A 56,380-nucleotide genomic window follows, 5' to 3' on the forward strand; every position below is an offset into this window, starting at 1 on the left:
CGCGACGCGCATCAGCGCCGGAAACCGCTCGCCATGCGACATGTGCCGCTGGTCACCTTGGCGAGGCCGGTCGACACAGATGCTTGGACCGTCCACCGATATCGCCCGTAGCCTTGGCCAATCTCCCGACGGCCAAACATCATGCGCACTTCGTTCTTGCTGGCTGCTCTGCTGGTCGCTGCGACCGCTCATGCCACCGATCCCTGGCAACAGGCCGACGATGCCTCGCCCGCATTCGCGCCGGATGGGCGATCGGTGGTGTTCTCCCGCGGGCAGGGCGCGGAGCGGCACCTCTATGTCGCCGATCGCGCAACAACAGGTTGGACGCAGGCGTCACTCGCGCCGTTTTCTGCATCGTGGATGGATCTGGAGCCCGCGATGGCGCCGGATGGCTCGTACATGGTGTTTGCATCCAACCGGCCGGCGCACAGCGACGGTGCGGCGTTGGACGGCTACTTCATGGGCAAGCCCAGACCGGGACGCGGCGGCAACCTGTGGCGGGTGGATCGAACGGCGCAAGGTTGGGGCGTGCCACGGCGATTGCCGGACACCATCAACGACGGCAATGCGATCTTCTCGCCGGCCGTGGCGGCCGACGGCACTCTGTATTTCATGAAGCCCGATCCCAGCAGCGGCAAGTTCCGGCTGTATCTCAGCCGCTGGCAGCACGGTCAGTATCAGTCGCCGAGTCCCGTGAGTTTCAGCGACGGGACTGCGGGCGACTATGACCCGGCGCTCGCGCCTGATCAGTCCTTCATTGTGTTCAGCTCATCGCGGTCACCGGCGACAGCAAGCGGCAGCGCGCTATTTATCAGCGCCGCCACGCCGCAGGGCTGGAGTACGCCGCAGCCGCTGGGTCCGTCGGGCATCGAGGCAAGGCTTACGCCTGATCTTTCCACGCTCTATTACAGCGGCAAGGACCAGCATATCCACGCCTTCCCGTTGGCGCAGTGGCGGGCGACACATCGAGACGTTGCAGCGTCCATGACGAGTGCCCTGCCTGGAAAGTGACTCATGTCCACGCCGTGCATGAAAGAGGGGCAGTGGGTCCTAGAAAAAACTTCAGGACACTGCCCCGTTGCGCTTACCGAAGCGTCTGCCAAGACATGCGGCGCCTGGAGGGCTTATGGTTGAAGCGCAGGCCGATACTACGCGGCCCTGTGTTAGCCGGGATGCAATCTGCGTGGGTTCGCTGTTAACACGCGGGCTGCGTCAACCGCGCTGCGCCGAGGAGCCGGATACATAAGGGCTGCCGCGCACGCTCCAGCGCCATGGATGTTCCTTGCCCACGCTGATACCAATGCGCAGACTCACCAGCGGATCCTTGGGCGGCGCCATGCCGTCGTCGACGATGGCGAAGCCTTCGAGCGCTTCGACCAGATCGATACCGTTTTGGGAGCCGGCGATACCCATCGCCTGCGTGAGGCGGGCGGGCCCACGGCATAAGTCGCGATCGAGCATGGTGTTGGGGCGCGCTGCACGCATTTGCGCGAGGCCGTGTATGGGTTCCAGCGCGCGGATAAGCACGCCGCATCCGCTCCCCGCCGGACCGCTGACGCAATTGCTGCACCAATGCATGCCATAGGTGAAGTAGACATACATATGCCCTGGCGGCCCGAACATTACGGCGTTGCGCGGTGTTTTTCCACGGTAGGTATGCGCCGCCGGATCGATGGCGCCGAGATAGGCTTCCACTTCCACGATGCGTCCCGCCCGGCCATCGGTGGACGCCAACACTTTATTGAGCAGCCGCGGCGCCAGCGTCGTGGCGGGGCGTTGGAAGAAAGCGCGCGATAAGCGCTTGCCTGGCCAGATGATCGACGCGGATTTCTTTTGACCCACGCTAGCTCTCCGTTGGGCTGCTGTGCGCCGTGGTCGCCACCATCTCCAGGTAGAGCTCGCGGTAGGCATCGACCAGGGCGTCGAGGCTGAAGGCGCGGTTGCGGCCGCTGGGATTGGGCAGTATCCACACCACCGCGCCTTCGAGGGTGTCAGCTTGTTTTCCCCAGGCAAGCTCGCGCTGGCCGGAAAGCCCCGCATACGCCGCCTTGCCAAGAAAGGCCACAAAACGCGGCGCGTAGCGAGCGATCCTGCGCTTGAACGCCGCGGCGGCCGCGGTGAATTCGCCGGGCGACAACTCATCGGCGGCTGCCGTCGCCCGCGTCACCACGGTCGTCAGGCCATAGCCATGGCACAGGATGCAGCGATCCTGTGCGGGCGCAATCTGCTCGGGCGTAAAACCGGCAAGATGAAGCACGCGCCAGAAGCGGTTGCTGCCGCTCACGAAATGGTGGCCGGCCGTGGCCGCCGTCACGCCCGGGTTGATGCCGCAGAACACCACCTTGAGCCGGTCGGCCAGGAGGTCGGGTAGTTCCTTGCTCACGAGCAGCCCGTCACTCGCACATCACGCTGACGGCCTTCTGCGCCAGCTTGCGCAGCTCCGTTTTGGAGCTGCCGGAGCGTGCGCGCACGGCCAGCGAGTGCATGGTGGCCGAAGCGAGCAGGGCGAGCGCCTTGGGATCGGCATCGGGCTTCAACTCGCCCGTGCTGCGCGCGAGTTTGAAGCGTGCTTCGAAATCCGCATCGAGCTTGCGAAAGCCATCCGCCGCCAGCTTCTGGATCTGCGGATCGCCTGGCGCCTCGGAAATCGCCGTGCCCACCACGAAGCATCCCAGCACCTGGTCATCGCCGGAGAAATAGATCGACAGCGCGGCGTCGTACACCTTCATCAAGGTCTCGGCCAGGCTGCCGCCGCTGGCGAAGGCCTTGTGCATCAGCTCGAACTTGCGTTCCCAGTAGTCGTTCAGCGCCTTGACGTAGATGTCGTGCTTGTCGCCAAACGCGGCACGAAGGCTGGGGCGGTTCATGCCCGTCGCGGCGGAGATGTCGTCCAGCGACGTGCCCGAGTAGCCCGTCTTCCAGAACGCTTCGGCGGCCTGCCGCAGCGCCGTTTCGGGCTCGTAAGCGCGGGGCCGCCCGCGGGGTCTTTTCTCGGTCTTCTCTATTTTTGTTCCTGATCGCATACAAAACTTGACCTCTCGTCTGTAGCGGGATTATTATCCTGATCAGTACAAAATTCAACAGGCACTGCGCGAAGGTCAGCCGCCGTGTCCAGTCAACAGGAATCTGTCATGCGTAAGCAATTTGATGAAACCAGCGATGGCCTGGGCTCAGGCACTGCCGAGACGGCCCGCCGAAGCCTGAAAGAGCGGCTGCGCTGGCCTTTGATGGCAGCGTTGCCGCTGCTCCTGTTGGTCGGCGGCGGCGCCAGATACCTGTATGGAGCGCGCGATATCGCGACCGACGATGCCTTCGTGCGCGCCGCCAAGGTCTCCATCAATGCCCGCATTCCCGGCCAGGTGGTGAAGGTGGCGGTGATCGACAACCAGCCGGTCAAAGCCGGTCAGTTGTTGTTCGAGATCGATCCCGAGCCTTATCGCATTGCGGTGGAGCAGGCCGAGGCTCGACTCAACAGCGCGCGTTTGCAGGTGGAAGCGCTCAAGGCGACGTATCGCCGGCAGTTGGCCGATCTCGAATCGGCCAAGGCGTCGGCGGATTTCGACGGCCGCGAATACGCGCGCAAGAAGGAGTTGCTCGCCTCGGATTTCGCCTCGCGCGCTTCCTACGAACGTGCTGAAACCGATATGCAAGTATCGCGTCAGCACATTGCATCGGCGCAGCAGGATGTCGCCAACACCGTCGCTGGCTTGAACGGCGATCCCAATATCGACGTCGATCGCCATCCGACCGTACGCGAAGCGCGGGCTCAGCTTGATCGCGCGCGACTCGACCTTTCCTATACCCGCGTGATGGCGCCGGACGATGGCGTGGTCACCAAGGTGGATGATCTGCAGGTAGGCGATTTCGTCAGCAGCGGCGCCACCGTGTTCTCGATGATGTCGAGCCGGCACGTGTGGATCGAAGCGAATTTTCGCGAAACCGGCCTGACCCATATGCGGCCGGGCCAGGCAGCCACCATCGATGTCGATACCTATCCCGGGCATGGCTTCAAGGCGCATGTGGTGAGCATGAGTCCCGGCACCGGCTCGGAATTCGCGCTGCTGCCGCCGGAAAACGCCACTGGCAACTGGGTGAAAGTGGTGCAGCGCCTGCCGGTGCGCCTGGAGTTGGACGCGATCGATCCGAACTGGCCGCTGTACTCGGGCATGAGCGTCACCGCGCAGGTCGACACGCGCGAGGCGACCCATCACGCGGGCGGAGCAGGGCAGTGAACACGGCGCAAGACCACAACAGCGAAGTGCGGGCGCATTGGAGCCTGGTCGCCGCTGCGTTGCTGGCGACATACATGCAGGCGGTGAACATCTCGATCCCGAATGCGGCGGTACTGCATGTGCAGGGCGGCCTGTCGATGACGGACGACGAGATCGGCTGGGTGTTCTCTTCGTATATCGCTGCAAGCGCCATCGTGATGCCGTTGACGCATTGGCTGGCTGGCCGCTACGGCAGGAAGAGGGTGTTCCTGGTCTCGCTGGCCCTGTTCAGCCTCGCGCTGATCCTCGACACGCTGGCGACGACGCCGTTGCAGTTCGTCTCCGCGCGTATTCTGCAGGGCGCGGCGAGTGGCACATTGGCGCCGCTGTCGATGGCGATCCTGCTGCATGAACTGCCGCCTTTGCGCCATGGCCGCATCGGCATGGCCTGGAGCGTGATTGCCTTGCTGGGCATATTAAGTGGACCGGCGATCGGCGGCTGGCTGGGCGAATATGTCGGTTGGCACGCGATCTTCTACTTCAGCCTGCCGATGGTCGCGTTTATCGCGCTGGCGATGAGTGTGTACCTGAAGGAAAAGAAGCTGCACAAGCTTGAGCACTTCGACTTCTTCGGGCTGGTGACGTTTTCCTTGGGCATCGCCGGTCTGCAGATGATGCTCGATCGCGGCGAACGACTGGAATGGTTTGCGTCGCCGGAGATCTGGGTGGAGGCCATGGCTTCGGCGCTTGGCTTCTATCTCTACATCGTGCATGTGTTGACTAAAGACCATCACTTCCTGCAGAAGGCCTTGTTCAAGGACCGCAACTTCCGCGTGGCGACGGTGATGTTCTTTGCATTCGGCTTTGTGTTGCTGCCGACGCTGGCGCTGACCTCGCCGATGCTGGAGGAATTGCTGGGCTATCCGGCCGATACAGCGGGTTACCTCAGCATTCCCCGCGGCGTCGCCCTGGTGACGGCCTTGCTGCTGACCTGGCGCGCACCGTCGCGTTTTGACAATCGTTGGCTGATCCTCGGCGGCTTGGCGCTGGTGGTGTACGGCAACTGGCGGATGCTGGGCTATTCGCCGTTGATGGACTGGTGGCCGGTGGCGGCGGCGGGCGCCATTCAAGGCGCAGGCCTGGGCATGCTGATGCCGGCGCTCACCCGGGCCGCCTTCAGCACGCTCGATCCGCAATTTCGCGCCGAAGGCACCGTGCTTTTCAACCTGTCGCGCCTGTACGGCAGCACGATCGGCATCGCCATCGTGCAGATCTACTTTTACTGCAACACACAGAGCATGCACCTGGCGCTCGCCAACAACTTGAGGCCGTACCGCACCGGTCCGCTGACGGGCCAGGCGCTCGCGATGATGAATGAACTGGTGACCGGTCAGGCGGCCGTAGTCGCGGTGATCGGCCAGTTCAAGCTCTTGATGATAGCCATGCTGATCGTCAGTCCGCTGGCCCTGTTCCTGCGTAAGCCGCGTTCCGGCAACTGACATTCTGGAGTCGCACCATGAAACCGATGAGTACAACCGCGTTGGGAAGCTTTGTCCGAACGCTCCTGCTTGCCGCCGCCGCGCCCGCGCTTTTGTCCGCGTGCATGGTGGGGCCCAACTTTGAAAGACCGGCGGCACCGACCACCGAGCACTACGACGCACAGGCCGAACAGGCGCTCGACGGCAGCCATTCGGCGGCAGGCGCGGCGCACGTCGAGCTTGGCAATAAAACGCAGGGCGATTGGTGGTCGACACTCGGCTCGGCCAAGCTCGATGAGGTGATGCGCAAAGCCATCGCCGGCAATTTCGACCTGCAGGCCGCCGACGCCACCATCGCGCAAGCGAATGAAGCGGTGACTGCCACTGCTGGCGCCTTGAGTCCGCAAGTGGGATTTGGCGCCACGGGCGGCCGCCAGAAGGGCAGCAACGGTGCGGGTGTCGGCACGTCCAATTTCTACGCCGTCGGACCGCAAGTGAGTTTCGATTTCGACCTTTTCGGCGGCACCAAACGCAAGGTCGAAGAGCGCACCGCCCTCGCCGAGTTGGAGAAGCATCGCTTCGATGCGGCCTACCTCACCGTGACGGGCGATGTGGCCAGCGAAGCGATTGCGCTCGCTTCCGCCCGTGCACAGATCAAGGCGGTGCAGGTGTTGATTGCCGATGACCAGAAGAACCTGGATCTGGTGCGCAAGGCGCACGAATACGGCACGGCCACGCAAGTGGATATCGCGCTGGCGACCACGCAGCTGGCGCAGGATGAAACCCTGCTGCCGCCGCTGGCGCAGCAGCGGGATGTCGCGCGGCATGCCTTGGCGATCCTGGTCGGCAAGAGCCCGGGCGAATGGACCGCACCGGATTTTGACCTCGGCGATTTCGCGCTGCCGGAAAACCTGCCCGTGACGCTGCCTTCGGAGCTCGCACGCGAGCGCCCGGACATCCTCGAGGCCGAGGCGCAATTGCATGCGGCCAGCGCCGAGATCGGCGTGGCCACGGCGGATATGTATCCGCATCTGACCCTGTCCGCGTCGCTGACCCAGGCGGGCCCTGGCATCGGAACCCTGTTTGGCATTGCAGGCGCGCTGGCCGGGCCGATCTTCGACGGCGGCACCTTGAAGGCAAACCGTCGCGGTGCCGTGGACGGCTATAAGGCATCGCTCGCGGGCTACCAGCAAACCGTCATCACCTCGCTGGGCCAGGTGGCGGATGTGCTGCAGGCGATCAACCACGACACCGAGGAATACGCAGCACAGGAGCGCGCCTTGAGCGCTGCCGAGGCCAGTTTGAAATTGAATCAGCAGGGTTATCGGGTGGGCGAGATCGGCGTGCTGCAAGTGCTGGACGCCGAGCGTGCTTACCAGCGTGCCTTGATCGGCCATATCCAGGCACAGACCGCACGTCACCTCGACACGGTGCAGCTTTCGATCGCCCTGGGTGGCAATGCCAATGGCGTCTCCGAGCAGCGCGTGGCATCGCGCGACCAACCCTGAGCAGCGGCGCCGAAAGAAAACTTCAAATCACGCCGCAGCTGCCCTGTGCAAGCGGCGCATCCCACCAGAGAGCACGACATGCGTTCGTCCGACCATCTTCGTTACACCACCATTCCCCTGTCCCACGGCACCGGCGACATGCCCGCGGTGGGATTCGGCACCCTGATCGCCAACCGCGATGCGGCCAAGCAGGCCATCAAGACGGCATTGGGAACAGGCTTCCGCCATCTCGATGCTGCAGAACGCTATCTCAACGAGGATGTGGTCGGCGTGGCGATGCAGGAGGCGTTTGCGGCCGGCACCGTGAAGCGCGAGGAGCTCTTCGTCACCACCAAGCTGTGGAACACCAATCACCGGCCGGAACGCGTCAGGCCTGCGTTTGAAGCGAGCCTTCGCCGGCTGCAGCTCCACTATATCGATCTGTATCTGATCCACACGCCGTTTGCGTTCAGACCGGGCGACGAGATGGATCCCCGCGACGAGCACGACCAACCTGTCTACGACACTGGCGTGACCCTGTTGGAGACCTGGCGCGCGATGGAGCGTCTGGTGGATGAAGGAAAGTGCCGCGCCATCGGCCTATCGGACATCACCCTGCCCAAGCTCAAGGAAATTGTTGAGGTGGCGCGCATCAAGCCCGCCGCGGTGCAGGTGGAATGTCATCCGTATCTGCCCGAATGGGAGCTGTTCGAGTACTGCCAGCAACACGGCATAGTGTTGTTGGCGTTTGCGCCGCTGGGCCATGGCATGGAGCCGCGTATCACCGACGACGCGGTGATCACTGGCATCGCCCAGGGCGTTGGCAAGACGCCAGCGCAAGTGGCGCTGGCCTGGGCTGCGCAGCGTGGCACGGCGTTTCTCACCACGTCGACCAATCCCGCGCATATCGAGGAAAACTTCGCTATCGACTCGCTGCCCGACGAAGCGATGCGCCAGATGAAAGAAGGCATCACCACGTCGGTTCGATTGAATGCCGTGGTCGAGACTGGCGTGCCGGGCTTTGTTCCGAGGCGCAAATAAACCGGTGATGGGTGGGTTGCCTTAGAGATCAAGCTCGATGTCGGTACTGGGGCGTGCACAGCAAATGAGCACGCTGCCATCGGCGGGCGCGCCCACCGGTTCAGTGTCGTAGCGAATCCGGCCAGCGATGAGCGCGGTCTCGCAGGTATGACAGACACCGGCGCGGCATGACCAGCGCACCGGCACATCGCAGGCTTCGGCAAATTCGAGCAGGCTTTGATATCGATCGGACCAGGGCAGGGCGAGGCCGCTACGACTGAAGGATACGGTGGGCCCTTGCCCTGCTGGACCTTCCGGCCGATGCGGAGGCTTTGCGGGGCCTGCGGCGATGCCCGGTGTGATCGAGGCTACGCTGCCGAAGGTTTCCGTGTGCAGACGCGTGGCCGCGTAGCCTACCGCTTCCAAGCCGTCCATCAGGTCCGACATGAAGCGCGCTGGTCCGCACAGGTAGAACTGGGCCGTATCGGGTACGCCCAGCCGCTGCATGGTCGCGGCGCTGATGTGTTCAGCGGCATCGAAGTCGCGGCCCAGCTTGTCTTCAGCGCGAGGTTGGCTATATGCGACGAGCACGTGCACATGCGGCAGCTCGCCGAGCAAATGGCGGACTTCCAACGCAAACGGATGTTCGGCGCCATTGCGCGCGCCGTAGATCCAGTAGATCTCGCGCTTGGCCGCCATGCCTTCAGCCGCCAACTGATGCAGCATGCCGAGCACCGGCGTGACGCCGATGCCGGCGCTCACCAAGACCACGGGATCGTCGCCCGCTTGCAGGGTGAAGGTTCCGCGCGGCGCACTGACCTCAAGCAGGTCGCCCGCATGGATATGGCTGTGAATATATTGGCTGCCCTCGCCGGAGCCGCGCTTGATGCTCACGCGATAGCAGCCTTCTTCACCGATATTGGAGATCGAATAGCTGCGCGTGACTGCGCTGCCGCCATCGGTGACGGGCAGGCGCAACACCACGAACGATCCTGCGGCCGGAGGCGCGAGAAAAGGCGGCTCGGTCGCGGTCAGCAGCAAGGATTTCACCTCGCTGTTTTCTTCGACCACGCTCACTACCCGCAAGGCACGAAAGCCCGGCCACGCAGCCGGCGGTAAGACCGGCGCGAGTCCGGCGTTTCCTTGCAGGCCCTCGGTGTTCGCCAGCAGGGCATCGAACGACTGCTTCCAGCCAGGACTGAGCGAAGGCTCACTGGCCGCACGCTGTACGCGGTCTTTCGGATGATCCGGCAGATAAAGCAAGCCATCCACTTCAGCCACCGTCATGCCTTCACGCCCGCGTTCGACACGCACGATCTCATCGCCCGCACCGATCTCGCCTTCCTCGATCACCCGAAAGTAAAAACCGGGACGGCGATGCGAGACGAGCAGGGCGGGCATGCGCGGCTCGTCCATCCGTATGCCCACGCGGTAGCAGGTCACGCGCGGCTGCGATACCTCGAACACGGCGCCGCCAATGCGATAGCGGTCGCCGACGCATACGTCGTCATCGGGCAGTCCATCCACGGTGAGGTTTTCACCGAACATCCCGTATTCGCTCAGCGTTCGCTGCAGCACCTGCTCCCAGTATCGGTACGAGGCGACCTGATAGACCATCACCGCGCGATGGACGCCGCCGTGGCCCTGCAGGTCGCCCTGGCCGTCGCCATCGAGGTTGAGCCGGCGCGCCATCACGCGTCCGCCCGCGGGGCGTTTCCATACCGCCGTCCGCACAACTTTGCCGCGCCACTGCACATCTGCGGGAAGGCCGACATTGACGGATACGACGTGGCTCATGGCTGACAACTCCGCGCGCATCAGGGCTAGGCTCAGCGCCCATGGAATCGACTCACTGCGGAGGCGAAAGTTTCCCCGGCACGAGCAGACGCAGGGTCGCCACCGCCATGATCAGGATGACCAGGTTGCCGCCAATGAACAGATACGGAGCCATCAGGGCAAACGGACCTTGTTCGCCATGTTGGATGAGGCGCAGTGGTGCCGCCGTGAGCGAGGTGACGCCGAAGGTGAAGCCCCAATAGCTCACTGAGAAAGGCTGGGCACGTATCCATGGCAGCAGGCGCAGCAATACCACTGCGATCATCAGGCCATAGGCCAGCATGGCGTGGATGAACAGGTCCGGCGGACCGCTGCTCAGGTTGATGTACGCGATCGCGCCCACCGTCGGCGGCGCCAGCTGGATGCCCAGCGTAGGGCGCATCATCGGCGGCATCGCGTCGGCGGTATAGAGCCGATGCAGCAGCACCGCATCGATCGCCAGCCAGGTGAACGCACCGGCGCCAAAGGCCAACTGGCCCCAGTCGGCGTAGCCGAGGTTGGCCGCCACGGCTGCCGCCACGAAGGAGCCGCCTACTACCGGCAGATAGAGCGCCGCGGTAGTACACGCCTTGTCCCGTCCCCCCACCCACAGCGTACCCGTCAGCCACACGGCGAAACTCACCGTGTGAAGAAAGCCGAGCACGAACAGCACCAGCGCCGTGTTGCGTGAATAGGGCAACACAGCGCCGGCCATCACCATGGTGGTGAGGCCGGCCAGTCCCACGAAGCAACTTTGCACGGGATGGCTTAGTTCAGCGAGCGCGGCAGGTCGCGCATAGATCCATTTGGCCGAGGTCAGCACGATCAAACTGATCCATACCAAGGCCGCCAGGGCGAGCAGGGTCTCGCCGACCCACGAAGGCAGTTGCCAGACCTGATGCGCCGCCCGCCAGGCGTTACCCAGGCCGCCAATCCCAAGCACGATGCCGAAGAAGCTCGCAGGAACAACGGGCAACTTGCTCAGTGCCATGGTGAAGGCCTCGATGGAGCGCTGCGGTTTGACGGACGGCTTGCGCCGAAAGTTTCCCGAAGAACGCGCAATCCGAGACGCCACGCCTGAGCTTGCACCCGAAAGACGCTGTCAACCAAGTGCGCACCATAGGCAGGCCATCTGGCCGGCACCATTGCACCAAGGTGTCACCCATACTTTGGTATCGGCGCGGCGGGCGGGAGCGGCTTGTCGCACGGTCGGCACCCCATCGCACAAGCAGGTAACATCGGTCGCTGACGGCCTGATGTAGTTGCACGAGGAGTAACCCATGATTTTCGCCGTGTTCCTTGTTGCCCCCCATGACGTGAAAACCGAACACGTCGAAGAAGCCCCCGAACTGCTTGAGCGCGATGGCGTGCTGTTTTCATTGCGCGGCGGCCCCCGCCAGCCACAGACCACCGACCACGTGTGGGACCCGGTGGCCGTGTATGCACCGGATGAACTCAGCGAAGAAGAATTTCAGGAGCTGTTCGAGCTCAACCGGCCGGGCGTGCCGGAATTGAACTTGAGGTATTGAATACGCCCGAAAGCAGGGCGTGCAGGGCGGCGACGTTGAAAGCGTGCCCGTGAAGCCCGGCAGTCCTGTCGTGCTTACTTGCGATGTCGGTCCGGCATCGTTGCCCGCGATGGCGCTTCGGCGCGCCATCGCTTCAGACCAGTCATGTCGTTCGTCGTGTTACGCCGCGGTCAATCGCCGCGGCACGGGTTTCAGCGCACCGTTACCTGAGTCGAGGCAGCCGCCGATGCAGACTCCGCGACGTGACCGACATGCCTGAGGGTATCCACCGGCTGCGGAGCAAGCTGGGAGGGGTAGTCCACATCCCAATCGATGCGGCCGTTGATACGGCTGCTCGACACCTCGAGAGCCTCACTGTTGCGGGTTTGCGTGGCGACTTGCGGCACTGCATTGGCCTGGGTGTTGTCTGCCGCCAGCAGCGGGGTAGCGACCAAGGTCGCGCCCAGCATCAGGGCAGTCGCGAGCAGGCGTTTGGCTGAAAGAGTGCGGTGGAAAGATGAATATGTGACGTTCATGATTAGGGCTCCGATAGATAGTGGCGACGAGCGCCTTGAGCGGGCTCCCTGCGTCAAGTTCGCATCCCTTCTGGGCGCGCCTTATTTTGTACAAGTACGCATAATAATCAGTGGTGGCGGGAAGTCAAGTGTTTTTATGCGTACATGTATAAAAAGATGATTGCGCGCGAGATGGGGCTCCGCTGCTTGTCTGTGGGAGCGCACCCTGTGCGCGACGGCCACGCTGCGGTGCACGGCTGCGTAGGGTTGTCGCGCACAGGGTGCGCTCCCACAAATAGCTGGCCGGCGCCTTGATCCGCCACCCACTAGCCAGCGTTCTCCTTGTAGGAGCGCACCCTGTGCGCGACGGCCACGCTGCGGTGCACAGCTCCGTAGGGTTGTCGCGCACAGGGTGCGCGCCCACAGGTAGCCGCTACGCGCGACAGGCTCGTGCGGCTCTTAGCGTTGATTTAAGGCCATGGCCGCGTGCATCGACTGGCAATGCCGAACCAACTGGGGACTGGCCATCACGCACTGCTTCAGCGGCGTATCGATGTCGTAGAAATAGATGTTGGCGATAAACCCATAGATCGCAGCATCGAGCGAGTGCGGCCTGGCGCCGAACACATACTCACGCGATCCCAGTACCTGGCTCACCGCACGAAGATTGGCCACGCCCCGCTCGTAGACCTGCGCGGGTTCATAGCGTCCTATGCCCTGGTAGTGGTAGCGCAACCGGTTGTACTCGCGGGCGGCTTCAAGATCGCCTGCACTGAGCTCCGCATGCGTGCTCAGCAACGCATCGCGGAACAGCGGCCAGTAACGATCGTCCTTCCACCTTGAGTAGCTCATCGGCCAGTAGAGATCGTCGAGCGTTCGCCGCACCAGCAGGTCGAGATTCCATTCGTCCCGTGACAGCTGGTCATCGATGGTCAGGCGATAGTGTTGCTTGAGATAGGCAATGATGGTGTCGCTGTCGCCGATGCTCTGATCGCCGTCCACCAGATAGGGCAGCTGCCCGCGCGGTGCCTGCCTGGTGTCCAGCACATGCTGGTGATCGAAGGCCATGCCGCACAGTCGCATGAAGGCGTAGACCTTGAGGCCAAACGGGTTATTGTCGGCAACGCCAAAGAGATCGGGGTAGGAATACAGCGTTGGCATCGTTGTATTTCCGGGATCCGGGGTCGCGTGAGCATCAGTGGGTGGTGGAGGGGCGTTTCGCCACGGCCGCTTCCATCGCGCGATGCCAGGCCAGCGTCATCATGCCCACCGCAAAAGCACCGGCGAGGGCAAATTGAAGCACGCGCGTCAGCCACAGCGAAAGTGAGCCGGTATCAGAGGCAATCGCCGTACTGAGGATGATCAACATCGCATTGCAGGCCAGCACGGCAACGCCGGCTGACGGCCCGCCAGCGATGACGCGTTGCCCGAAGCCGAGCAGCACCACCAACAGCAATCCGGCGAGGAAGGGGAGGCTGGGCGTGGTCAGCAACATCGTATGCATCAGCAAACCCAGCAAGCCGCCGGCAAAATTGCCGACAATCATGCCCAGCGCGTGCATGCGACCGCGCTGCAGATCGAAATTGGCCACCAGCATCACGGTGGCAATCATCACCGGCAAGACATCGACCAGGCCAAACAGCAGATAGGCCAGCATCAGAGGCATCACGATGGCCACGCCGGCGAGCGCCATGGCCACGGGCGCGTTCATGCCCACTGGCGCATTGGCAGGCGGCTTGGGCGCGGCCGTAAGCGGCCATACGGCGTACACGACCCAGATCGTCAGCAGCGCCACTCCCATGCTGCGAATCAAGGCCAGCGGCAGGACGACCGCCTGGGCCGGTGCCACCATCACCACCACTGGTATCGTCGCCAGGCTGATCAACAACAGCAGCGGCGGCAACGGCGGCCGGCCTTTGGCTATGCCAAGAAAGGCCAGGAATACACCCAGGCCAATCAGTCCAAACAACACGACCGGCGTCTGGCGAAAGAGCGAGGCGATGGCATAGGCAAACAGCGACGTGACCGTCATCACCACCATCAGGCCCAACGCCATCTTCAGCGGCGGCCGCATCGGCAGATTGGTCAGCAGCACGGCGGCGAGTACCGGGCCCAGAAAGCTTGGCGCCCATCGCAGTATCTCGCTGACGACAAACGCCGCCGTGACACCCACTGCAAAGCGCAGGGTGGCATGCAAGTTCACCTCGCCTTGCGCGCGCGCCTCGGTGCGGGCCGCGCTCATCGCACGTAACTGAGCATGGCGACCATCCATATCCACAGGCGCGCCAGCGGATTCATCACCGAATGTTCGCGCGTGAGAACCACCACGTTGGCCTGCGCACCGCTGCGGCCGGGTGGCAGCTGTTCTGAAGAATCACGGGGTGGATCGAGCATGATCCGTACCGGAAAACGCTGCGGCTCGCGCAGCCATCCGCTGGGCGCATTGACCGTGGGCAGTTGCCCGTTTGGCGCCTCGTCACCCTGCGCGATACCCCAGCCCACACTGTCGACGTGCGCGGGATAGACCTTGCCCGGCCGATCGTCGAATACGATGTAAGCGCGGTTGCCCGGCGCGATATGACCGAGCTGGTTTTCACGCATGGCGGCACTGATCCAGCGTGGGCCGTCGGCCACGAAGCTCAGCACGGGCTGGCCGCGACTGCCGAACTGGCCGGGCGACAAGCGCAGATTGGTGACCACGCCGTCGCTCGGCGCGATCACGGTGGTGTGGCGCAGATCGAGTTCGGCCTGGTCCAGGGCGGCGATCGCCTGACGTACCTGCGCATTGCTGGCGCCGGTCTCGCCCATGCGTATGCGTGCGCGTTCGGTTTGCGCCTCGCCCTGGCCGATATCGGCAATGTTCTTGGCGATATCGGAGCGGGCGCGGATGGCCGATGTTTCCGAGAGCGCGCGTTTGGCCGACAGATCGAGCACGATCTTGCCCAGCTGCTGGGAGGCAGCCAGATCCACGCGCTGCCGGTTCAATTGCGCTTCGGCCACGCGAACGTCGGCCACCGAGGCGTCGGCGGCCTGCGTCGCCAGCACCAGGTTGGCTTGGGCTGCGCGCACGGCGATCTGAAACGGTCGCGGATCGATGCGGAACAACACATCCCCTTGCTTCACCCTGCGGTTGTCGGCCACCTCGACCGCCACCACCGGCCCGGTGACTTCTGGCGCGATCTGCACCAGAAAAGTATCGATCGCCGCCTGCGATGTGTACGGCGTAAAACGATCAGCCACCATGTGGTAGATGAAGATCGCCAGCAACACCAACAACGTGCCCAGCACGATCCGGCGAACCGGTTGCGCACCAGCCGCAGCGGCATCGGGCTTTGCACCAGCGGGCGGCGACTCGCTTACTGGTGCCTCGGCGTGCTCTTGGCGATCGTTGGACGGCTCAGTGGGCATGGGCGCTCTCGTCACGTGACTCACGGTAGGGCCGGCCGGGCACCAGGCTGGCGCGATGCATCGGTGGCGCGGTCTTGGCTGGTTGCTTGGCGCGCTACCGGTAGCGGCGCCACCTGGGGAATCCAGTCGCCACCCAGCGCACGGTACAAATCCACCAGCGAGCGATAGCCGTCCCCGCGCGCCGAACTCAACGACAGTTGCGCGGAGAACAGACTGCGCTCGGTGTCGAGCACTTCCAGATAATCGGTATAGCCGTTGTCGTAACGCTCTCGCGTGAGCTCGACCGCACGCGTGAGCGCCGCCACCTGCCGTTCAAGCGAGGCGATCAGCACGCGCTTGGCCTGGATGGCGGCGAGCGCATCGTCGACATCGCGAAAGGCGCTCTGGATCGTCTGCTGATAGGCCTCCAGCGCTTGATCCCGGCGTGCCTCCGCTTGGCGGTTGGCGGCATCGATGGCGCCGCCCGAAAAGATGGGACCCAGCAGCTGGCCAGCGTACGACCACGTGCGCGAACGGCCGGAGAACAAGCCATTGAGTTCTGGACTTGCACCACCTCCGGCAGCGGTCAGCGACAGGGTGGGGAAGTACAGCGCGCGCGCGGCGCCTATCAGCGCGTTGGCCGCCACCAGCTGTTGCTCTGCCTGCAGGATATCGGGGCGCCGGGTGATCAAATCCGATGGCAGCCCGGCCGGCACGCGCGGCACGCTCAATTGCTGCAGGCTGTGTCCGCGTTTGATCGGTCCCGGGTTGCGGCCGATCAGCACCGACAAGGCATGCTCCTGCTGCGCGATGGCCTGCTGCAGCACCGGTATGGCGGACGCCGCGGTTTCATACTCGGCGGTGACCTGCATCATTTCGAATTCGGACACCGCGCCGCCATCCAGGCGCAGCTGAAATACCTCGACCGTGCGCCTGCGGCCGTCCAGCGTGGCTTGCGAGATTTCCAGCTGACGATCCAGATCGAGCAGCGTGATATAGCCGGAGACGATGGTCGAGACCAGGGTCAGGGCGACGCCCATGCGCGCTTCTTCGGTCGCGAAGAGGTTGGCTCGCGCCGCTTCGTTTTCGCGACGAATGCGCCCCCAAAGGTCGAGCTCCCAGCTCGCCGACAGGAGCGCGGAATAGCTCGTAATCTCGGGATTGGCGCCCGCCGGCAGCGGGGTCGTACTCTGGCTCACGCGCTGGCGGCTGGCATTGGCGCCATAACCGACCTGGGGCAGGCCTTGCGCACGCGAGCTCACGACAAGCGCGGCAAATTCATCCACGCGCGCTGTCGCAATACGAAGATCGTGGTTGGCCGCCAGACCTTCAGCCACCAGGGCGTCGAGCTCGGTGTCGCCGAAGCTGCGCCACCAGGCGGGTACGTCGGCCAGGGTCGACGCGGGTACGGCGTAGCCTTTTGCCGCATCGGCAAAGCGATAGCCCTGCGGTACATCGACGGTCGGCCGCACATAATCCGGGCCGAGCGTGCAACCCGCATGGATGCATGCCACCGCGACCACGATCAGAGCGATGGGTGAGGGAAGCTGGTCGATTCGCCATCTGCGACTCACGCGGCCCCCTTCGTGTTCGCTCAGGGCCACCGGTGGTTGCGTCGCAGGCTCGCCCTGACCTTCAGCAGCGAATGTACGGCTTGGTCAACCACTAGAAGCGCACTTTGAGCAGCAGCTGAAATCCATTGAACTTGAAGCTCGTGTGTCCCTTGAAGCTGCTTTTGTCGATGTCGGCGTTGATCTTGTTGTAGGCGTACTGGGTCACGACGCCGAAGTTGGGCCATGGGTAAAACTCCACACCCAGGCGCGCGTTGTAAAGCTTGGCATCGATGTCGCCGATGTTGGCCTTGAAGGCCCCGGCGTCGGCGACGAAGCGGGCCCAGTCTTCGATCTGGTAGCGGTAAGACACACCGATGGATGGATCAGGGAGATCGGTGGACGCGCTTGCCGAGACCGTGCGCGTCGCAGAGGCGCTGCCGTTTGTACCGGCGGCGTTGATCGTGCCCTTCAGGCGCAGGTCGAAACTGTAATTCTGCAAGCCGCCGGCCAGAGCAAAGGCTCCCTTGTCGCTGATCCAGATCCAATACCGATACGTCAGACCGCCTGCGTCCAGCGTGAACTTGGAGCTCAAGGTGCTGCCGACGGCAATGGTCTGGTTGTTGAACACCAGCGACCGGTTGACCGTGCGCGAATGGTCGCTGTCGTCATGGAAGTAAGTCAATTCGAATTCATGGCGCTCCCAGGGGCGCCAGCTTGCCGAGATGAAGGGCAGGCTCTTGGTTCCCCCCTGGCCAAGATCGCGCGAAAAATCGAGCGACGTACCGGAGCGCTTGATGTCGCCGTCGACCCGCATGGTCGCCGACAAGTCATTGGAAAAAATGCCGGCATCGATGGCCACATAGTCGAGCATCGGATGCTCGTCGGCCAGCGCGGGACCTAGCGCATCGGCAAGCATGCAGGACAACAGCGCAAAGGCGATGAGTGGATACTTCATATATCCCCCTTCGTTGAATCACTACCCGTGGACCCTGCGCCGATGCGCATGGCCAGCCGTGGTCAGATGATTCACGCGACACCCCGATCGCATGGAAGATCCCTACCAAATCATGAAACGCGAGGCGTGGCATCCTTGTGAATTTGTCCGGTTTCACTCGCGCGCCAAGCTCGTTCCTGCGTGTTGAAGCCGAGCGATGTAACGTTGATGGCGCAGTGCTCAGTAGATCTACCTAAATCCACTAGGTAGAACTCTTTCGTCTCTTTCGATAACTCGTCGCGGCGCATGCGGATCCGCTGGCGATGGGCGAATTTGCAAACGCGCGCATCGCGAACTCTGCGCTATCTTGAGATGACGGCGCGGGAGTGTGATGTATCCGCAGATGGGCTGCCTGGCGCCTGGTTCTGACACCAATGGGGAATAAGCCATGACGAGCGAAGCGCTCCTGCCGGTCACAGGTGCAGCACTCTCCAACAGGCAGCGCCTGTTCGTTCGCTACTACACCGGAGTCTTGATGGACCTGGTGGTGCTCAACCTTTTTGCGGAGTACTGGAAGAACGTCTACGTCGATACATTCACCACCTCCTTGCTTTGCGCCATCGTGTTGCAGGTGCTGCTGAAACTGACCGTGGCCCTCGAGCATCGCGTCGGCACCTACTTCAAGGCGAAGCCGGGCGGCTGGATGAAATTCCTCAGGTTCTTCTGTGCGTGGTTGATCTTGTTCGGATCGAAGTTCGTGATACTGGAGGCGATCGTCCAGCTGTTTGGCGAGGACGTGCGGTTCTACGGTGCATTCCACGGCATCGTGGCGCTCATTGTCGTCGTTGTGGTGATGCTGGTCGCGGAGGAGTTGATCGTCCGCCTGTATCGCAAGCTGGCTGACTGAGCGCCAGCCGGCGGATATCGGCCACGCGGGCTGCAACAGAAGCATCCCAGGCCTTGGGCCGAAGCGGAGCGGCGGCTCGACCGTGTCTTGGGCTCACGCTAACGAGGGAGAATCCATGCGCACGACCCCTGACTCTCTCATGGCTGCGCTGTTCGATCGAGGCGGCTTGAGAGCCATCTTCGACCATGCCCGAAATGCCGTGGTTGCCACCCTTATTGTGGCTGCGGGACTCGGCACGGTTCGAACTCCGGACCTGTCCGACCTGATCGGCGTGCCCAACCCGACGATCGCCGGCTATATCGTCGCGGGCCTGGGTTGCGCACTGGTCGCATTGAATTTCATCGACGGACTCCGCAGGCTGGCCCGCTTGCGCTGGCACTTCGCGCTGCAGATCGCCCTGGGCCTTGGCTACTTGTTCGCCTCGATTCGCATCGTCCAATTCCTGATCTTCATGAGGACCCACGTTTGCTAAGCATGATCAGGCGGATGACCGCGACCGAACCGACATGGCGGCGTCAAGGCGAATAGCGCGTAAACACATAGTCGCGACTTTCCACGGGCACATGACACGCAAAACAGGCATGAGCATCCATGTGGGCAGGCTTGCCGCCGTTGAACTGTACAAAGCCCCAGCCACCCTGTGACGCGTAGGCCTTGGCATCCTTGATCATGAATTGAACATTCGTAGGCTGGCCCGCGATGAAAGACTGCTGGCGGCCGAAGGCCTTGTTGTTCTCTTCGGACGGAACGTATTGCCAGGCGATCCGCGCGATGATGGCGCCATCGGGGAAGGGCAGCTTGCCAGTTCGATAGGCCTCGATCGCGATATCGTTACCGAGGATGGCGCGTATGTCGTTGAGATTTCCCTCCTCATGGGCAACGGAAACCAGCTTCCAATCGCGGTAGCCCGTTGGCATGGCATCGGCGATGGCAGCCGGATTTGCGCTTGCATCGTCCGCAAGCACGGGCTCAATGGTCCCGGCGAGATTCAGTGAAAGAGCGAAAAGCACGGTAAGAATCTTGATCTTGTTCATGGAACCTCCACCGGGCACGCCGACCATTGCCACCATCATGGACGGCTAGTTTGCAACAAACAGGCCGTGCTCAGCAGCATAAATGCTTGCGGAAAAACTGCACGGTACGACGCATGGCAAGCGATGCGTCCCCTTCGTTGTAGTGACTTCCCCCGGGCCGGGCAAAGGCATGATGCCGGTGCGGATAGACATCGATTTCCACGGTCGGATGGACTGACAGGGCTCTTTGGACGGTGTCTTGCGCAGCCGGGGACAGGTATTCGTCGCTCCCGGCAAGGTGCATCAGAAGCGGATCTTCGATCCCTCGCAGCTCTTGCGCGTAGCGCTCGGTGCCGCCACCGTAATAGGACACAGCGGCGTCGACGCGATGGCGTGAGGCCATGAGGTTGGTCAGCAGCCCTCCCAGGCAAAATCCCATGACACCGACTTTGCGGGTGGATGAGTGGGGACGCGCGCACTCCACGGTCGCATTGACATCCCCGACCGCCTTGGCGATATCAAGTTGATCGCAGATTTCGAACGCCTGCCGGACCTCGGCCTCGATGTGGTCCGACAGTTCGATATCGGGCGCAACTCGCCAGTACAGGTCGGGGCAAATCGCAATGAAACCTTCCTTGGCCATCGCCCCGGCGATCAGGCGAATGCTGGCGTTCACGCCGTACACCTCCTGCAACACAACCACCACCGGCCCACCGCCTGTCTTTGGATGAGCCACATAGGCCGAGAACCGGCCATCAGGGACCGTGACCGCCAGCGTCTTTTCCATGAGCTTGTCCATAGCTGTTGAGCCGCCATCCGATCTTGCCTGCGCGTGGAGCTAGTGCTCTGCTTGCTTCGACTTAAGGTCATTGACGCTGGGCAGGCGTGCAAAGGTGTGAGCACGCAGCTCCTTGGTGCAGATCGCGACCGTCACGGGTTGGCCCTGGAGCATCTTCCTCACGATGGGAACGGCCTGCTCTCCGACCAGGATGCCGACGAGTCCAACCAGCGCCACCATCGGCGGCGCGGGTGACCGGACGTCAAGAACGCCGTAAATGAGCCCCACCAAGAGGCCCACGGCGAGCGAGATTAAGTAGATCTTCATCGGCCCACCTCGATCGAATCAGCGGCTGCCTCGGCTGGTCCACGCCTTGAAACGCGGGCCTTTGATGCAAAGCTTGGCTAAGGCGCGAGTCGCCGTATTGTTTGAATCGCCGACGATTGGACAAAGATGCAAAAGGATCGACGAGGGGCGAGCAAGAGACGTCGTGTTGGATTCGACTGTCCAGGTCCCTATGCCATCATCACGGATGCCGCTGGTTTAGCACCGAGTTATGCCGCAGCCTTTCGACCAGGGTGTCCAGGAACAGCTTCACCTTTGCCGACATGTGCCGTCCTTCGGGAACCAGCGCATGGATGGGGATAGCTGGTCCTTCGAACTCGGTGAGCACAGGTTGGAGCCGGCCCTCGACCAGCGGCGTTGCTATCTTGTAGACCATGATGTTCGTCAGCCCCCAACCTGCGATCGTGGCCGCAACTGCGGCCTCATCTGTGCTGCACAGCAGTCTTGGACTGACGGTGACTGTCGTGTCGGGATTGCAGAACTCCCAGTCCTGCGGCGCAAACACGTCGTCGACGGCGATGAGATTGTGCCCGTGGATATCCGATGGCGTGCGCGGTACCCCGTGCGCTGCAAAGTAAGTGGGTGAGCCGCAGACGATGCTGCGTACCGAACCCACCGGAATGGCGCGATAGTCGGAGTCGGGCAGATTGCCGATCCGAACTGCGACATCAATCTCTTCGGTCACCAGATCCATGACGCGATTGGTGAATAGCGCATGCCCGACCACCCTGCGGTGCTGCTGCAGGAAGTCGAGCAGGATAGGCAGCACATAAAGCTGGCCAAAGAGCTCCGGGGCGGTGACGGTGAGCCTGCCCGATGGCGTTGAATAGGCCGAGGCGGCAGCGGATTCGGACGCTTCGATGTCGGCAAGAATGCGCCGGCAGTCCTGCAGATAACGCGTGCCAGCTTCGGTGATCTTGAGTGCGCGCGTCGTACGTACAAACAAGCGCGTGCCGATTTGCTCTTCGAGATAGGTGATGGCCCGGGTCACGCCCGATGCGCTCATGAAAAGCACGCGCGCCGCCTCAGCCAGGCTTTCGCATTCGGCGACCTTCACGAAGATCTTCATGGCGCCATAGCGATCCATCGGCCTGCCTTAATTCGCGGATACGTGGAGGTCATCATGGTGCCATTGCTCGCCCGTCTGGCGGCCATGGTGCCTGTCGCCAGAAGCCGTCCTTGCGATCGTCCGGGCGGGACGCGAGAGACACCATGGGTATCAAGTCGCGATGAGAAAGCCGAGCCAAGGTGCGGCGGTTCCGTCCGGTGATCGATCCTTGCGCAGGATGAAGCGCAGCATTGCGTAGTCAACGCATTCTCTTGCCCATCGTCTCGGCGCAAGATCAATGCCTGGCGCCGAGGCGAGGATGCCGATTCAGCGGTCCCCGCTTGTTGACGTTCGGCTGCCTCAAGCAACCCAGAGTCGTAGCTCCAAGCTTTCGTTGGAGGGTGGATCGTGCGCGATGAAGAAGCTTCCATCTTGAGCCTGACCGGTCTGAACTCCGGCAACACATGCACGTTGGGTTGCAGCGCCTACCTGGCCTCAACGCGCTGCGCCATCGATTATGAGCCTTCGATTTCCCAGGACGGGTGTATCCACCATTCACGTTCGCATCGCTCCATGTTCACGGTATTGGTCTATCTCGCCAACTGCGTGGGGCACGATATGTGGTGTGACAACGAGCACATGGCGCTCACGTTCCAGTCCGCGGGGATGATAGGGATCTATGACCGGGAGCACTGCTGGAAGTGCCTGGTCCGTGAACCGCTCAATTGCATGCAATTTCATTTCCCCAAGTCACAGCTCGACCTGCACATGGCTGGCGTCGAGGGCCAGGCCGTCGAAATGTTCGGGGGAAAGCCTGCCAGGTTGTCGCTGTTTGATCCCATCCTCAAGTATCTCGCGCTCGCTTGCATACCCTTGCTCCAATCGTCCGAGGAGCCGCGGTCGGCTTATCTGCAACAGGTCATGGATGCCGTGGTGTCACATATAGGGCGGACCTATGGTCGCGCCAGGGCCCGTTCGACCTTCGACCGCGATCGACTGGCTCCGTGGCAGATCCGCGAGGTCGACTCGATCGTCTCGTCGAAGATCGACGACAAGCTGTCCGTCGAGCGGCTGGCCCGTGCGTGCTCACTTTCGATCAGCCACTTTTCCTATCTCTTCAAGAATTCCACCGGACATACCCCGCACCAGTGGTTGCTGGGGCGCCGGATTGATCTGGCGAAAACCCTGCTGGCCGAGACCAACGAGCCGCTCGCGAGTATCGCTTCCGCCGCGGGCTTCTCAGACCAGAGTCACTTCACGCGGGTTTTCTTTCGGCGGGTAAAGGCCAGCCCGTCTGCCTGGCGGCGGGAAAAGCTTGCGCGCGCTCTGGAGGCACCGCTGTGGGGTCCGCTGCGCCCGTTGGCAGCCCAGGCCTAGGCACACCCGCACGAGCACCGATCCACCAACTGACCGCTGTCCCCACAGCCCAGGAGCCATTCCATGAATCGCGAGAAATCCGACAAGGCACTGACCGTGCCGGTGACCCATCATCGATTCGAACAGATCGACGGCATCAACATTTTCTATCGGGAAGCAGGTTCAAAGGACAACCCATGCGTGCTCCTGCTCCATGGTTTTCCCACCTCATCGCACATGTTCCGCGATCTGATTCCCGCCCTGGCCGATCGCTACCACGTACTGGCGCCGGACTATCCGGGATACGGACAGAGTGACATGCCCGACCGCGCATCCTTCACCTATTCGTTCGATCGCTACGCGGAACTGGTCGACCAACTGCTGCACAAGCTGGGCATCAAGCGTTATGCCATGTATGTCATGGACTACGGCGCGCCTGTTGGCTGGCGCCTGGCGCTGAAACATCCTGGGCAGGTCACGGCCTTGATCGTGCAAAACGGAAACGCGTACGACGAAGGGCTTAAGGCGTTCTGGGATCCGATCAAGAAGTACTGGGCGGATCGATCCGATGAGAACGCGAAGCCATTGCTTGAGTTGTTCACGCTCAAAACAACCATATTCCAGTACACCGATGGCGTCGATGACGTGACCCGAGTGTCGCCGGACAACTGGGTCCACGATCAGGCCTTGCTCGATCGGCCCGGCAACTCAGACATCCAGCTGGACATGATGTACGACTATCGGACGAACCTCCCGCTCTATCCCAAGATTCAGGAGTATTTCCGCAGGCACCAGCCACCGACCCTGATTGTGTGGGGTGAGCGCGACGTGATTTTCCCGGCCGACGGCGCCCATCCGTACAAGCGTGACCTTCAGGAGCTGGAATTTCATCTGATCCCGACGGGGCACTTTGCGCTGGAGGACAAGGCCGACGTCATGGTGCCGCTCATTCGCGACTTCCTTGATCGGCGCGTAACGAAGTAGGGCGCAAATCCCTTCCATCAGCTGGAGAGCGACATGTTGACGACGACGTTTTGGCAAAGAGGCCCCACCGCGCTCGTGATACTTGGAGCCCTCATGCTCAGCTCCCCCGGTGCGCTGCTGAGCACTGAGGCGCAGCCGGTCAGTCCGGTCATCACCATCAATGAGGGCGCCGTCAAGGCGATCATGACCATCACGCCGGTGCGTGGGAACATCAGTGTCCTCTCCGGGTCGGGTGGAAATATCACGGTGCTGACCGGCAGCGAGGGAAAGTTCATGGTCGATGGCGGCATCTCGTTGTCCAAAGACAGGATTGCCGAGGCGTTGGCCAAGGTCAGCAAGGCACCCATCAAGTACCTGATCGACACGCACTACCACTGGGATCACAGCGACAGCAACCCGTGGCTGCACCAGGCGGGGGCGACCATCGTCGCCACGCCCAATACGGTAAAGCACCTTTCCACCGCCACTCGGGTGGACGACTGGAACTACACCTTCAAGCCCATGGCGCCGGAGGGCATGCCTACCGTCATCGTCGACGCACCTAAAACATACAACTTCGACGGCGAGACGATTGTGGTGACCCCGGTGGCGCCGTCGCACACTGACAGCGATCTTTACGTCTACTTCAAGAAGGCGGATGTCGCCGTGCTTGGCGATCTGTTCTGGAATGGCGTCTATCCCTTTATCGACAACGAGCAGGGCGGCGGCATCGACGGCATGATCAACGTCGACAATCAGATACTCGCGGTGATTACGGACAAGACCGTCGTGGTGCCCGGTCACGGTCCCGTCGGCACCCGCAAGGATCTGGTGGCGTTCCGCGATATGCTCGTTGGCATTCGCGACAACGTCGCCGCTCTGAAGAAGCAAGGCAATTCGCGGGACGAGGTGGTCGCAGCAAAGCCCACTGCGGCTTTCGATGCCACCTACGGCAAGTTCGTCATCGGCCCGGACTTCTTCACCAGGATCGTCTACGACGGCCTGAAGTGAGGGCCGCGGCCTCGCTGTCGTTGTCCTGGTCGGTGATGCGCCGCTGTGTTTCGGCAGGCCAGTGGCCGATTCCCGCGCTAAGCGTCCTGGTGCCGCGCATAGACCTCGGTGATCCAGCTGACGAAGACGCGGACCTTGGCGCTCAACTGCCGACTGGGCGCGTAAACGATATAGACGTCCAAAGGATCGGGGCGCCATGGCTCCAGCATGGGAACAAGCTCCCCACGCAGGATCGATGGTCGCACCATGAAATCAAGCGTGTGGATGAGCCCCAGTCCAGCAAGTGCGGTTGCCAGGTGCGCGTTGCTCTCGTTGACCGTCACGCTGGTGACCGGCTCGATCTGGAACGCACCATCTTTGTCTTGAAAGTGCAGTGGCTGGACCTGGCCCGTACGTGCGGAGAAATAGCCCGCGACGGGATAGCTTCCCGTGAGGATCTGGCGAGGATGTTCGGGCACGCCGTAGCGCTCGATGTAGGCGGGGCTGGCGCAGGTGGTCCAGCGGAGTTTGGCGATGCGACGGGCGATCAGCGAACCGTCATTGGCCGTGCTTCGAATGGCGCAGTCGACGTTTTCGCCGATGACATCCACCACGCGATCCGTCACGCCGATTTCGACATGGATATCGGGATAGCGCTCGCGAAACTCAGGGAGTGCCGGGATCAGGATGCCGCTGGCCGTCGAACCTCCGGTGTCGACTCTCAACCGGCCGCGCGGATTGGCCTTGGTCCGGCCGAGTGTCGACTCGACATCGTCCAGTTCGGCCAGCAACTGGCGCATGCGTTCGAAGTAAGCGGTGCCTTCGTTGGTGACCTGCACGCGACGCGTGTTGCGTTCCAGCAGGGAGACGCCAAGGTGGGCTTCCAGCGAGCGGACCCATTTGCTGACAGTGGCATTGGGCATCTGCAGCGATTGGGCAGCGCGATTGAAGCCACCGGTTTCGACCACGCGACAAAAGACGCGGATGGCTTGCAGATGAGCCATGGGGCGCTCCGGAACGTCGTTCGATTATCCACGTGGGTGCATAAACAAACCACCAGGCCCGCATTTATTCACGCAACTGGACACCCATAAACAGAGCTCACCGGGCGAATTGACCCACAGGAGAGCACATGAACACCGCAAATCGCAGCAAAATCAATGTCGAACGTCATGCAGGAAAGGTCGCCCTGGTCACCGGCGGAAGCTCTGGCATCGGACTGGCCACCGCCAAGCGTCTGGCCCAGGAGGGCGCCAAGGTCTATATCACCGGCCGGCGTCAAAAGGAGCTGGACGCGGCAGTCGCCGAGATCGGCCGTCACGCGACGGCTATCCAGGGCGACGTTTCCGACAATGCCGATCTCGACCGTATCTATCAGGTCATCCAGACCGCCGAGGGGCGCTTGGACCTGCTCTTCGCCAATGCAGGCGGTGGTGAGTTTGCACCGCTGGGCGCGATCACCGAGGCGCAGTTCCACAAGTACTTCAACATCAACGTCAAGGGAACGCTCTTTACTGTCCAGAAGGCGCTGCCGTTGATGGGTCAGGGCTCCTCGATTGTGGTGACAGGGTCGATCACTGCGGTCAAAGGGGCTCCCGCTTTTGGCGTGTACGCGGCGACCAAGGCCGCCTTGCGTTCCTTCGTGCGCACATGGGCGTCGGACCTCAAGGGCCGGGGTATCCGAGTCAATATTGTCGCCCCCGGCACGGTGGTGACCCCGGCGTATAAGTCGGAGCTTGGCCTCAACGACGAGCAGATCGAGCAGTTTGTTGCGCAGGCGTCCGACATCACGCCGCTGGGTCGCGTGGGAACTGCCGAGGAAATCGCGAGCGCCATGTCGTTCCTCGCATCCGATGAAGCCAGCTACATCACGGCAACGGAACTGTTCGTGGACGGCGGTCAGGCGCAGGTCTGACGGAATCTGCGTCGGGCGACCGTCGCGCTCTGTCGCCAAAGGATGGGTAACCGACCTCTGCGCGGACCGGATCAACGATCCGCGCAGAATTCACGGCCCAGGCGGAACAACTTAGAAGTTCGCACGCACCGTCACACCCACCATTCTCGGATCGCTGGGCTGTCCGAGAATCAAGCCGGAATTGCCCGTCTGGATGGTGAGCGCAGTGATGTAATTGCTGTCGAACACATTGCGCGCGAACACGTCCGCTTCCCAATGCTCGTTGAAGCGATACCCGATGCTGGCGTTGGTGACGTTATAGCCGGCGATGGTCGTATAGATGGAATTGCTGGTGTCGCTGTTGTAACCGCTGCGCGCACTCGAATCGACATGGAAGAGGAAGGCGCCGCTGCGAAATGGCAGCTCATAGTCGAAACCCAATGAACCCGCCCATTTGGACAGGCCCGCCAACGGCAATCCGGTGAGCACGTAAGCGCCTGGCACGTTCGGGTTGCCGCGCGGATTGGACGTCTTATTGGCTAGCGAGGCTGGCGCCTTGAATGGCTGGCAACCGCCCGCCGCATTGGGGTTCTGCCATTCCAGCGGGCAGGGCCCCAGCGGGTAGTCGGAGTACTTGCCATCGGCATAGGCAAGCGATGCATGCACTACGAAGCCCTGGAACACCTGCGCCGCGAAGTCCGCTTCGAAGCCTTTGACGGTGACCTCGGGGATATTGGCGGGATACGTACGCAGCGCCGCGGTCTCGACGCTGGAGGTGATGTTGGCTTGGTAGTTATTGACGGTCGTGTGGTAAGCGGCGAGGTTCAGTGTCGCGCGGCCGTTCCACCATGCCGACTTCAGGCCCGCTTCCCAGGTCTTGTTCGTTTCGTCCTTGATCACGGCCGTAGCGAGCGCCGGATTGTTCAAGGCATCCAGTGGCAAGCCGGACATGTTGAGCCCGCCGGATTTGTAACCGCGCGCATAACTCAGATAGCTCATCAGGTTGTCGGTGAACTGATAGGCCAGGTTGGTGCGTCCCGACACGTTGCCGCCGCTATCGGATGCCGAATAACTCTGCGGTCGGAACAGCGAGAGCTTGGCGCTGTCCTGGATGCTGCCCGGCGTGGTCGGCAAGCCGCCCGACACGGTGGTCGAATAGTCGCCGTTCTTGTCTTCGTAGGTGTAGCGCAGGCCCAGCGTCGCGGTCAGCTTGTCAGTGATTCGGTAGTTCGCCTCGCCAAAGGCGGCATAACTCTTCATCTCGAAATGCGAGTTGCCGTATTGGCCATAGCCGTCGGCGAGGTTGTCCGGCATGCGCGGGAAATTCGTCGTGCTCACCAGCCAATACGTGGCGGCCGGACCATACACGCTGATCGGCTTGCCGTTGATCTCCTGCGTGTAGAAATACAGGCCTCCGACGTAGCTGAAAGGTCCCTCGCCGTTGGAGGCAACGCGGAACTCCTGGCTGTACTGGTCCTGCCGCGACGGTATGCGCTGCACCGTCTGGATCGGCAGGCCGATGTAGTCGCGATCGTTGGCAACATCCCACTTCCAGTAGCGCCAGGCCGTGATCGAGGTCAGCGTGACGGCGCCCAGATTCCAGTCCGCATTGAGCGACACGCCGCCGTCCTGCGTATTGATGTGCAAGGGCGCGTCGATATCGGTGAGCCGGTCGTACACATTGCGGCTCGGCGGCACATAGACGGGAAAACCGTGGGCGGGCAGGTTGAGGGAAAGTCCTTCGAATTGCCGCGCCGCGCTTTTCAGGCTGGTGCCGACGCGCAGATAGTTCTGCGTGCAGCAATCCGAATCGAGATTGGACACATCGGCAATCAAGCGCACGTTGAGATCGTCATTGGGCTTGAACAGCAACTGGCCGCGCAGGGCATAGTTGTCCAGTCCGTTCTCATCCTTGCCGGTGGTGACGTTGTGCAGGACGCCATCGCGCTCGGTGAATTGCGCGGCGAATCGACCGGCCACCGTATCGCTGAGCGGGCCGGAGACATTCGCCTTGGCCTGCAGGAATCCGTTCTCGCCGACGGAGAGCTCGCCGCTTCCCTCCGGCACGAAAGTAGGTTCGCGGCTGGTGATATTGATCGCGCCGGCCGTCGTGTTCTTGCCATACAGCGTGCCCTGCGGTCCGCGCAGCACTTCGATGCGTTCGATATCGGTGAAGTCAAAGGCGGCCGTCGCCGGGCGGCCGTGATAGACGCCATCGACATAAAACCCCACGCCCGGCTCGATGCCATCGTTCGCCGCGCTGACCGACAACGTATTGGAGCCCAGCCCGCGTATCGTGTAAGCGGTGTTGCGCGGGTTCGCGGAGTTGTAATAGAGCGACGGGACGAGCAGGCTCAGTTGCTGGGTGTTGACCGTGTATGAGCGGTCGAGCCATTCACCGCTCACCACCGACACGGCGACCGGAACTTTTTGCAGCTCCTCTTCGCGCTGGCGGGCGGTGACGGTGATCTTGTCGAGCGTGGTGGCGTCGTTTTTGTCGGCGGGAGACGGTGGCGTTGGCGTTGGTGCATCCGTGGCCTGGGTGAAAGCGGCAATCGTGGTCGAACACGCCAGAATGGCGGCAAACAGAGGTGCACGACGCATGGGTGTTGAGTCCTTTTGGTCGACACTGCGGTGGGTTAGCGCACGTGAGGGCGGGGTAACCTTGTCCTACCGATATATAGGCAACTATATAGCGAAGATCCCACTTGCATCAGATTCTTGCGACAAATTTTTGCGCTGCTCGCACATGTATATGTCTAGACAGCTATCTAGGCGTCGAAGTCGGGGCCCGCGCAGACGCGACGTCACGTGCGACGTGCCCGGTCGATGCCTTCATCCGCGGGATGTACGCTAGGGCGGTCGCACCCGGCGCCGTCATCGCAGGGACGAACATGCCGGGCGTGAAGGAGGAGCAAGCCCCATGCTAGCCATCAAAGGGACACTCGGCCTGGAAGCCGACGGCCGCAATTTCGGCGGGCGCGAACGCATCGCCTTGCTGATGAAGATCGACCAATCGGGCTCGATCGCAGCCGCTGCCCGCGAAGTGGGCATGAGCTATAAAGGCGCATGGGAGGCCGTCGACGCCATGAACAATCTGGCGGGCGAACCGCTGGTGCTTCGTGCCGTCGGCGGGCGCAGCGGCGGCGGTGCGGTGTTGACCGCGCGCGCGCGGCGACTGATCGACGTCTTTCAACGCATGGAAGCCGTCCATCAGCAATTCCTCAAGCAGCTGGCCCACATTGCGGACAACCCGCTTTCCGATATCGACCTGGTGAGGCGCTTCACGATGAAGACGAGTGCACGAAATCAATTGGCCGGTACCGTGGCCACCGTCGAGTCCGGCGTCGTCAACGACGTGATCCAGCTCGACATCCAAGGTGGGCAGCAACTGGTTGCCACCGTGACGCATGAGAGCTCCCAGAGCCTCGGTCTTGCGCCGGGCAAGAGTGCCTTCGTGCTGATCAAGGCATCGTCGGTGATCATCGGCCTGCCTGATAAATCGACGCGATTGTCCGCCCGCAATCAGTTGCAGGGAAAAGTCTCTTCGATCAAGCGCGGCGCCGTGAATGCCGAGATCGGCATCGAGCTGGACGGTGGCAACGCGATTGTTTCCATCATCACCATCGCGAGTCTCGATGCGCTTGCCCTGCGCGAAGGCACGCCCGTCGTCGCGATCATCAAGGCATCGAGCCTGATTGTTGGGACCTTCGATAGTTAGTGCGTCGAGCGCCAACGAGGATTTCGCGGCGTCAGAAAGAGATCGCCACTCATCGCGGCAATCTTCTTCGATCTACGCGCGACGAATGATATCTGTCACTGCAAGCGGACCCGGGTAGTCACATCCATGCCTGTCTGCTGGGCACATGACTTCGTCCAAGCCGTTTGTTCGGTGCCGACATCGGCTTGGAGAACCTGGCTGTCTGGCAATAGGACAGCGCTTTTCGCGTCCGTGCCTCCTGATGGATTTTGGGTGTGATAGCTGTAACAAACGGTGCCGTCATCCATCAGCATCGCCCGATCCACCCCATAACCATCCGTTTTGGGCTGGGCATCGTGAAGCATGATGCTGCCAAGCATGGCTCGGCGCACTGAATCGTGGAGCTTCGCGTCAGCGTCGCTCCGCTCGCGCTTCTCCGCAGAGGGTGCCATGGCGGCATCGGCAGCTTTCCTGTGCTCGTGTGCCGACCAAACCGCTGCGATGACTCCCGCAATGAGCAGTGCTCCGACGAGCACCGGCAGCAGGGGGAACGACCCCAATGACTTTTTTCCGGTGGCGGCATCCGAGGGCAGGGGGGCCGTTTTCGATAACGCCGCCCCACAGGAAGGGCAGACGCGTTCAAGTTCGCCAACCTGTGCGCCACATGCTGGACAGGTGATGAGGGCCATGAAGGGGCGTCCGCGTCTCGGTAAGCGTTTATCGCTCCAGCGGTGTCGATTTCGTGTGGATAGTGGCAGGCGACCGGTTCCCAACGGACTGAGCGCGAATCGGGTCTCGTCGATCCGCTCCGCGCTCATGCTGGCTTACAGAAAACTAAAGTGGATGCCGCCGTGGAGGCAGCACGACGTGCTGCGCAACCTGCCAAGCAACGTTTCAGCCTAGGGTTTCTGACCGGTCAGGAGATGACGTGGCTACCCGAAGTCATGCGTGTGCTGCGCGCCGAGCTGCCCAATATCGAGGTGATCGTATCGAGCGACTACTCGCCCGATCTTGCCGAGGCAGTGGCGCGTGGCCGGCTGGATGTGGCTTTCATGCGGGCCGAGCCGGACTTGGAGCTGACCTATCGGCACGTTGCGAAGGAGCCGCTCGTGGCCCTGATGCTTAGCGATCATCCATTGACCGCGCGTGCTTCCGTGCGCGCAAAGGATCTGGTCGGCCTTCCGTTCATCGCCATGGCAAGCAAGGCGAAAGTGCTGCGTTCGGTGATCGACCGATACCTCGAAGATGCCGGCGTCGAGATCGTACCCGCACAACTGGTGGACAACCCCGCGATGGTGATGTCCCTAGTGGCATCCACGCGCGGCATTGCACTTATCCCGTCCTATGTGGAGCCGCTGATGCATTGGTCGGTGGTCAGTCGACCTTTGGCAGGTAAAGCGCCGATCATCGACCTGGTGGTCGGTTACAGCGAGTCCAATCCGTCGCCGATCCTCCAGCTGTTTCTTGCTCACCTTGATGAGTTGAGGGCGAGCGTGGGCAAGGCAGACGTCTAGCCGCGGCGTGGCAGCGTAGCGGTTTTAGTGGGGTGCGGCTGCACCAGGTGCTATCGGTGAGAAAATGCCGTCAAGCACGTCTGGCTGGCCCTCGACAGGCACCAAGTGCGGGTATCGAAGTCCCGACAGACCCTCCACGCGAACCGTGCGCCGACCATCGGCGCCATCGATGGTCAAGTCGACCCCATGTCCGGCGGATGTCGATGTGGCCGCCATGGCAGCGCGCAGCAACTCGACGGTGAAGGCTTGACTCGATACGTGGGTGATCCGGTCGCCGGGAAGAATGCCGGCAAGATACGCGGGGCTGCCCCAGCGAACGGAGGAGACGACGCCAGCCTCGGCGACGGTGGCACCCAGCGAAAAGTCCAGCAGCAGAACTTTGTTTCGTCGCTCGAGCCTGTTCACCCATTCGGACGGCTGGCTGGTGTAAACCAGCGTGTAGCCGCCGCGGATCAGTCCGTCTTTTGGCACCGCCGCGGTGGTTTGCTCGAGCCTGGTGGTCAAGAGAGTCGCCCAGTCGCCGGGCGCAACGTCGTTCAGTGATCGAACGATGTCGTCGAAGCTATACGGCACGACGCGTTTGTCGGGATCTCGTCCGAAAAACCGGCGTATGAAGTCATCCAGCGATCGCTTTCCTTGCGTCATGGAGCGGATGCGCGTGTCTATCTCCAGCCAGAGAAGCGCGCCTTCCTCATAGTAGTCTTCCGATCGCGCCCAGTCCTGCCACTGTGGGGCTTCACCGATGATGGGCTGAACCACCGTGTCTTGCAGGGGACGCCATGTGCGCCCTGATTCGTTGTCGAGATCGGCAAAGTTCCACGCAAACGCGTCGCGCCCAAGCGCGGGAGACCAGAGCCCACTGCGAACCGAAAGAACCTTGTCGAGGTACTTGGTGAGGCCTTCGTAAACCCACAACAGATCGCAGTTCAGCGGAGTGTTCGCGTCGGCCTTCACCAGTCCTTGAGGACGATGCAGCTTGCCGTTCCAGGCGTGGATATATTCGTGAACAAGAAGATTTCTGTTCGTGACTTCACGCTCGGTGTCGGTGAAGTAGTCCAGCGGGAGACTGTCTTCACTAGACTGCCGGTGCTCCAATCCCTGAAAAGAAAGATGGTTGCTCAGCACGACCAGAAAGTCATAGTGGCGATAAGGCTGGGAGCCGAACAGGCGCCGTGCTTGTTCGAAGGCTTCTGCCAAAGACGATAGTTGCTCGCTGGAGATGAGAGTGTCCCTCTCCTGCTCGGCGATGACATTGATGGCCACCGGCGCAATGGAGCGAGGGTCGACCACGTAGCGCCCCAGGTATCGGGCAGCGTAAGCGGGCGAGTCCAACAGGGTTTCGTAGTCTGTCGGGGCAAAGCGAACGTGCGTTGCGTCTTTGGCGGCCGTATCGAGCGAGCTGGCAACCTGCCAACCACCAGGGGCGGTTATCTCAGCTTCGACGCTCAATTGAGCCATGGGGCGCCCCGCTGGATAGAGGGAAACCTCGTTCCATTGGATACGAACCATATGCGGGCTGGAGAACGTATTGCCTTGTTGCCGATCCAGCGCGCTGAGCAATTGGAATTCCATGTCTAGCTGGCTGGCACCTGCCGGCACCCGGATGCGGAAGCTGAAGGGGTCGGTCAAGTCCCTTCGCCACGTGACCGGAACGCCGTTGGAAAACACGCGTAGTCCCGCCAGTTCCGAGACGCGCCCGGTCGGAGCGTGATGCCCCTGGATCCATTGGGGATAGTGGAGCACGAGTTCTCCCGGAGTCACCTTCAGGCGTTCATGCACCGATACGACCCTGTGTGTCGTGTCGGTAACATCGATGCTGAGTCGGAGATCGGGACCCGCATAGGTGGATGCCGCAATAGCGGCGGCGAGAGCGATGATCGAAGCGGTCATGGGTCGGCCATCCGGCTGTTATCCATCGCCAGGAACACAAGTGCGAGGCATGCCAATACTACGCGATGACCCATTTGAACTTCGCTCTGGGTGAGTGAGCGACCTCCTGCTTGAGGGAATAGGCCCAAACCGCGAGCTCTCTGGCGAAAGACAGCTGGGACGAGAGACGACGTCGCCTAGGCAAGGCTCAAGGTGGTGGCGCAGGCGAAACTGGCAAGTGCAGTGTCGCCCGAAGTTCGGCGCACGCCGCCCGGTAGTCCGCCTGCCAGTCGGTCTGCTGCAGCAACTGCGCACCGATCACGGTTCCAGCCAGTCGGCCGGCTTCCACGTCGCTTGGGAAATGCACACCCATCACCACACGATGCTGCGCGTACAGGTCGGCGCGGGCAAAAATCTCCGCGCGCTTTTCCGGCACCATATTGGCCAGCAGGACCGCCGCGGTATAGCCGAAGGTGGAGTGTCCGCTCGGATAGCTCCAATCGTCCGGCTTTTCCTTGGACAGCGGGTGCACCTGATCGGACGTCATCGGGGGACGCGCGCGTCGCCAGACAAGCTTGGCGTCCTTCACCTCGGCCTTGTCGAAGTCAGCGACGCGTTCAAAGAAGGCGGCTGTCTTCGGCAAGGCCGCCGCTTGCATGGACAGACCGAAGACATCCGCAAAGCGGAACACCGAACGTTCCATATCCGCCTTGGCCGCCGACTGTTCGGCGGCAGTTCGCGATCGCTGTGCGGCAAGCACCGCCTGCAGATCCTGCCTGTCCGCAGCCGAACCTGCTGCCGGGGGAGGCGGCAACAGGTTCGACAGTTCGATACCAGCACGATTCGGGCTGACACCGTCGGCCAGTGCGGGCTGGCCGATCAGCAACATCAACGAGAAGAGCACAAGGCGTTTCATCAGAACAGGTCAGCCGAAATGGTGAAGTTGAAGTTGCGCGCCGGAATGGTCCAGTACAGCGGCGTACTATCCGCCAACGTGACGCCGGCCAGGGCGTTGATGTGGGTGTTGTTGAACAGATTGTTGAGCTGCACGCCGATCTTGATGTCCTTCACATCGCTGATGTGGGGATCGAACTTGTAGCTGGCGGCAAAGTTGGTGATCGCATAGCCGCCGATCGGCGTGTCATCCTCAGCATTGGCCGTGTAGTAGGTCTTGCCGACGAACTTGTCGAACAGCGATGCGTAGAAGGAACCGTCGCTGTAGATGAAGCCCAAAGCGGCAGTCTTGTGCGGCGTGTTCGCATTCCACTGGTTGTCCGTGGTCTGGATCGCACGGTTGAGCGAGCCGTTGGCGTAGACGCTGAAGCCGGCGCCAAGCATATAGGTGCCTTCCAGCTCGAGGCCTTTGTAGTGCACGCCGCCGCCGTTGTAGAACTCGGTGACGCCGCCGACCTTCTGGCTCTGCACGAAGTTGTTGAAGTCGATCTTGTACACATCGCCCGACACCGTCAGGCGATCGTCGGTCCAGGTCGTGCCGAGCTGGATATTGGTGGTCTTTTCCGGCGCCACGGCGCTATCGGAAACCGCCGGGTTGGGCACGTAAAGCAGGTTGAGGTTAGGTGCGAGGTAGCCCTTGGCCCACTGCGCATAGGCCGTCCAGTTCGAGCTGAAGTTGTAGTGGAAAGAGGCCGAAGGCAGGGTGGCATTCCACTTCTTGGAATAGTCCAGCGGCGTTTCCGTTTTCTGGTTGACCGATGCGTTCAGATCGCGCTCGAAGTTGTTGTACTTCACGCCGCCGATGACATACGCGTTGTCGGTGATGTTCCACTGGTACTCGACGAACGGCTGGATCGTGACCAGCGTGTCGGTCATGCGCCGATCCGCCGAAGCAAGCGCCAGCGAGGACGCGCCTGGCGCGATCACAGGATTGAGCTGGTTGATCGTATCGTCGAACTCATACAGCCAGCGGATGTCGTCCTGGTGGTCGTACCACACGCCGGCGCGCAATTCGCCTGGGCCCAGTTCCTTGCCCACGCGGAAGATGTCGCCCCACGAGCGGTTCGTGTTGCGCATGTGCTGGCCGGGAACATCGGTGGCGCTATAGAACGTGCCATTCGGCGTCTCGCCGTTCGGATCCAGGCCGTTGAAGCCGAAATGGTTGTAGCCGTACGTGTAGACCTTGTTGTCGATCGTCCAGCCGTCGAAGGCCGAGTGCAGGCCGATGTAACCGAAATTGGTGTTGATCTCGTCCTTGTTGTAGCGGTAGTAGGCCTGGCTGGTCGGGTCGTCGTTCAGCGCATAGTTGTTGCCGTGCTCCGCGATCTGCGCCTTGGTAGCGCCGAACGGCACATACTGGTTCAGCTCGTTCGCCATGGCGACGAAGGTCAGCGTGGTGTTCTCGCCCAAGGGCTGGACCACTTTGGCGAACACGGTCTGGCGACGCTGGCCAGCAAACGTGAGGTAACCGTCCGACGAGCTGTTCTGCAGGTTGATCACCGCGTTGGTGCCGCTGCTGGTGAAGGCGCCCGTATTGATCGTTGCGCCTTCGATCGCTGTTTCCCAGCTGCCCAGGCTGATGTACGGGTTGATGCCGAACTGCTGCTGCGGATTGAGCGAGTCCACCGAAATGGTGCCGCCGAAGGTGGCGTTGCCGAGCGTGCCGGCGGTGCCCGGGCCGCGATCCACCGTCACCGAGTTGGTTTGCTGGTTGGTGAAGTACGAGGTCGAGTGGTGCGTGAAGTCGTTGGAGTCCATCCAGGGAATGCCATCGAACGTCACGTTGTACTGGCCGTCCTGGAAGCCGCGGATGGAGACGACCGGCGCCTCCATCAGCCCTGAACCGTTCGGCGTGACCGTGTACACGCTCGGCGAGATCTGCGCGATGTCGGTGTAGTCGCCAGTCGGCGGCACATTTTCCTGGATGTAGACGCGACCGATGGTCGATTGCGGCTCGGTGGACACCATGGAGGCCTGCGACGGGGCGATCGTGGTCACCGTGTCGGTGCCGGTCACCTGTACGGCATCCAGGCTCTTGGCCTGTTGCGGCGTGGCGCTGGTGTCGGCGGCGGCGTTGTCGCTGGCCCATGCGGGGGAGGCGATCGCGGCGGCCAGGCAAAGAGCAAGCGTGGTGCGGGAGCGCCCGAATAGCGCCGAAGTGTGCCGTGTCATGGTGAGCCCGTTGGTCGATTTTGGGGAGTGGCGACGTGGGGCGACACCGTAATCACGGTAAATGACAATTTAGCAACAAAATGATTATTCGATAATTTGACAAATAATCGTATTTATTTTCGCTAAGATAATCATAAGATTTGTGAAAGTGATTTTATAAGGTAAATCTAAGTTTTGTTAACTCTATTTTCTAAGCTTGCCATAAGGGTTGTTGTGCAAGGTTTTTTTGCTGCTCGCGATGCGGCAGGTGCGAAGAATGGCTGCGGTCGAAGTGGCAATTAATCCGGGCGCGCAGTGGTTATCTCGCGACGGCTTCTTTCGGCTGGCCGTCGCCAGCATTAAGCAGTGCATCTTTGGTGCTCGGTCGCAATGAAGGTCGCGTTTACTTCGATTTTCCTCAATAACCCTTGGGAGATCCTTCGCCGATTGGCCTGCGTCGCTCGCAGCAGGCAATCGTCCGTGGATCGAATGTCTGGGCCTTCCCGGTGACCGTCGGAGGCCAATGTGTCCGCGCTGCCCCCCATGACTTCATACCCATGCACTAGTGTTAACTCCGCACTATTGTTCACTCCATGATGAGTAGCAGTGCGGGTGGGGCGTGGAAGACAACAGCAGCCATCTGAAGAAATTCCAGAAGGAGCTGTCGGCGGGCACCGTGTCGCTGGTGCTGCTGGCGGTGCTGGGGCAGTCGCGGCAGCCGATGTATGGCTACCAGATCGCCAAGCGTCTGGAAGAGGTGGGGGAGGGCGTGCTCGCCGGCAAGCAGAGCGCGCTGTATCCGGTGCTGCGCAATCTCGAAGGGGCGGGGTTGTTGGCCAGCGAGGTCGAGCCTTCGATCAGCGGTCCGCCGCGGCGCTACTACCGCATTACCAAACAAGGGCGCGAGGTGTTGCGCGACTGGGTGCAAGCCTGGGCGGCCACGCGCGATTCTGTCGACGGGGTTTTGCAAGGAGGGGTGTAATGAACGCACCACGCACGATTGCCGAATATCTGAATCAGTTGCGCGCTGCGCTCAAGGGCGCGGATCCGGCTTTGATCCAGGATGCACTGTACGACGCCGAGGAACACTTGCGCGCCGAGCTGGCCGAGGATCCCAAGCGCAGCGAAGCGGACATGCTGGCCCACGTGGTGAGCACCTATGGCGCGCCGGAAGAGGTTGCCGATATCTATCGCGACCAGGAGATCAAGATCCAGCGCGCGCTGCGTCCGCCGCCGATGCCGCGGCGCCGCTCGGCACTGGGCCGCTTCTTTGGTGTCGCCGTCGATTCCCATACCTGGGGCGCCTTGTTCTACATGCTGCTGTCGCTGGGCACGGGCATCTTCTACTTCACCTGGGCGGTGACGGGGCTGTCGCTGTCGCTGGGCCTGGCGGTGCTGGTCATCGGCATTCCCTTCATGATCCTGTTCCTTGGTACGGTGCGCGCGCTGTCGCTGCTGGAAGGGCGCATCGTGGAAACCATGCTCGGTGTGCGCATGCCGCGTCGCCCGCCGTATCCGACGAATGGGAGCAAGTCCTTCTGGGGGCGCGTGGGCGCGATCTTCACCGATGGCCGCACCTGGACCACGATGTTCTACATGTTGCTGATGCTGCCGTTGGGCATCCTGTATTTCACGCTCACCATCACCTTCCTGAGCATCTCGCTGGGCTTCATCGCCACGCCGATCCTCAAGGCGCTGAGCGTGGCCGATGTGATCTACCTGCAATGCGGTATCCCGCAATGGCTGTGCGACAACAATTACTGGCCGTTGGCCGTGCTCACCTGCATCGGCGGCGTGTTCCTGTTGTTCGCCACGCTGCATATGGTGCGCGGGCTGGGCAAGCTCCACGGCGCGATCGCCAAGGGCTTGCTGGTGCGCAGCGTGAACGAGGGCGCCTGAGTCATGTCGGCGAATATGCTGGCGCGCCTCGCGGGCGAGTGGCAGGGCGAGGAGGCCATTGCCACCACGCGCTGGGGACAGGGCGGCGTAGCGACAGCCTGGTTCTCTGCACACTTGCAACTCAACGGCCGCGTGCTGATACAGGACTACCGCGAGGAACGCGATGGCAAGCCGTCATTGCAGGTGCACGCGGTGTTCGTGGCCGAACCCGAACATGACCAGTACAGCCTCTACTGGTTCGACAGCTACGGCTTCGTGCCGGGCACGCCGGCGCCGGGATTGTGGAATGGCGAACGGCTGACCTTCGTGCGCAGTTCGCCGCGCGGGCAGACGAGGCATGTGTATCAGTTCGAGAGTGACGATGTGTTCACGCTGAAGCTGGAAAGCTCGTTCGATGGGGGCGTGAGTTGGGAGTTGGTGATGACGGGGCGCTATAGCCGTTGCGGGTGATGGGCGAAGAGCGTCGCGCACAGGGTGCGCTCCCACAAGGTGGCGGCAGCCTTACCCCTGTGGGAGCGCACCCTGTGCGCGACTCAACGGCTAGACGAGCTGTAAATCTCGCGGCTTCGCCCCCGGAAACACCGACAACAACTGGCTGTTCGACAATCCCCACATGCGTCCCATAACACCGGCCAACACATCGCGATAGTTGTTGAGCACCGGATAGTCCCGGTTCTGCAGCAGGCTCTGCGCATTCACGGCCACTTGCTCGCCGGCGATGCGACCGCCATTCACCTTGCCGCCCAGCACCCAGTACACCGTGCCGTGTCCATGATCGGTGCCCTTGTTGCCATTCTCGCGGAAGGTGCGGCCGAATTCGGACACCACCACCACGACGGTGTTGTTCCACTCATCGCCCAGCGCATCGGCATAGGCGGCCAGTCCCTTGCCGAGGTTGGCCAGGTTATTGGCCAACTGGCCGGTGGTGCTGCCCTGGTTGACGTGCGTATCCCAGCCGCCGACATCGACGAAGCCGAGCCGATACTGGTCGCGCATCATGGTGGCGATGCGCTGGGTTTCATCGGCAAAATTCTTGGCATTTGGCGCGCCGCGATTCGCCTTGACCATCTCGTCCTGCAGCTCCTTCGAAACGCTTTGGCGCAGTTCCAGGCCATCTGCCGCGGCAGAGGCCAGTGAGGTATTGCGATACATGCTGGCGAGGATGCCTGCCTGGCGCTCGTCGTACACCGGCTTGGGATTGCCGCGCAGCGAGATATTGGGAATGTCGCGGCCGCTGCCCTGGAAGCTGAGCGGCAGTGCATCGGTAAAGGCGATCGATGGCACCGTGCTCATTTGTCCGGACAGCCGCGCCATGAAGCCCGAGCGATAGTTGCTGCGCTGTGCCGATGACTGGCCCGATTCGATATTGTCCTGCGTTTCGAAGTGGCTGCGCGACAAATCGTCCGTGCCGGCAAACGGAACGAAGGCAACCTGACGCTTCTGCCACAGCGGATAGATGGAATCGCGCAACACCGGATTCAGCGCCCAATTGCTGTCCAGGCCAATGGCGCTGTTGGTGTTGTACGGATCGGGCTTGGCGATGGCCAGCGTCGGACGCGACTCGTAGTAGAAGTCGCTGCTATAGGGCACCAAAAGATTGTTGCAGTCGTAGCCGCCACGCAGAAACACCAGCAGAAAGCGCGGCGTATTCGCCGGTGCGGCAAATAACTTGCCGGAGAACGACATCGCCGGTGCGGCGACGGCAGCAGCGGCAGCGGCAAGCAGGAATTGGCGACGATTCATGGCGATGCCTCAGCGATAGTTGAAGTCGGGCGACGAGAGCAGGAAGGTGTTCCACTCCTGCTGCGTCGTGGCCTTGGCCAGCGCGTCGCGCGTGGGCGCGCTCAGGGTCGTATCGAAGGTGTCGTAGTAGAGGCGGGTGGTGAGCATGGGGAAGTCGCCGCCGCTCTTGGGCTGGCCCTCCGGCGTCAGCAGGCGGTTGTTGCCGGAGCCGATGGCGCCGGCGATCTCGAATCGTTTGGCCATCTGTCCGGAGCTGGACCAACCGGCGCTGTCGAGCGGCCAGCCATCCGGCGTCAGTCGACCAAATACGGGCTCGCCCAGCTGGTTGAGCCAGTTGAGCAGCGGCTTGGCGTTGGCGATGGGTTTGCCGTCATAGGCCATGCGTACCGAGGACACCATGAACTGCATCGGATCCTTGAACTTCTTGCCATAGTTGGCGGCCAATTCCTTCGAATCGAACATGGTGCGCAGCACCTGGGCGATATCGCCGTCGGTACGCTGGAAAGTGTGCGCCATCTTCGCCACCAGTTCGGGTGACGGATTGTCCGAGACGAAGTACTCGGCGATTTTCTTCGAGACGAACTGCGCGCACGCCGGCTGTTTGGTGATCAGGTCCACCGCTTCGGTGATCTCGTCGAAGCCGCTGCCCTTGATGGTGTGGCCGAGCAGCAGCTTGTCGCTATCGTCGTGCCGCTTGGGATTGAACTCGAACAAGCCGTTGCGTACCACCATCTCGGCAAGGCGAGGGCGCATGACGGCAGGGTCGCGCAACGGCGCCACGCCGGCGCCGGTAAGAATCAGCGCGAGTTGCTGCACGTCCTGCTGCGTGTAGCCCGAGCCCACGCCCAGCGTATGCAACTCCATCAGTTCGCGGGCATAGTTTTCGTTGACGTGTCCCTTCGCGTTCTGCGCGTTATCGAGAAACTCCATCATCGCCGGACTTTCCAGCGTCGCCATCACCAGGTCGCGGAACTTGCCCAGCGCGTGGGGACGGATCGCGTTCTGCGCATAATCGGCGGCTACCCAGCGCACGCGCCCCTTGGCGCCATACACGCTGAAATGGTTGAGCCAGAACCACACCATCTGTTCCTTGAGCTGGTTCGGCCCGTAGATGGCGTGCAGCAGTTCGATCTCCTGCGCCTGCTGCAGAAGGTCGTTGGCGTGTTGTTGCTGCGCTTTCTTGGCGGCGGTCTTGCCGTCGCCGTCGGGCATGTTCTTGATCTTCTCCTGCTCGTCGCGCAGGTTGCCCAGCAGCTGCTCGGTGGGCGTATTGGCGGCCTCGTAGGAGTTGATCAGCGACTGGATCGGCGCGGGCAGATCGTCGCTGATGCGCCCGTCCAGCTGGCGGTCGAGCAGACGGGAACGGCCAAGCTCGCGATACGTGGCGACGGTGGCGCTGTCGAGCTCGAAGCTGTCACGGCGCAACCAGTCCACATCGTCCTGTGACAGCGCATGCGCGTCGCGTGCGGCCGCGGCGCCGGGGCCGAGTACTAGCAGCAGGCTGCAGGCGGCCAGCCAGGGACGAATACCAGGGCGGTTCGGGGTATCACGCATGCGGCGGATGTCCTGAGATGAGGGCCGGGATTCAATCATGGGAACGCAGTTGCGCATGCCCGGCTTACCGTCCGGTGCACGGCTCTCGCGATTTTGTTCGGCGCGGATTCATGCGGCGAGCCCTTGCGGCGCTTTTGGCGAGGCGCTTGGTTCGATTTCGTCATACTCGCGAAGGCCAGGCGCAGCGGCAGGTCGCAACCGATGGTCCATGCGCGAGCCGGGTGGGCGTTGTGACGCGGCGCAGGTTTCGTCGCGCAAGTCCTTGGTGGTGCGCGTACCTCAGTTAGCGCGCGTGTGCCGTCAGAATTCGTCGACGAACTCGACGACCGCACCAAGCAGGGAGGCTTCCACTTCGGTCACCGCACGCACGGCGTCACCATGCAAACGATCGGAGGCGAGCACCTCGATCATGAATAGCTCGCTGCCGTTGTCGTCAGGCAGTTCATTGGAACTGGAGTCGTCGCGCGGGTAGGCGGTCTCGTCGTCGATTTCCTCGACGTGTTCGATGCCGTCTATCCCATGCAGGATCGTCAGCAAGGTGTCGGCATCATCGCGCGTGCCGGTCATGCGAATGCGGATCGTGGGCATACGGGGCGGCTCCCAGGTTCCTGCGTGAGAATGCTGCGGCATGGCATGTTCAGGCCAGGTGATCGCCGCCGCTACGCTACTATTTATCCTTAAGCCGGAGATCGCACGTGCCCAAGATTTACGACCGCGAGTATTTCGACAAGTGGTATCGCCACCCCGACCACACGGTGGCATCGGCCGCCGAACTGCGCCGCAAGATCGCCATGGTGGTGGCCCAGGCCGAGTACTACCTTGGTCGCCCGGTGCGCTCGGTGCTCGATGTGGGATGTGGGGAAGGGGTTTGGCGAGCGCCGCTGCTGAAGCTGCGTCCCGGCCTGCTTTACCAGGGCATCGATGCGAGCGAATACGCCGTGGCGCGTTACGGGCGCAGCCGCAATATCGGCCTGGCGCGCTTCGGGCAACTGGAATATCTGCGCTTCGACCAGCGTTTCGACGTCATCGTTTGCACGGACGTGCTGCATTACCTCAAGCCTGCCGAAATTCGCGCGGGCCTCAGCGGCATCAGCGACATGCTCGAAGGCGTCGCCTTCCTTGAGGTATTCACCAGCAAGGATGGCGTGGACGGCGACATGGACGGCTTCCATGCGCGTGCGCCGTCCTGGTATCTGAAGGCGTTCAACGAAGTGGGGCTGATGCCGTGCGGGTCGCATTGTTATTTGGGGCCGCGGCTCGAGCGCCGCGTGGCGGCGCTGGAGCGCGCGCTGTCGCCGGTTTGATGTCTCCGGCACCCCTGTGGGAGCGCACCCTGTGCGCGACGGCCACGCCTGGGTGTATCGCTCCGTAGGTTTGTCGCGCACAGGGTGCGCTCCCACAGGGGATGCCGCGCAATAAAAAAGGCCGCCTTTCGGCGGCCCTTTCTTTACCCAACGCGATCCGAAGATCAAGCCACGCCGCGCGAGGCCTTCTTGCGATCGTTTTCCGTCAGGTGCTTCTTGCGCATGCGGATTTCCTTCGGGGTGACTTCGACCAGCTCGTCGTCGTCGATGAAGTCCAGCGCCTGCTCCAGCGAGAACTTGGTCGCCGGGGTGAGCTGGATCGCATCGTCCTTGCCGGAGGCGCGCATATTGGTCAGCGGCTTGGGCTTGATGGCGTTGACGGTGAGGTCGTTGTCCTTGGCGTGGATGCCGATCAGCTGGCCTTCGTACACCGAGTCGCCTTCCGCCGCGAACAGCTTGCCGCGATCCTGCAGCGGTCCAAGCGAGTAGGCCGGGGTGGTGCCGCCCGCGTTGGCGATCATCACGCCGTTGAGGCGCTTGGCGATCGCCACCGGGGTGTACGGACCGTAATGGTCGAACACGTGGAACAGCAGGCCCGAACCCTGGGTCAGGGTCTTGAACTGGTTCTGGAAGCCGATCAGGCCACGGGCCGGGATCAGGTATTCAAGGCGCACGCGGCCCTTGCCATCCGACACCATGTTCTTCAGGTCACCCTTGCGGATGCCCAGGCGCTCCATCACGCCGCCCTGGTGCTGCTCTTCGATGTCGACCACCAGCTGTTCGATCGGCTCCATCTTCTGGCCGTCGATCTCCTTGATGATCACTTCCGGACGCGACACGGCCAGCTCGTAGCCTTCGCGACGCATGTTTTCGATCAGCACCGACAGATGCAGTTCGCCACGGCCCGAGACCAGGAACTTGTCGGCGTCCGAACCGTCTTCCACGCGCAGTGCCACGTTGTGCACCTTCTCGCGGTCGAGGCGCTCACGCAGCTGGCGGCTGGTGAGGAACTTGCCGCCCGACAGATCCTTGTTGCCGACGAACGGCGAGTTGTTGACCTGGAAGGTCATGCTGATCATCGGCTCGTCGACGCTCAGCGCCGGCAGCGCTTCAGGCGTGTCCAGCGAGGTGACCGTATCGGAAATGGTCAGCTCGGCAATGCCCGAGATGGCGACGATGTCGCCGGCTTCGGCGGATTCCTGCTCGATGCGCTCAAGGCCGAGGAAGCCGAGCACCTGGCCGATCTTGCCCTGGCGCTTCTTGCCTTCACGGTCGATCACGGAAACCGCCATGCCCTTCTTCAGGGTGCCGCGCTGGATGCGGCCGATGCCGATGACGCCGACGAAATTGTTGTAATCGAGCTGGCTGATGCGCATCTGGAAGGCGCCATCCGGATCGACGTCCGGCTTGGGCGCGTGCTGCATGATCGCTTCGTACAGCGGGGTCATGTCGCCTTCGCGGGCGTTTTCGTCCAGCGAGGCGTAACCGTTCAGCGCCGAGGCGTAAACGATCGGGAAGTCCATCTGCTCATCGGTGGCGCCGAGCTTCTCGAACAGATCCCACACCTGCTCGACCACCCATTCCGGACGCGAGCCCGGGCGGTCGACCTTGTTGACCACGACGATCGGCTTGAAGCCCATGGCGAACGCCTTCTGGGTCACGAAGCGCGTCTGCGGCATCGGGCCGTCCATCGCGTCGACCAGGATCAGCACGGTGTCCACCATCGACAGCACGCGCTCCACCTCGCCGCCGAAGTCGGCATGGCCTGGGGTGTCGACGATGTTGATGCGGTTCTTGGCGCCGGTCTTCTTGTTTTCCCAGGTGATGGCCGTGTTCTTGGCCAGGATCGTGATGCCACGCTCCTTTTCCTGGTCGTTGCTGTCCATCACGCGCTCGGCGAGCACAGTGCGCTCATTGAGCGTACCGGACTGCTTGAGCAGCTGGTCGACGAGCGTGGTCTTGCCATGGTCGACGTGGGCGACGATGGCGATATTGCGCAGATTTTCGATGGACATGAGGTCGGCTCGGGCGGGATAAAGCCGCCGCGTGAGGTTTCTGGAGGGATAACCCGAGAATTATACGGGGTTATGTGACAGCTTGCTTGAAAAGTCTTAGTAAATTGTTCAGACCGTGACGCGACGGCCGTTTAAGGCCGCTCCGAGGGCGTTTCATCACCCGGGGGCGACCAAGGCTGTGCTGGACTGCTTCTCGAGGGCGGCCTGTCGCCCGAGAGGGATGGAGGGCATGGGCCATCGCCTTTCCCGATGGATATGCTTGGTCGCACCGTTGCTGGCGTCGTGCGCCGCACCGCCTTTGACCAAGGATTACGGCATGCATGCCCCCGATTTCGTGCGCGGCGAGGTGCTTGAGACCGAACATCGCCAAGGGGACGACCTCTTGAGTGCGGGCCTGGGACTGGAGGGGGTGGCTGGCTCACCTTCGCCTATTGCACATCCCCTGCAACCCACCACCGCCGAATTGCGCCGCCGTGCGATCCAGGCGAGCTGGAAGGGGATTGCCGATCTGGGGCCGCTGGGCGGCTACGGCAGCGTCTATGGCGGCGTGCCGGATGTGCCCGGCCGCGAATACCAGGCGTTCGCCTGGATTTCCGGCGCAAACGCACCGCACCGTGTGTTGTTGCAGGCACCCGACAACTTCGACCGCGCCCGCCGCTGCCTGGTGGTGACGGCGTCGTCGGGTTCGCGCGGCATCTACGGGGCGATTGCGCTGGCGGGTGCCTGGGGCTTGCCGCGCGGCTGCGCGGTGGCTTATACGGACAAGGCTGCGGGCGCAGGTTATTTCGATCCGGCCAGCGACTCAGGCGTCGCGCTCGACGGCACGCGGGTCAAGCGCGGCACGGCCACGCTGGAATTCGAGCCGGCGTCCCACATCAGCCGCGTCGATATAGGCGTCAAGCACGCCCATTCAGGCGACAACCCCGAAGCCGACTGGGGCCGGCACGTCCTGCAGGCGGCGCAATTTGGCTTGGCCATGCTCAATCGCGCCTTCCCCGACCAGGCGCCATTCACGCAGGAAAACACCCGCATCATCGCCACCGGTCTTTCCAATGGTGGTGGCGCGGTGCTGCAGGCGGCCGGACTGGACGAAGACCGCATGCTCGCCGGCGTGGTGGCGATCGAGCCCAATGTGCGCGTGCCCGAACAGGGGCGCGCGCTGTTCGACTACGCCACCGATGCCTCCATCTGGCTGCCGTGCGCGCTCGCCGATGCACGATTCGACGCGGCGCCGATGGCACGCACTTCGAAAGGCGAGGTGCCGCCGCGGTGGGCGCAGCGCTGCCATCAACTGCATGATCGCCAACTGGTCAGCGGCACGCGCGTCGCCGCGCAGGCTGCCGAGGCGTATGAGCACCTGCGCGCCAGCGGTTGGACTGACGAAGCGATGACCACGGCAGCGTCCACCACCTCGCTGGATCTGTGGCGGGCGATCACGGTGGCCTATGCCTCCGCCTATATGCGCCGTGGACCCGACGACATGCCTTGCGGGTTTCACTACGGCGGCGTGGCCGCCTCGGGTGTATCGATACCGGTCGACGCGGCAGCGCGTGCGACCTGGTGGGCCGATGCATCGGGCATTCCACCCGGCAACGGCGTGGGTTTGTTCGGCGGCGCCGATCGTTCCGGCGATCCCACACTGCCCGGGGTGCTGTGTCTGCGCTCGCTGTGGGAAGACCAGGATGCGAGCACGCAAGCACTGCGCGATGGCATCGCCGCGACCACGGTGAAGGCGCCGCGCGCGAGCTTGCCGGTGTGGCTGGTGCATGGGGCCTCCGATGGCTTGTTGCCCACGGCGTTCACCTCCGAACCCTATGTCGCCTGGCTGCGCAGCAAGGGCGGCCATCCGCTGTACTGGAAAGTGCCGTACGCCCAGCATTTCGATGCCTTCCTCGCCATCCCCGGCTTCGGCGATCGCCACGTGCCCCTGCTGCCGTATGGCTATGCGGCGCTGGATCGTCTGTGGTCGCACATCTATGAGGGCGCGCCGTGGCCCGCTCTGGTGCCCACGCCTTCGCCGCGGCCGCGCGGCTCGATGGCCTTGGCGCGCGACGCGCTCGATCTGCCCGCCACCTGGACCCAGGCGCCTCGCTGAAGGGGCGTCCGGAGCCCTGTTTGAAGTCTTGCCCAGCGCTACTCACCCCTCACCGTCATTCCGGCCTGCGCCGGAATGACGGTGAGGGGGTAGGTAGCATTGAGCAAGAGATTGACCAAGTGCCACGAGAGCAGCAGCAGTCAGGCTGGCTTTGGTATCCTTGCGTGCTTGCAGGGCGCCTGTGGTTGCGCGCTGCCTTTCAACGAAGGATCCCCTGATGACCATCAACGTCACCATGACCACCAACCGCGGTCCCATCCATCTGCGCCTGCACGATGACAAGACGCCGGTGACCGTGGCCAGCTTTGTCAATCTGGCCCGTCGCGGCTACTACGATGGCCTGTCGTTCCATCGCGTCATCGCCGATTTCATGGTGCAGGGCGGCTGCCCGGAAGGCAGCGGTCGCGGCGGCCCGGGCTACCGTTTCGAAGACGAGTTCGACGCATCCTTGCGTCATGACAAGCCGGGCGTGCTGTCCATGGCCAATGCCGGCCCGCGCACCAACGGCAGCCAGTTCTTCATCACCCATGGCGCCACGCCGTGGCTGGATGGCAAGCACAGCGTGTTCGGCGAAATCCTTGGTCCGGAAGACCAGGCCGTGGTCGACGCGATCCGCCAGGGCGACATCGTGGAGAAGGTCACCGTGGAAGGCGACGTCGATGCGTTGCTGGCCGCCCAGGCCGACCGCGTGAAGGAATGGAACGCGGTGCTCGACGAGCGCGGCTGAGCCCATTCGTCGTCATTGCGTGAAGAAGCCGCCGTCGTTCTCGACGGCGGCTTTTTTTGTGGCCGCGCTGTCATGGCGATGTGGGAAACAGGAGCCTAGAATCGAACGGCTCCACGCAAGAAACGATGTGCGTCAATCCCATTCCCTAGGAGATGCAGTCATGTCCTTTCTCAATGATCTGCTCGGCGGCGGTCAGGGTAACCCGGCAGGTGGTTCGTCCCTGGTGGCCGTGGCGGGCCAGTTGATCGAAAAGGCCGGCGGTGTGCAGGGCCTGGTGGCCATGCTGCAGCAGCACGGTCTGGGCGATGCAGTGCAGTCGTGGGTTGGTACCGGTGGCAATCAGGCGGTGTCGGGCGACCAGCTCGGCCAGGCCTTGCAGAACGGCGGGCTCGGCACGGTGCTGCAGGATGCGGCAGGCAAGCTGGGTGTCGACCAGGGCCAGCTGCTGGGACAGCTCTCGCAGGTGTTGCCGCACGCCGTCGATCATCTGACCCCCGAAGGCCAGGTACCGGCGCAAGGGCAGGGTGGTTTCGACCTGGGTTCGCTGGCGTCGCTGGCGGGCAAACTTTTCGGCGGAGCCAATACGGCCTGAGCCCGCGCGCATAAAAACACCGGCGACGCGCAAGGCGTCGCCGGTTTCGCGTCCCTGCGCCAGGAGGTCAGGCGGTGGCTTTGCGCTTGAAGATCAGGTGATAAAGCAGCAGCAGGACGATCGCGCCACCGATCGATCCAAGGAAATGCACGAGCCCCGTCTCGCCCCACCATCCCAGTTTTTCGCCGACATAGGTGGAGATGACCGAGCCGAGAATGCCGAGTATCGCGGTGATGATGAAGCCGCCCGGATCCTTGCCCGGCATCAGCATCTTGGCGATCAGTCCCACGACCAGACCCACGATGAATACCCAGAGCCAGTGCATATGCGTTCCTTGGCGGCCATTAGTGCCCCGAATCTAGGCTTACGACGTACGCCAATCCATAGGCAGATCAGCCAGTTGACGGCACCGATTTGCAAGTGACGAACGTCACTGGGGCAGGCCTGGCGACCGCTTGCATGGGCGGGGCTTTAGACCATCGGGTAAAGGCGGGCCGTCGGATGGCGCGCCATCACATGCTAAAATCGCCGGGTTTGCTGTCTTCGTTCCCCATACACGAGGAAGTCATGCCCCAGCTTGCCCAGCGTGTCGGTCGCGCCAAGCCCAGCGCGATCATGGTCATCGCCGAAAAGGCCAAGCAGCTCAAGGCTGCCGGTCGCGACATCATCAGCTTCTCCATCGGCGTTCCCAATTTTCTTCCTGGCGAGCATGTGTATGCCGCTGCACGCGAGGCGCTGCAGCGCGACTCCGGCCAGTACGGCAGCAACCGCGGTGCGGATGCGCTGCTCGATGCCTTCCTGGTGCATATCGAAAAGCTCGGTTTCAGCGGCTATGGACGCGCGAATCTCTCGATCGGCATCGGCGCCAAGCAGGTGTTGTACAACCTGGGCGAAGCGCTGTTGAACGAAGGCGATGAAATCTGTTTCGCCGCGCCGTTCTGGACTACCTATCGCGACATCGCCGACATCCTCGGCGCCAAGGCCAACATCCTGCATTGCGGCCCCGAGCAGAACTACAAGCTCACGCCGGCGCAGCTCGATGCCGCGCTCGCGCGCAAGCCCAAGGTGTTCCTGTTCAACAACCCGTCCAATCCCACCGGCATGGTCTATACGCGCGATGAAATCGCCGCGCTGGCCGAGGTGCTGGCGAAGTATCCGGACACCTGGATCATCACCGACGACATCTACAACTCGATGGTGTTCGACGGCATCGGCTATCACAACTTCGTGCACGCGAAGCCGGAGCTGAAGGATCGACTGATCTTCGTCGACTCGGTGTCCAAGACGTATGGCATGCCGGGTTGGCGCGTGGGCCTGATCGCCGCGCCGGAGAACGTGGCGAAGGCGATCACCACGCTCAACTCCAACCACATCACCAGCCTGCCGGAAGTGATCACGGCCGCAGCGGTGGCCGCGTTCTCCGGTCCGCAGGACATTCCGCAGGCCAAGTGCAAAGAGTTTGCCGAGAAGCGCGACATCGTGGTCAATGCGCTGCGTGCGATTCCCGGCGTGGTGTGCCCGTATCCGCAGGGCGCGTTCTACGCGTTCCCCGATATCTCCGTGGCATTCGGCAAGAGCTACAAGGGCACGCGCATCAACGACGATGTCGAGTTGTGCGCCGTGCTGCTCGAGGCGGTGGGCGTGGCCTGCGTGCCGGGCTCGGCGTTTGGCGAGCCGCGCGCCCTGCGCATTTCCTATACCTGCCCAACGGCACAATTGCAGCCCGGGCTGGAACGCATCCAGGCGTTCTTTGCAGAATTGACCTGATGGTCTTGGGCCCGCGCCGCACGGCGTGGGCCTTCGTCTTTTGTACGTTAGCCAAGTTGAAGGAGTTTCTCCGATGAAAGCCCCCGTTCGTGTTGCCGTTACCGGCGCTGCCGGCCAGATCGGTTACGCCCTGCTGTTCCGCATTGCCGCGGGCGACATGCTGGGTCCGGATCAGCCGGTGATCCTGCACCTGCTGGAAATCACCCCGGCGCTGCCCGCGCTGCAGGGCGTGGTGATGGAACTCAACGATTGCGCGTTCCCGACGCTGGCCGGCGTGGTCGCCACTGATGACCTCAACGTCGCCTTCAAGGACGTCGATTACGCGCTGCTCGTGGGTGCGCGTCCGCGCGGCCCGGGCATGGAGCGCAAGGACCTGCTCGAAGCCAACGGCGCCATCTTCGGCCCGCAGGGCAAGGCGCTGAACGATCACGCCAAGCGCGACGTGCGCGTGCTGGTGGTCGGCAACCCGGCCAACACCAATGCGCTGATCGCCCAGCAGAACGCACCGGATCTCGATCCGAAGTGCTTCACCGCGATGGTCCGTCTTGACCACAACCGCGCGCTGTCGCAGCTGGCCGAGAAGACCGGCAAGCACAGCACCGACATCAAGAAGATGACCATCTGGGGCAACCACAGCTCCACCCAGTACCCGGACCTGCACCACGCCACCGTGGGCGGCAAGCCGGCGCTGTCGCTGGTTGACCAGTCCTGGTACGAGAGCGACTTCATCCCGACCGTGCAGCAGCGCGGCGCGGCCATCATCAAGGCGCGCGGCGCTTCCTCGGCGGCTTCCGCTGCCTCGGCTGCCGTCGACCACATGCGCACCTGGGCACAGGGCACGGCGGAAGGCGACTGGGCTTCGATGGGCATCCCGTCGGATGGTTCGTACGGCATCGAGCCGGGCGTGATCTATGGTTACCCGGTGACGGTGAAGGACGGCAAGTACGCCATCGTGCAGGGCCTGGAAATCAACGATTTCTCGCGTGCCCGCATGGACGCCACCAACAAGGAACTGCGCGAAGAGCGTGCTGGCGTCGAGCACCTGTTCGCCAAGAAGTAAGTCGCGCGCGCAAGCGGCGATGATGAAATGGGCAGCTTCGGCTGCCCATTTCTCTTTGGCCCTCTGAGACCGATTTTCGCCGGGTGGCTGGCGGCGTGCCCTAGGAACGGTAGAATCGGCGGAGCACCGACCGGAACCCAGACATGAAGCGACTTCTTGCGACCCTTTCCCTCTGCGCCTTGCTCACCGCCTGCGGTGGCACCCATGGCTTGCGCGACACCACGCCGAAGATGAGCAGCCGTACCAACAAGGACATTCCGACCTACCTGGAATGCGTCCGCGCGAAGTGGGCCGAGACCGCCGAAGTGAGCATGTCGCACAAGGACCAGTCGGGCGAGCTGTCCGGCAACGACAAGCAGGGCGCGCATGAACTGATCAACGTAACCGCCGATGGCACCGGCGCCCTGGTCGTGATGTACGAAGGCCAGGATATGAAGAAGGATTACAACTCCGCCTATCGCGACGCGGCGGTGTCCTGCCTGTGAGTTATGTGCGTGGATGATCGCCGAGCATCGCGAGCATCCATGCTACGACTCGACCAAGGTCGCAAAGCCCATTGGGCAGCGCTGATCTAGGCTAGACCGATCAGCCGTTGAAACGAGGGTGATCGCGATGCGCTATGAGGAGTTCTATCAGCGCTCGATAGAGCAGCCCGAAGCGTTCTGGGCCGAACAGGCGCAGCGCATCCATTGGCATACGCCGCCCCAGCGCATCCTCGATGTATCGCATCCGCCGTTCCGCCAATGGTTCGTCGGCGGCACGACCAACCTCTGCTACAACGCCGTCGACCGGCATCTCGATGAGCGCGGCGGCCAGCTCGCGCTGGTGGCGATCTCCAGCGAAACCGGGATCACGCGCGAGCTGAGTTATCGCGATCTCTATCGTGAAGTGAACACCTTCGCTGCAGTGCTTGCGTCCCTGGGTGTAGGCAAGGGCGACCGCGTGGTGATCTACCTGCCCAATATCGCCGAAGCGGTGTTCGCCATGCTCGCCTGCGCGCGCCTGGGTGCGATCCACTCGGTAGTGTTCGGCGGCTTTGCCGCGCACAACCTCGCGCTGCGCATCGATGACGCCGAGCCCGCGCTGCTGATCGCCACCGATGCGGGTATGCGCGGCGGCAAGATCATCCCGTACAAGCCGCTGGTCGATGCGGCGCTCGACGAAGCAAAACACCAACCGGCACACGTACTGATCATCGATCGTGGACTCGATCCGCAGATGACGCGCGTCGCCGGGCGCGATCTCGACTACGCCAGCTTGCGCGCCTCCTATGAGGGCGCCGAAGTGCCGGTCGAATGGCTCGAATCGAACGAGCCCAGCTATCTGCTCTACACCTCGGGCACCACCGGCAAACCCAAGGGCATACAACGCGACGTGGGCGGTTACGCCGTCGCCATGGCGATGTCGATCGAAGCGATCTTCGACATCAAGCCAGGGCAGGTGATGTTCTCGACCTCGGATGTGGGCTGGGCCGTTGGCCATTCGTACAACGTATACGCGCCGTTGATCGGTGGCGCCACGTCGCTGCTGTATGAAGGCCTGCCGGCACACCCCGATCCAGGCATCTGGTGGCGCCTGTGCGAACGCTACGGCGTGCACAGCATGTTCTCCTCGCCCACGGCGTTGCGCGTGCTGAAGAAACAGGATCCGAGCTGGCTCAAGAAGTACGACCTGCTGAAACTGCACTGGTTGTTTCTTGCCGGCGAACCGCTCGACGAACCCACCGCGCACTGGGCTACCGAAGGCCTGGGCGTGCCGGTAATCAACAACTACTGGCAGACCGAAACCGGCTGGCCTGCGATCACCTTGATGCCGGGCCTGGATCTGAAGAGGCTGAAGTTCGGCTCGCCCGGTTTGCCCAGCCCCGGCTATCGCATGAAGGTGATCGACGAGAGCACCGGCGAGGAACTGCCGACGCACCAGAAGGGCGTGCTGGTGTTCGTGCCGCCACTGCCACCGGGTTGCCTCACCACGGTATGGCGCAACGACGAACGCTACGTGGCCAGCTACTTCAGCCACTTCAAGGAACTGCTCTACAGCTCACTGGATTGGGCCATCCGCGACGAAGACGGCTATACCACCATCCTCGGCCGCACCGACGATGTGATCAATGTGGCGGGACATCGCCTGGGCACGCGCGAAATCGAAGAATCCGTAGCGATGCATCCTGCCTGCGCGGAAGCCGCGGTGATCGGCATGCACGACGATGTGAAGGGGCAGGTGCCGGTGGTGTTTGCCACGTTGCGGCAAGGTGTGACGGAAGCTTCGGCGGATGTCGCCAAAGGCATGCAGCAAAGCGTGGTGGATCAACTCGGCAAGATTGCGAAGCCGGCGCGCATCTACGTGGTCAACGCCTTGCCCAAGACGCGATCCGGAAAACTGCTGCGCCGGTCGCTGCAGGCCCTGGTGCAGCACACGGATCCTGGGGATCTTTCGACCTTGGATGATCCGGGGGCGTTGGAGGAGGTGAGGAGGGCGTTGGAGAGGGGGCCGGATCAAGGAAGCTGATTTTCTCCCTCTCCCTGCAGGGGAGAGGGTCGGGGTGAGGGGCGGGTGCTCGCGGGAACGTTTCCATTTTGTCTTGCCTGCGCGGGCCAGATCTTGTTCGTCATTCCTGCGAAGGCAGGAGGCGCTCTTCAACAGCCACACGTCTGGTCACCCAGTGACTTTTCGCTCGGTTGTTGCGCTCCTTCGACCTGGCTCGCCTGCCGCGGGCTTCCGTCCTCCTGCCGGCGACGCGAAGCTAGTCCCCTCTTTGGGAAGGCCGGGTTACTTTTCTTTGCTTGCCCACGCACGCGCAGGAGCGCATGCGAACGGCGAAGCCGGCCCGAAGGGCGGAGGGCAGGATGCCCGGAGTAAAGAAAAGTAACCAAAAGAAAGGGCCCCCCGGATGACGCGCCTTCCGGGCCTGCGGCCCTCCAGGTGCGCGGGTGGGTTGCGGGGTTTTTCGACAGGGCATCCTGCCCTGGCGAATAACTGGCCGGCATCCATGCCGGCCACCCTGCGGGCTATTCCTCCACCCACCCGCCGCGTCATACGGGGACCCCGGGGATCAAGAGCCGCATCAAGAGCCGCATCAAGAGCGCACGGTCAGTCGTCGCCCGGCGTGCATTCTCTTGTAGGAACGCACCCTGTGCGCGAGAGCCCCACGGCGCGGTACGCCGCTACTCTGCGGTCGCGCACAAGGTGCGCTCCTACAAGGGTTTCGCACGTTGTGGCGGCCATTCAATCTTGCGATCGCTCTTTGTGGGAGCGCACCCTGTGCGCGACGAACCTACGGAGCGGAACACCCCAGCGTGGCTGTCGCGCACAGGGTGCGCTCCCACAGACAAGCCGGCATGGCAGAGGCGCATGCTAAAGCCGATGCGCAGCGGGGCCCCCGCTTTAAGTCCTCAGCGATTCGGGCGCGTTGCGCAGCGCTTTGAAGTACCCGCTGTGTACCATCGGAAGTTGTCCCACAACCACCCGCCTCAAGCGTTCGGGCTTATCCCAACACGATGCTGCGGGCGTTTTAGGCCATTCTCTTTGGGTTACTTTCGACGCGAAGCTAGTCCCGTGGGATCTCTTGGGCCAGCAAGAGAAAAGTGACTCGAGCGGCGGCAGCCGTTCGAAACGCCCGCCGCGTAGGCGGCACGCTGGCGGAGAGGCGACGTCCGAAGACTGGCGAAACAGGATGACCAGCCTTCGGCTGTTGAAAAGCGCCTCCGGCCGTCACCCCCTCTTGCGGGGTGCACCGGGATGACGAGCGAAACACCGCCACACCGCGCGATGACGAAAAAACCACCCCCAATCCACTACACGCTCCCTTCGAAACCATTCATGCTGCCGCGCAACAGCCCACTTACAAACCGTGCGCTAAAATCTCCTCTTTAAGCGGAGGTTTCATGGCCCACATCGCATCCCCTGGCGCGGCATTCCGCGCTGCCCTGGCGGCCGAACACCCCTTGCAGGTGATCGGTGCCATCAACGCGAACCACGCCTTGCTGGCCAAGCGTGCCGGTTACCGCGCCATCTATCTCTCGGGCGGCGGTGTCGCGGCCGGTTCGTTGGGTTTGCCGGATCTGGGCATCAATACGCTGGACGACGTGCTCACCGACGTGCGCCGCATCACCGACGTGTGCGATCTGCCGCTGATGGTGGATATCGACACCGGCTTTGGTCCTAGCGCGTTCAATATCGCCCGCACCGTGAAGAGCCTGATCAAGTTCGGCGCGGCGGCCTGCCATATCGAAGA

Annotated in this window: 52 protein-coding genes (1 of these 52 cut by a window edge); 26 read left to right on the forward strand and 26 right to left on the reverse strand. The window is 62.5% G+C overall.

Annotated elements, in window-relative coordinates; genetic code table 11:
- The first annotated feature begins 141 nt into the window (after positions 1-141).
- The gene (locus AC1DMY_RS04210) at positions 142-1,011 is read left to right on the forward strand and encodes a TolB family protein (protein ID WP_477163742.1); all 870 of its coding nucleotides are present in this window, start codon (positions 142-144) and stop codon (positions 1,009-1,011) included.
- A 201-nt stretch (positions 1,012-1,212) separates the two neighbouring features.
- Here AC1DMY_RS04210 and AC1DMY_RS04215 read toward each other — a convergent pair whose 3' ends face one another.
- The 3 genes from AC1DMY_RS04215 to AC1DMY_RS04225 are packed head-to-tail and all read right to left on the reverse strand — an operon-like array spanning position 1,213 to position 3,023.
- The gene (locus AC1DMY_RS04215; protein ID WP_477163743.1) at positions 1,213-1,842 is read right to left on the reverse strand and encodes a DNA-3-methyladenine glycosylase; all 630 of its coding nucleotides are present in this window, start codon (positions 1,840-1,842) and stop codon (positions 1,213-1,215) included.
- 1 nt (position 1,843) lies between these two features.
- The gene (gene mug / locus AC1DMY_RS04220; RefSeq protein ID WP_477163744.1) at positions 1,844-2,383 is read right to left on the reverse strand and encodes a G/U mismatch-specific DNA glycosylase; all 540 of its coding nucleotides are present in this window, start codon (positions 2,381-2,383) and stop codon (positions 1,844-1,846) included.
- 10 nt (positions 2,384-2,393) lie between these two features.
- Positions 2,394-3,023 (reverse strand): TetR/AcrR family transcriptional regulator, encoded by a 630-nt coding sequence (locus AC1DMY_RS04225; protein WP_477163745.1) that lies wholly within the window; start codon positions 3,021-3,023, stop codon positions 2,394-2,396.
- 108 nt (positions 3,024-3,131) lie between these two features.
- On the opposite strand from AC1DMY_RS04225, the gene AC1DMY_RS04230 reads away from it, so the two are divergent.
- The 4 genes from AC1DMY_RS04230 to AC1DMY_RS04245 all read left to right on the forward strand — a co-directional run bounded on the left by AC1DMY_RS04230 (position 3,132) and on the right by AC1DMY_RS04245 (position 8,217).
- A complete protein-coding gene (locus AC1DMY_RS04230) occupies positions 3,132-4,232 on the forward strand; it encodes an HlyD family secretion protein (protein WP_477163746.1) in 1,101 nt (366 codons plus the stop codon).
- Positions 4,229-5,710 carry a DHA2 family efflux MFS transporter permease subunit gene (locus tag AC1DMY_RS04235; RefSeq protein WP_477163747.1) on the forward strand — a complete coding sequence of 494 codons (1,482 nt, stop codon included), beginning with the start codon at positions 4,229-4,231 and terminating at the stop codon, positions 5,708-5,710. Before AC1DMY_RS04230 ends, AC1DMY_RS04235 begins: the two co-directional genes overlap by 4 nt.
- 17 nt (positions 5,711-5,727) lie before the next feature.
- A complete protein-coding gene (locus tag AC1DMY_RS04240; RefSeq protein ID WP_477163748.1) occupies positions 5,728-7,197 on the forward strand; it encodes an efflux transporter outer membrane subunit in 1,470 nt (489 codons plus the stop codon).
- 78 nt (positions 7,198-7,275) lie between these two features.
- Positions 7,276-8,217, forward strand: a complete 942-nt coding sequence (locus AC1DMY_RS04245; protein ID WP_477163749.1) for an aldo/keto reductase — start codon at positions 7,276-7,278, stop codon at positions 8,215-8,217.
- A 21-nt stretch (positions 8,218-8,238) separates the two neighbouring features.
- Here the strand turns inward: AC1DMY_RS04245 and AC1DMY_RS04250 are convergent, their stop codons facing one another.
- Both AC1DMY_RS04250 and tehA read right to left on the reverse strand, forming a co-directional pair.
- Positions 8,239-9,993 carry an MOSC domain-containing protein gene (locus AC1DMY_RS04250; RefSeq protein WP_477163750.1) on the reverse strand — a complete coding sequence of 585 codons (1,755 nt, stop codon included), beginning with the start codon at positions 9,991-9,993 and terminating at the stop codon, positions 8,239-8,241.
- 52 nt (positions 9,994-10,045) lie between these two features.
- Complete coding sequence (gene tehA / locus AC1DMY_RS04255; RefSeq protein ID WP_477163751.1) at positions 10,046-11,002, reverse strand: dicarboxylate transporter/tellurite-resistance protein TehA; 957 nt, start codon at positions 11,000-11,002, stop codon at positions 10,046-10,048.
- A gap of 289 nt (positions 11,003-11,291) precedes the next feature.
- Here tehA and AC1DMY_RS04260 point away from each other — a divergent pair, with 289 nt between their 5' ends.
- Positions 11,292-11,540 (forward strand): Rossmann-fold NAD(P)-binding domain-containing protein, encoded by a 249-nt coding sequence (locus AC1DMY_RS04260; protein ID WP_477163752.1) that lies wholly within the window; start codon positions 11,292-11,294, stop codon positions 11,538-11,540.
- Between the two features lie 191 nt (positions 11,541-11,731).
- Here the strand turns inward: AC1DMY_RS04260 and AC1DMY_RS04265 are convergent, their stop codons facing one another.
- The 6 genes from AC1DMY_RS04265 to AC1DMY_RS04290 all read right to left on the reverse strand — a co-directional run bounded on the left by AC1DMY_RS04265 (position 11,732) and on the right by AC1DMY_RS04290 (position 17,929).
- Complete coding sequence (locus AC1DMY_RS04265; RefSeq protein WP_477163753.1) at positions 11,732-12,055, reverse strand: hypothetical protein; 324 nt, start codon at positions 12,053-12,055, stop codon at positions 11,732-11,734.
- Positions 12,056-12,493: 438 nt separating this feature from the next.
- Entirely contained in the window at positions 12,494-13,195 is a 702-nt protein-coding gene (locus AC1DMY_RS04270; protein WP_477163754.1) for a glutathione S-transferase C-terminal domain-containing protein, read from the reverse strand.
- A gap of 34 nt (positions 13,196-13,229) precedes the next feature.
- The gene (locus AC1DMY_RS04275; protein WP_477163755.1) at positions 13,230-14,276 is read right to left on the reverse strand and encodes a DUF2955 domain-containing protein; all 1,047 of its coding nucleotides are present in this window, start codon (positions 14,274-14,276) and stop codon (positions 13,230-13,232) included.
- Entirely contained in the window at positions 14,273-15,442 is a 1,170-nt protein-coding gene (locus AC1DMY_RS04280) for an HlyD family secretion protein (protein ID WP_477163756.1), read from the reverse strand. Before AC1DMY_RS04280 ends, AC1DMY_RS04275 begins: the two co-directional genes overlap by 4 nt.
- A 20-nt stretch (positions 15,443-15,462) precedes the next feature.
- On the reverse strand, positions 15,463-16,995 hold the full coding sequence (locus tag AC1DMY_RS04285) for an efflux transporter outer membrane subunit (protein WP_477163757.1): 1,533 nt from the start codon (positions 16,993-16,995) through the stop codon (positions 15,463-15,465).
- A 91-nt stretch (positions 16,996-17,086) separates the two neighbouring features.
- Positions 17,087-17,929, reverse strand: coding sequence for a hypothetical protein (locus AC1DMY_RS04290; RefSeq protein ID WP_477163758.1), 843 nt, complete (start codon positions 17,927-17,929; stop codon positions 17,087-17,089).
- Positions 17,930-18,356: 427 nt separating this feature from the next.
- Here AC1DMY_RS04290 and AC1DMY_RS04295 point away from each other — a divergent pair, with 427 nt between their 5' ends.
- Together AC1DMY_RS04295 and AC1DMY_RS04300 are read left to right on the forward strand one after the other, a co-directional pair.
- A complete protein-coding gene (locus AC1DMY_RS04295) occupies positions 18,357-18,815 on the forward strand; it encodes a hypothetical protein (RefSeq protein ID WP_477163759.1) in 459 nt (152 codons plus the stop codon).
- A gap of 115 nt (positions 18,816-18,930) precedes the next feature.
- Entirely contained in the window at positions 18,931-19,287 is a 357-nt protein-coding gene (locus AC1DMY_RS04300; protein WP_477163760.1) for a hypothetical protein, read from the forward strand.
- A gap of 43 nt (positions 19,288-19,330) precedes the next feature.
- Here AC1DMY_RS04300 and AC1DMY_RS04305 read toward each other — a convergent pair whose 3' ends face one another.
- The 4 genes from AC1DMY_RS04305 to AC1DMY_RS04320 all read right to left on the reverse strand — a co-directional run bounded on the left by AC1DMY_RS04305 (position 19,331) and on the right by AC1DMY_RS04320 (position 22,020).
- Positions 19,331-19,849 (reverse strand): cytochrome P460 family protein, encoded by a 519-nt coding sequence (locus AC1DMY_RS04305; protein WP_477163761.1) that lies wholly within the window; start codon positions 19,847-19,849, stop codon positions 19,331-19,333.
- Positions 19,850-19,919: 70 nt separating this feature from the next.
- Positions 19,920-20,615 (reverse strand): dienelactone hydrolase family protein, encoded by a 696-nt coding sequence (locus AC1DMY_RS04310; protein WP_477163762.1) that lies wholly within the window; start codon positions 20,613-20,615, stop codon positions 19,920-19,922.
- Between the two features lie 51 nt (positions 20,616-20,666).
- The gene (locus AC1DMY_RS04315) at positions 20,667-20,933 is read right to left on the reverse strand and encodes a XapX domain-containing protein (protein ID WP_477163763.1); all 267 of its coding nucleotides are present in this window, start codon (positions 20,931-20,933) and stop codon (positions 20,667-20,669) included.
- Between the two features lie 199 nt (positions 20,934-21,132).
- Positions 21,133-22,020 (reverse strand): LysR family transcriptional regulator, encoded by an 888-nt coding sequence (locus tag AC1DMY_RS04320; protein ID WP_477163764.1) that lies wholly within the window; start codon positions 22,018-22,020, stop codon positions 21,133-21,135.
- Positions 22,021-22,407: 387 nt separating this feature from the next.
- Here AC1DMY_RS04320 and AC1DMY_RS04325 point away from each other — a divergent pair, with 387 nt between their 5' ends.
- The 3 genes from AC1DMY_RS04325 (at position 22,408) to AC1DMY_RS04335 (ending at position 25,329) form a co-directional block, all read left to right on the forward strand.
- Entirely contained in the window at positions 22,408-23,376 is a 969-nt protein-coding gene (locus AC1DMY_RS04325) for a helix-turn-helix domain-containing protein (RefSeq protein ID WP_477163765.1), read from the forward strand.
- 63 nt (positions 23,377-23,439) lie between these two features.
- Positions 23,440-24,339 (forward strand): alpha/beta fold hydrolase, encoded by a 900-nt coding sequence (locus AC1DMY_RS04330; protein ID WP_477163766.1) that lies wholly within the window; start codon positions 23,440-23,442, stop codon positions 24,337-24,339.
- A gap of 93 nt (positions 24,340-24,432) precedes the next feature.
- Positions 24,433-25,329 carry an MBL fold metallo-hydrolase gene (locus AC1DMY_RS04335; RefSeq protein WP_477163767.1) on the forward strand — a complete coding sequence of 299 codons (897 nt, stop codon included), beginning with the start codon at positions 24,433-24,435 and terminating at the stop codon, positions 25,327-25,329.
- A gap of 77 nt (positions 25,330-25,406) precedes the next feature.
- On the opposite strand, the gene AC1DMY_RS04340 is transcribed toward AC1DMY_RS04335, so the two are convergent.
- Positions 25,407-26,312 carry a LysR family transcriptional regulator gene (locus tag AC1DMY_RS04340; RefSeq protein ID WP_477163768.1) on the reverse strand — a complete coding sequence of 302 codons (906 nt, stop codon included), beginning with the start codon at positions 26,310-26,312 and terminating at the stop codon, positions 25,407-25,409.
- A 128-nt stretch (positions 26,313-26,440) separates the two neighbouring features.
- On the opposite strand from AC1DMY_RS04340, the gene AC1DMY_RS04345 reads away from it, so the two are divergent.
- Entirely contained in the window at positions 26,441-27,223 is a 783-nt protein-coding gene (locus AC1DMY_RS04345) for an SDR family oxidoreductase (protein WP_477163769.1), read from the forward strand.
- Between the two features lie 111 nt (positions 27,224-27,334).
- Here the strand turns inward: AC1DMY_RS04345 and AC1DMY_RS04350 are convergent, their stop codons facing one another.
- Positions 27,335-29,806: a TonB-dependent receptor gene (locus AC1DMY_RS04350; RefSeq protein WP_477163770.1), complete on the reverse strand. Its 2,472-nt coding sequence runs from the start codon at positions 29,804-29,806 to the stop codon at positions 27,335-27,337.
- 319 nt (positions 29,807-30,125) lie between these two features.
- Here AC1DMY_RS04350 and AC1DMY_RS04355 point away from each other — a divergent pair, with 319 nt between their 5' ends.
- Positions 30,126-30,923, forward strand: coding sequence for a TOBE domain-containing protein (locus tag AC1DMY_RS04355; RefSeq protein WP_477163771.1), 798 nt, complete (start codon positions 30,126-30,128; stop codon positions 30,921-30,923).
- A 95-nt stretch (positions 30,924-31,018) separates the two neighbouring features.
- On the opposite strand, the gene AC1DMY_RS04360 is transcribed toward AC1DMY_RS04355, so the two are convergent.
- Complete coding sequence (locus AC1DMY_RS04360; protein ID WP_477163772.1) at positions 31,019-31,591, reverse strand: zinc ribbon domain-containing protein; 573 nt, start codon at positions 31,589-31,591, stop codon at positions 31,019-31,021.
- A gap of 162 nt (positions 31,592-31,753) precedes the next feature.
- Between AC1DMY_RS04360 and AC1DMY_RS04365 the strand changes: the two genes are divergently transcribed.
- Complete coding sequence (locus tag AC1DMY_RS04365; protein ID WP_477164189.1) at positions 31,754-32,416, forward strand: LysR substrate-binding domain-containing protein; 663 nt, start codon at positions 31,754-31,756, stop codon at positions 32,414-32,416.
- A gap of 24 nt (positions 32,417-32,440) precedes the next feature.
- Here the strand turns inward: AC1DMY_RS04365 and AC1DMY_RS04370 are convergent, their stop codons facing one another.
- The 3 genes from AC1DMY_RS04370 to AC1DMY_RS04380 all read right to left on the reverse strand — a co-directional run bounded on the left by AC1DMY_RS04370 (position 32,441) and on the right by AC1DMY_RS04380 (position 37,411).
- Positions 32,441-34,306 (reverse strand): M61 family metallopeptidase, encoded by a 1,866-nt coding sequence (locus AC1DMY_RS04370; RefSeq protein WP_477163773.1) that lies wholly within the window; start codon positions 34,304-34,306, stop codon positions 32,441-32,443.
- Positions 34,307-34,493: 187 nt separating this feature from the next.
- Complete coding sequence (locus AC1DMY_RS04375; RefSeq protein WP_477163774.1) at positions 34,494-35,201, reverse strand: acid phosphatase; 708 nt, start codon at positions 35,199-35,201, stop codon at positions 34,494-34,496.
- The gene (locus AC1DMY_RS04380; protein ID WP_477163775.1) at positions 35,201-37,411 is read right to left on the reverse strand and encodes a TonB-dependent receptor; all 2,211 of its coding nucleotides are present in this window, start codon (positions 37,409-37,411) and stop codon (positions 35,201-35,203) included. Before AC1DMY_RS04380 ends, AC1DMY_RS04375 begins: the two co-directional genes overlap by 1 nt.
- A gap of 598 nt (positions 37,412-38,009) precedes the next feature.
- On the opposite strand from AC1DMY_RS04380, the gene AC1DMY_RS04385 reads away from it, so the two are divergent.
- From AC1DMY_RS04385 to AC1DMY_RS04395, 3 genes are read left to right on the forward strand one after another with little or no spacing between them, the layout of a single operon-like run.
- Positions 38,010-38,372, forward strand: coding sequence for a PadR family transcriptional regulator (locus AC1DMY_RS04385; RefSeq protein WP_046972573.1), 363 nt, complete (start codon positions 38,010-38,012; stop codon positions 38,370-38,372).
- Positions 38,372-39,289 (forward strand): sensor domain-containing protein, encoded by a 918-nt coding sequence (locus AC1DMY_RS04390; protein WP_477163776.1) that lies wholly within the window; start codon positions 38,372-38,374, stop codon positions 39,287-39,289. The genes AC1DMY_RS04385 and AC1DMY_RS04390 overlap by 1 nt, the downstream gene beginning before the upstream one ends.
- A 3-nt stretch (positions 39,290-39,292) precedes the next feature.
- Positions 39,293-39,739 carry a DUF1579 family protein gene (locus AC1DMY_RS04395; RefSeq protein WP_477163777.1) on the forward strand — a complete coding sequence of 149 codons (447 nt, stop codon included), beginning with the start codon at positions 39,293-39,295 and terminating at the stop codon, positions 39,737-39,739.
- 90 nt (positions 39,740-39,829) lie between these two features.
- Here the strand turns inward: AC1DMY_RS04395 and AC1DMY_RS04400 are convergent, their stop codons facing one another.
- From AC1DMY_RS04400 to AC1DMY_RS04410, 3 genes are all read right to left on the reverse strand, one after another.
- Positions 39,830-41,032: a DUF1501 domain-containing protein gene (locus tag AC1DMY_RS04400; RefSeq protein WP_477163778.1), complete on the reverse strand. Its 1,203-nt coding sequence runs from the start codon at positions 41,030-41,032 to the stop codon at positions 39,830-39,832.
- Positions 41,033-41,041: 9 nt separating this feature from the next.
- Complete coding sequence (locus AC1DMY_RS04405) at positions 41,042-42,586, reverse strand: DUF1800 domain-containing protein (RefSeq protein WP_477163779.1); 1,545 nt, start codon at positions 42,584-42,586, stop codon at positions 41,042-41,044.
- A gap of 300 nt (positions 42,587-42,886) precedes the next feature.
- The gene (locus tag AC1DMY_RS04410) at positions 42,887-43,174 is read right to left on the reverse strand and encodes a hypothetical protein (RefSeq protein WP_477163780.1); all 288 of its coding nucleotides are present in this window, start codon (positions 43,172-43,174) and stop codon (positions 42,887-42,889) included.
- 107 nt (positions 43,175-43,281) lie between these two features.
- Between AC1DMY_RS04410 and AC1DMY_RS04415 the strand changes: the two genes are divergently transcribed.
- Positions 43,282-43,890, forward strand: coding sequence for a class I SAM-dependent DNA methyltransferase (locus AC1DMY_RS04415; RefSeq protein WP_477163781.1), 609 nt, complete (start codon positions 43,282-43,284; stop codon positions 43,888-43,890).
- Between the two features lie 164 nt (positions 43,891-44,054).
- Here the strand turns inward: AC1DMY_RS04415 and typA are convergent, their stop codons facing one another.
- Positions 44,055-45,905 (reverse strand): translational GTPase TypA, encoded by a 1,851-nt coding sequence (gene typA / locus AC1DMY_RS04420; RefSeq protein WP_477163782.1) that lies wholly within the window; start codon positions 45,903-45,905, stop codon positions 44,055-44,057.
- Positions 45,906-46,221: 316 nt separating this feature from the next.
- Between typA and AC1DMY_RS04425 the strand changes: the two genes are divergently transcribed.
- The 3 genes from AC1DMY_RS04425 (at position 46,222) to AC1DMY_RS04435 (ending at position 49,319) form a co-directional block, all read left to right on the forward strand.
- Positions 46,222-48,000, forward strand: coding sequence for a 3-hydroxybutyrate oligomer hydrolase family protein (locus AC1DMY_RS04425; RefSeq protein ID WP_477163783.1), 1,779 nt, complete (start codon positions 46,222-46,224; stop codon positions 47,998-48,000).
- 217 nt (positions 48,001-48,217) lie between these two features.
- Entirely contained in the window at positions 48,218-48,727 is a 510-nt protein-coding gene (locus tag AC1DMY_RS04430; RefSeq protein WP_477163784.1) for a peptidylprolyl isomerase, read from the forward strand.
- A gap of 160 nt (positions 48,728-48,887) precedes the next feature.
- Entirely contained in the window at positions 48,888-49,319 is a 432-nt protein-coding gene (locus AC1DMY_RS04435) for a YidB family protein (RefSeq protein ID WP_477163785.1), read from the forward strand.
- Positions 49,320-49,386: 67 nt separating this feature from the next.
- Here AC1DMY_RS04435 and AC1DMY_RS04440 read toward each other — a convergent pair whose 3' ends face one another.
- Positions 49,387-49,644, reverse strand: a complete 258-nt coding sequence (locus tag AC1DMY_RS04440; protein ID WP_477163786.1) for a GlsB/YeaQ/YmgE family stress response membrane protein — start codon at positions 49,642-49,644, stop codon at positions 49,387-49,389.
- Between the two features lie 242 nt (positions 49,645-49,886).
- On the opposite strand from AC1DMY_RS04440, the gene AC1DMY_RS04445 reads away from it, so the two are divergent.
- From AC1DMY_RS04445 to prpB, 5 genes are all read left to right on the forward strand, one after another.
- The gene (locus tag AC1DMY_RS04445) at positions 49,887-51,086 is read left to right on the forward strand and encodes a pyridoxal phosphate-dependent aminotransferase (RefSeq protein WP_477163787.1); all 1,200 of its coding nucleotides are present in this window, start codon (positions 49,887-49,889) and stop codon (positions 51,084-51,086) included.
- A 73-nt stretch (positions 51,087-51,159) separates the two neighbouring features.
- Positions 51,160-52,146: a malate dehydrogenase gene (locus AC1DMY_RS04450; RefSeq protein WP_477163788.1), complete on the forward strand. Its 987-nt coding sequence runs from the start codon at positions 51,160-51,162 to the stop codon at positions 52,144-52,146.
- Positions 52,147-52,289: 143 nt separating this feature from the next.
- Entirely contained in the window at positions 52,290-52,631 is a 342-nt protein-coding gene (locus AC1DMY_RS04455; protein WP_477163789.1) for a hypothetical protein, read from the forward strand.
- A 127-nt stretch (positions 52,632-52,758) separates the two neighbouring features.
- On the forward strand, positions 52,759-54,654 hold the full coding sequence (gene prpE / locus AC1DMY_RS04460) for a propionate--CoA ligase (protein WP_477163790.1): 1,896 nt from the start codon (positions 52,759-52,761) through the stop codon (positions 54,652-54,654).
- 1,376 nt (positions 54,655-56,030) lie between these two features.
- On the forward strand, positions 56,031-56,380 hold the beginning of the coding sequence (gene prpB / locus AC1DMY_RS04465; protein ID WP_477163791.1) for a methylisocitrate lyase. 538 nt of this gene lie beyond the right edge of the window; only the first 350 of its 888 coding nucleotides appear in the window; it begins with the start codon at positions 56,031-56,033; its stop codon lies beyond the right edge, outside the window.

Source organism: Dyella sp. 01L423 (genome assembly GCF_056399945.1).

What these genes read in the sequence shown, in the direction of transcription:
- AC1DMY_RS04210 (WP_477163742.1), top strand. Translation starts at nt 142, where the DNA reads ATGCGCACTTCGTTCTTGCTGGCTGCTCTGCTGGTCGCTGCGACCGCT.
- AC1DMY_RS04225 (WP_477163745.1), bottom strand. Translation starts at nt 3,023, where the DNA reads ATGCGATCAGGAACAAAAATAGAGAAGACCGAGAAAAGACCCCGCGGG.
- AC1DMY_RS04230 (WP_477163746.1), top strand. Translation starts at nt 3,132, where the DNA reads ATGCGTAAGCAATTTGATGAAACCAGCGATGGCCTGGGCTCAGGCACT.
- AC1DMY_RS04240 (WP_477163748.1), top strand. Translation starts at nt 5,728, where the DNA reads ATGAAACCGATGAGTACAACCGCGTTGGGAAGCTTTGTCCGAACGCTC.
- AC1DMY_RS04245 (WP_477163749.1), top strand. Translation starts at nt 7,276, where the DNA reads ATGCGTTCGTCCGACCATCTTCGTTACACCACCATTCCCCTGTCCCAC.
- AC1DMY_RS04250 (WP_477163750.1), bottom strand. Translation starts at nt 9,993, where the DNA reads ATGAGCCACGTCGTATCCGTCAATGTCGGCCTTCCCGCAGATGTGCAG.
- tehA (WP_477163751.1), bottom strand. Translation starts at nt 11,002, where the DNA reads ATGGCACTGAGCAAGTTGCCCGTTGTTCCTGCGAGCTTCTTCGGCATC.
- AC1DMY_RS04260 (WP_477163752.1), top strand. Translation starts at nt 11,292, where the DNA reads ATGATTTTCGCCGTGTTCCTTGTTGCCCCCCATGACGTGAAAACCGAA.
- AC1DMY_RS04265 (WP_477163753.1), bottom strand. Translation starts at nt 12,055, where the DNA reads ATGAACGTCACATATTCATCTTTCCACCGCACTCTTTCAGCCAAACGC.
- AC1DMY_RS04270 (WP_477163754.1), bottom strand. Translation starts at nt 13,195, where the DNA reads ATGCCAACGCTGTATTCCTACCCCGATCTCTTTGGCGTTGCCGACAAT.
- AC1DMY_RS04275 (WP_477163755.1), bottom strand. Translation starts at nt 14,276, where the DNA reads ATGAGCGCGGCCCGCACCGAGGCGCGCGCGCAAGGCGAGGTGAACTTG.
- AC1DMY_RS04280 (WP_477163756.1), bottom strand. Translation starts at nt 15,442, where the DNA reads ATGCCCACTGAGCCGTCCAACGATCGCCAAGAGCACGCCGAGGCACCA.
- AC1DMY_RS04290 (WP_477163758.1), bottom strand. Translation starts at nt 17,929, where the DNA reads ATGAAGTATCCACTCATCGCCTTTGCGCTGTTGTCCTGCATGCTTGCC.
- AC1DMY_RS04295 (WP_477163759.1), top strand. Translation starts at nt 18,357, where the DNA reads ATGACGAGCGAAGCGCTCCTGCCGGTCACAGGTGCAGCACTCTCCAAC.
- AC1DMY_RS04300 (WP_477163760.1), top strand. Translation starts at nt 18,931, where the DNA reads ATGCGCACGACCCCTGACTCTCTCATGGCTGCGCTGTTCGATCGAGGC.
- AC1DMY_RS04305 (WP_477163761.1), bottom strand. Translation starts at nt 19,849, where the DNA reads ATGAACAAGATCAAGATTCTTACCGTGCTTTTCGCTCTTTCACTGAAT.
- AC1DMY_RS04310 (WP_477163762.1), bottom strand. Translation starts at nt 20,615, where the DNA reads ATGGAAAAGACGCTGGCGGTCACGGTCCCTGATGGCCGGTTCTCGGCC.
- AC1DMY_RS04315 (WP_477163763.1), bottom strand. Translation starts at nt 20,933, where the DNA reads ATGAAGATCTACTTAATCTCGCTCGCCGTGGGCCTCTTGGTGGGGCTC.
- AC1DMY_RS04320 (WP_477163764.1), bottom strand. Translation starts at nt 22,020, where the DNA reads ATGAAGATCTTCGTGAAGGTCGCCGAATGCGAAAGCCTGGCTGAGGCG.
- AC1DMY_RS04330 (WP_477163766.1), top strand. Translation starts at nt 23,440, where the DNA reads ATGAATCGCGAGAAATCCGACAAGGCACTGACCGTGCCGGTGACCCAT.
- AC1DMY_RS04335 (WP_477163767.1), top strand. Translation starts at nt 24,433, where the DNA reads ATGCTCAGCTCCCCCGGTGCGCTGCTGAGCACTGAGGCGCAGCCGGTC.
- AC1DMY_RS04340 (WP_477163768.1), bottom strand. Translation starts at nt 26,312, where the DNA reads ATGGCTCATCTGCAAGCCATCCGCGTCTTTTGTCGCGTGGTCGAAACC.
- AC1DMY_RS04345 (WP_477163769.1), top strand. Translation starts at nt 26,441, where the DNA reads ATGAACACCGCAAATCGCAGCAAAATCAATGTCGAACGTCATGCAGGA.
- AC1DMY_RS04350 (WP_477163770.1), bottom strand. Translation starts at nt 29,806, where the DNA reads ATGCGTCGTGCACCTCTGTTTGCCGCCATTCTGGCGTGTTCGACCACG.
- AC1DMY_RS04355 (WP_477163771.1), top strand. Translation starts at nt 30,126, where the DNA reads ATGCTAGCCATCAAAGGGACACTCGGCCTGGAAGCCGACGGCCGCAAT.
- AC1DMY_RS04360 (WP_477163772.1), bottom strand. Translation starts at nt 31,591, where the DNA reads ATGGCCCTCATCACCTGTCCAGCATGTGGCGCACAGGTTGGCGAACTT.
- AC1DMY_RS04370 (WP_477163773.1), bottom strand. Translation starts at nt 34,306, where the DNA reads ATGACCGCTTCGATCATCGCTCTCGCCGCCGCTATTGCGGCATCCACC.
- AC1DMY_RS04375 (WP_477163774.1), bottom strand. Translation starts at nt 35,201, where the DNA reads ATGAAACGCCTTGTGCTCTTCTCGTTGATGTTGCTGATCGGCCAGCCC.
- AC1DMY_RS04380 (WP_477163775.1), bottom strand. Translation starts at nt 37,411, where the DNA reads ATGACACGGCACACTTCGGCGCTATTCGGGCGCTCCCGCACCACGCTT.
- AC1DMY_RS04390 (WP_477163776.1), top strand. Translation starts at nt 38,372, where the DNA reads ATGAACGCACCACGCACGATTGCCGAATATCTGAATCAGTTGCGCGCT.
- AC1DMY_RS04395 (WP_477163777.1), top strand. Translation starts at nt 39,293, where the DNA reads ATGTCGGCGAATATGCTGGCGCGCCTCGCGGGCGAGTGGCAGGGCGAG.
- AC1DMY_RS04400 (WP_477163778.1), bottom strand. Translation starts at nt 41,032, where the DNA reads ATGAATCGTCGCCAATTCCTGCTTGCCGCTGCCGCTGCTGCCGTCGCC.
- AC1DMY_RS04405 (WP_477163779.1), bottom strand. Translation starts at nt 42,586, where the DNA reads ATGCGTGATACCCCGAACCGCCCTGGTATTCGTCCCTGGCTGGCCGCC.
- AC1DMY_RS04410 (WP_477163780.1), bottom strand. Translation starts at nt 43,174, where the DNA reads ATGCCCACGATCCGCATTCGCATGACCGGCACGCGCGATGATGCCGAC.
- typA (WP_477163782.1), bottom strand. Translation starts at nt 45,905, where the DNA reads ATGTCCATCGAAAATCTGCGCAATATCGCCATCGTCGCCCACGTCGAC.
- AC1DMY_RS04425 (WP_477163783.1), top strand. Translation starts at nt 46,222, where the DNA reads ATGCATGCCCCCGATTTCGTGCGCGGCGAGGTGCTTGAGACCGAACAT.
- AC1DMY_RS04430 (WP_477163784.1), top strand. Translation starts at nt 48,218, where the DNA reads ATGACCATCAACGTCACCATGACCACCAACCGCGGTCCCATCCATCTG.
- AC1DMY_RS04435 (WP_477163785.1), top strand. Translation starts at nt 48,888, where the DNA reads ATGTCCTTTCTCAATGATCTGCTCGGCGGCGGTCAGGGTAACCCGGCA.
- AC1DMY_RS04440 (WP_477163786.1), bottom strand. Translation starts at nt 49,644, where the DNA reads ATGCACTGGCTCTGGGTATTCATCGTGGGTCTGGTCGTGGGACTGATC.
- AC1DMY_RS04445 (WP_477163787.1), top strand. Translation starts at nt 49,887, where the DNA reads ATGCCCCAGCTTGCCCAGCGTGTCGGTCGCGCCAAGCCCAGCGCGATC.
- AC1DMY_RS04450 (WP_477163788.1), top strand. Translation starts at nt 51,160, where the DNA reads ATGAAAGCCCCCGTTCGTGTTGCCGTTACCGGCGCTGCCGGCCAGATC.
- AC1DMY_RS04455 (WP_477163789.1), top strand. Translation starts at nt 52,290, where the DNA reads ATGAAGCGACTTCTTGCGACCCTTTCCCTCTGCGCCTTGCTCACCGCC.
- prpE (WP_477163790.1), top strand. Translation starts at nt 52,759, where the DNA reads ATGCGCTATGAGGAGTTCTATCAGCGCTCGATAGAGCAGCCCGAAGCG.